A 56,087-nucleotide genomic window follows, 5' to 3' on the forward strand; every position below is an offset into this window, starting at 1 on the left:
CGCCGGCTGTCCGGCGTGGCGACGGACTCGATTATGTGCCGACCGAGCGCAGCGTGCTGTTCGGCCACCATTTCGCGGCGATTGCCGGGGCGGGGCCTCTGGTCGGGCCGGTGCTGGCGGCGCAGATGGGCTATCTGCCGGGCACGCTCTGGATCCTGGCAGGCGTCGTGCTGGCGGGCGCGGTCCAGGACTTCATGATCCTGTTCATCTCGATGCGCCGCGACGGCCGCTCGCTGGGGGAGCTGGTGCGCATGGAGATGGGCATGGCGGCCGGCACGATCGCGCTGATCGGCGCCTTCATGATCATGGTCATCATCCTCGCCGTCCTGTCGCTGATCGTCGTCAAGGCGCTCGCCGAAAGCCCATGGGGCAGTTTCACGGTCGCAGCGACCGTCCCGCTCGCGCTGATGATGGGCGCCTATACACGCTGGATTCGCCCCGGCCGCATCGGCGAGGTGTCGCTGTTCGGGCTCGTCGGCCTGATCGCCGCGATCATCTTCGGCCAAGCTGTCGCGCAGTCGCCGGTCTGGGGACCCGCCTTCACCTTCACCCCGCTCCAGCTCTGCTGGATATTGATCGGCTATGGCGGAGTCGCAGCGATACTGCCCGTCTGGCTGCTGCTGGCGCCGCGCGACTATCTGTCGACCTTCCTGAAGATCGGCGCGATCGCCGCGCTCGCGATCGGGATCGTCATCATGGCCCCGCCACTGCGCATGCCGCCGCTCACGCAGTTCATCGGCGGGGGCGGGCCGGTCTGGTCGGGCGGGCTCTTCCCCTTCCTGTTCATCACCATCGCCTGCGGGGCCGTGTCGGGCTTCCACGCGCTGATCTCCAGCGGGACCACGCCCAAGCTGATCGCCAGCGAGGATCATGCGCCCGTCATCGGCTATGGCGCGATGCTGATGGAGGCCTTCGTCGCGATCATGGCGCTGGTCGGGGCGTCGATCCTCGATCCGGGCATCTATTTCGCGATGAACAGCCCGGCCGCGGTGCTCGGCAGCGACCCCGCCAGCGCCGCCGCCGCCGTCACCGCCATGGGCTTCCCGATCGCGCCGGACGTGCTGACCCAGGCGGCGAAGGATGTCGGCGAGGCGACCATCATCTCGCGGACCGGCGGCGCGCCGACGCTGGCTGTCGCCATGGCGGAAATCTTCAGCCATGTGATCGGCGGCAGCGCGATGAAGGCCTTCTGGTATCATTTCGCGATCCTGTTCGAGGCGCTGTTCATCCTGACGGCGGTGGATGCCGGCACGCGTGCGGGGCGCTTCATGCTGCAGGATCTGATCGGCACGGTGGTGCCATCCTTCCGCGACAGCGGCGCGGTGGTGCCGGGCCTGATCGCCACGGCGCTGTGCGTCGGCGCCTGGGGCTTCTTCCTCCACCAGGGCGTGACCGATCCGCTGGGCGGGGTGAACACGCTGTGGCCGGTCTTCGGCATCTCGAACCAGATGCTCGCCGCCATCGCGCTGATGCTGGCGACGGTGGTGCTCTTCCGGATGAAGCAGGATCGCTATGCCTGGGTCACGCTGGTGCCGACCGGCTGGTTGCTGATCTGCACGACCACGGCCGGCTGGCTGAAGATCTTCTCGACCGATCCGAAGGTCGGTTTTCTCGCCCACGCGGCCCTCTTTTCGGACGCGGCAGAGCGGGGTGAGCTGCTTGCCCCGGCCAAGTCGGCCGAACAGATGGCGCGGATCATCTTCAACGATCGCATCGACGCCGGGCTTTGCGCGCTGTTCCTCGTCGTGGTGCTGGCGATCGCGGTCTTCGCGCTACGCAGCTGCCTCGCCGCGCGTCGTCTGGATCGACCGAGCGTCCACGAAATCGGCAGCGAGGCGATGGCCTGATGGGCGCGCTGTTCGACCTGCTCGCGCGCACGGCGCGCATGATGGTGGGGATGCCCGACTATGGCGTCTATCTGCGGCACATGGCCGAGCATCATCCCGACCAGCAGCCGATGGACCGCACGGCTTTCTTCCGCAACCGGCAGGATGCGCGCTATCGCGGCGGCGGCGGGCGTTGCTGCTGACGGCCGAGCAATGTGCGCCGGCCGCCAGCAGCTATACCCTCAGATGCGCGTGCCGCCGCGCGCCTCGACCATGTCCTGGCGGTTGGTATCGAAGTCGCTCGCATCGTGCCGCTCGCGCAGCTGCATGTCGGGGCTCCCGACCGCGCGGTTGACGATGCGTCCGCGCTGGACGGCAGGGCGTTCCGCGACTTCCGACACCCAGCGGTCGAGATGGGGATAGTCCTGGACCGACAGGAATTCCTGCGCGCCATAGGCGTCGCGCATGATCCCGCCATACCAGGGGAAAATCGCGATATCGGCGATCGTATAGTCGTCGCCCGCCATGAAACGGTTCGCGCCAAGATGGGTGTCGAGCACGTGGAGCTGGCGCTTGATCTCCATCGCGAAGCGGTCGATCGCATATTCGATCTTGATCGGCGCATAGGCGTAGAAATGGCCCAGGCCGCCGCCAACATAGGGCGCCGATCCCATCTGCCACATCAGCCAGTTCATCGTCTCGGCGCGACGGTGGAGATCGGTCGGCAGGAAGGCACCGAATTTCTCGGCGAGGTAGAAGAGGATCGACCCGCTCTCGAACAGGCGGACCTTGGGATCGACCGAGCGGTCGACCATCGCCGGGATTTTCGAATTGGGGTTGATCGACACGAAGTCGCTGCCGAACTGCGCGCCTTCCTGGATCGGGATCAGCCAGGCGTCATATTCGGCCCCGGCATGGCCGAGGGCGAGTAGCTCCTCGAGCATGATCGTGACCTTCTGGCCGTTCGGCGTGCCGAGCGAATAAAGCTGCAGCGGATGCTTGCCGACCGGAAGCTCCTTGTCATGCGTGGCGCCCGAGACGGGGCGGTTGATGCTGGCGAAGGCGCCGCCGCTCGGCTTCTCCCAGGTCCAGACGCTGGGCGGGACATAGCCCGGGGGGAAGTTGTTCGCGGGGTCCTGATCGGCCATCGTCGTTCCTTGGGAGATTTGGTGTTGGGCAAGGCCAAAGCGGAGGCTATGGCCGGGGGCAAGCAGACATGATCGCAAAGATCGTATCGCGGCCAGAAAGTTCAACCACCGGAGGCGCCGCGCACAGGGAAGAGGATGCACCATGCGGGTCAACGCTCTCGACCATGTCAACATCGTCACCGACGACCTCGACGGCACGGCGCGCTTCTATGCCGAACTTCTGTCGCTGGAGCGCCGCGACGGTCCGCCGCCTTTGCGGCCCGAACATGTGCAATGGATGTACGATGCCGGCGGCCGCCCGATCCTCCACCTCAACAGCATGGATTGCCCGCGCTTCTACGACCGCCCGGTCGAAGCGGGGCCGACCGGGCCGATCCACCATGTCGCGCTCAATTGCTCGGGATTCGAGGAGGTGCGCGGGCGGCTCGACGCGATGGGCGCCGATTACCGAACCAACAGCGCGGATTCGATCGAGCTGAAACAGATCTTCACCCAGGACCCCAATGGCGTTCTGCTCGAACTCAACTTCTTCGAGGGGCCTGCGTCCGCTTAGGGGCGGACTGCGGCCGGGTCAGCACCTCCGCCTTGGCCAGGCATTCGCGCCACTCGCTCGCTTCGCCCGAGTCTGCGACGACGCCCGACCCGATGCCATAATGGGCGAAGGGCGCACCGGTCGGCCAGTCGAGGGTGCGGATCGCGACGTTGAACTCGGCCGATCCGTCGGGCGCGAACCAGCCGATCGACCCGGTGTAGATCCCGCGCGGCTCGGGTTCGACCGCCAGGATCGCCTCGGTCGCGCGGATCTTGGGCGCGCCGGTGATCGAGCCGCAGGGGAACAGCGCGCGCAACAGGGCTTCGGCGCCGATGCCTTCGCGCAGGGTTCCGGTGACAGTCGAGGTCATCTGGTGGATCGTAGGATAGGTCTCGACGTCGAACAGGCGCGGGACCGAGACGCTGCCGGGCTGGCAGATGCGCGCGATGTCGTTGCGCAACAGATCGACGATCATCAGATTTTCGGCCTGCTGCTTGGGATCGTCCGAGAGCGCTGCGACGGCGAGCCGGTCCTTCTCCGCGCTGGCCCCGCGGGTCGCCGTGCCCTTCATCGGCCGGCATTCGATCGCCTGCCCGTCGCGGCGGAAGAACAGCTCGGGCGAGAAGGACAGGATCGACCGGTCGGCGGTGCGGACAATGCCACCATGCGGCGCCCGGGCCTGGTCGCGCAGCGCCGCATAGAGCGCCACGGGATCGCCGCTCACCGGCACCCGGCAGGGAAAGGTCAGGTTGATCTGATAGACGTCGCCGGCCGCGATCAGGCGCTGGACCTCGGCGAAGGCCGCTGCATAGGCCTGACGCTCGATCAGGGGGTCGGCGGGGCCGACGGCGCCCGCCCCGGCTTCCAGCTCCGCGGTCCAGTCTTCAGACAGATCGGAGAAGCCCTCGAACAGCCCGAACCACAGAAGCGGTCCGCGTTCGGGCGGCAGCGGTCGCGCCAGCGCCGCCAGCCGGGGCTCGAGCGCCAGACCCGCCTCGAAGGTCAGATAGCCCGCCGCGTGCAGCCCGCTCGCCAGTGCCCGATCGAGCCGGGTCAGCGCTTCGCCGACCTCTTCGCCCGTCCGGGCGACGATGCTGTCGACCGGCTTCGCATAAAGCCGGTCCCTGCCCGATGCGGCGAGGACAGCGAATGTGCCCGACAGATCGGGAGCCGGAGCCATGGATCGGATCAGGCGCCCCGCGCCAGCGCGATGGTCGAGCGCGCGACGCCATTGGGCAGCGCGCCAGGCTTCGCGACCGAAATCTCGGCGCGCATCACGCGCGGATCGGCGAGCAGCGCCTCGCCGAGCTGGCGCGCGAAATTCTCGATCAGGCCGATGCTCCGGTCGGCCAGCCGCCGGCATTCCTCGACGATGCGGTTATAGTCGATCGTATCGTCGATCGTGTCGGCCTCGGGCGGCAGGATATCGAGCTGGACCGCGACGATCAGCGACTGACGCCGGTTCTTCTCATGGCTGTGCACGCCGATGAAGGCCTCGACACGGATGTCGTCGACGCAGACGCGCTGGTGGAGGACGACCGGGGCCGAGCGGCTGCGCCGATAGGGTGCGGTCGGTTCGAGCGACCCGTCCACCGGTGCCCGGTCGATCATGCGCTTGCCTTGTGTCATGCGTCTTTCCCTGCAGGCCCGGATCAACCGGCTAGACTATCGCGGTCGGTTCGGCGAGGTGGCCGGGAGTCCAGGCTGTCGGGCCCCCGCTTCATGCGGCGGCTCCGTCGGATCACGACCTCCCCAGTCCGATTCGCCGATTGCCATCGCTGGGCCGCGAAGGCAATGCGAAGCCATGAGACTGCGATCGCTCCTGTTCGTGCCCGGCGACCGGCCGGAGCGTTTTCCCAAGGCCGCCGCCAGCGGCGCGGACGCGCTGATCCTCGACTTGGAGGACTCGGTCGCGCCCGCAGCCAAGGCCGGCGCGCGCGAGGCGATCGTCGAATGGCTGCGCTCGACGCCCCCGGTGCCGAGCTTCGTCCGCATCAACCCGCTCGACTCCGAGCATGTCGGCGCGGACCTGCGCGCGATCACGGCGGCGGGGCCGGCGGGGGTCGTGCTGCCCAAGGCCGAGGGGCAGGGCTCGGTCGCGCGGCTGGTCGAACTGGCCGGTGCCGACTGTCCGCCGATCCTGCCGATCGCGACCGAGACGCCCGCCGCCATCTTCGCGCTGGGCAGCTACCCCGCCTATGCCGAGCGTCTGATCGGTATGACCTGGGGCGCGGAGGATCTCCCGGCGGCGATCGGCGCAGCCAGTTCGCGCGAGGAGGACGGGCGCTACACCCCGCCCTATGAGATGGTCCGCGCGCTGACCCTGTTCGGGGCCCATGCCGCCGGCGTCGCCGCGATCGAGACGGTCTATCCGAACATCGCAGACAGCGAAGGCCTCGCCGCCTATGTCGCACGCGGCCGGCGCGATGGCTTCACCGGCATGATGGCGATCCACCCGTCGCAGGTCGAAACGATCAATCGCGGCTTCAGCCCGAGCGAAGCCGAGATTGCCCATGCCAAGGCCATCGTCGCGCTGTTCGCCGCCCATCCGGGGGTGGGTGCGCTCAAACTCGACGGCAAGATGGTCGACCGGCCGCACCTGAAGCAGGCCGAGGCACTCCTGGTCCGCGCGGACGGGCTTTAGTCCGTAAAGGTAAAGATGGCCGCTTTCAGCCGCTGGATCGCGCGGCCGAGATGGGGTGGGAAGCCGCCTTTCCGCTATTGCAACAGTTGAGCGGTGGGCGGACACTCCATGAGGAAATGGCGACGTGGGGAGGAGTGTGGTGATCAGAGAAAAACTCGCCTTCGCTGGATGCGCTTTACTGGCGGCGTTGCCTTCCCACGCACAATCAACAACCTCGTTGGTCGAGGCGAAGCTGACCCACGTCGAGGACATATCTTCGCTGCCGGAAGCCCCGCGCATCTGTCTCGATGAGAAATGCGAGATGATCATAGACGGTTCATTCCGTACGACCTTTACAATCACGCGCAGGCTCGTCGGACCAAAAACTCCAGCAACGGTTTCCACCATGCAGGCTTCCGCAAGGCCTCGCACGGGGCTCAGCTACTATCTCGTTGTCACAGCGTCGAAGGATGGGCCTCGGATTGAATGGGCAGGCCTAGCGACGGGAGGTTTGTGCTTGGACGTGACGGAAGCAGACCGATGGGGCTTGCGCGCTGCCCTAACTCGTTTTCCATGCACGAAGAAATGACCATAAATGGAGCCTGAGGCGACTTAAGACATCGGACCTGAACAATCGGCAGCTTTCAGAGCACACGCCTTTGTCGCGCTATGACTGGCATTGGGTCGGTACTCGGCAGGCCGCTTTTATCACCCTACGACCTAAGCCGCAGGCTTCCGCCGCAGCAGCGCCGACCGCAGGCATTCGCACACGACCTCGTCGCGCTGGTTCACCAGGCGGTGGCGGAAGGTGACTATGCCGGCGTCGGGGCGTGAACGGGATTCGCGCAGTTCGACGACCTCGGTCTCGGCGCGCATCGTGTCGCCGATGAACACCGGCTTCGGCATGACCAGCTTGTCATAGCCGAGATTGGCGACGAGCGTGCCCAGCGTCGTGTCGCCGACGGACAGACCGACCATCAGCGCGAAGGTGAAGGTGCCGTTGACGAGGATCTGCCCGAACTCGCTCTGACGCGCGGCCTCGGCGTCGAGGTGCAGCGGCTGCGGATTGTGGGTCATCGTCGAGAAGAGGAGATTGTCGGTCTCGGTCACCGTCCGGCGGATGTCGTGCGTCAGCCGATCCCCCACCGTCCACTCGTCGAACCAGCGTCCCGCCATCGCGGCCTCCTTCTGCTTGGGCTGTCGCGAGGATAGAAGGCGCGGCGCGCCCGGCAAAATCGAAACATTGCCCAGTGGCACATAGACGCGACCTATGGCCGGCGCACTGCTTCAACTTGCGCTGGCCATGTCCGCATGTCGTCCATATCATGTCAAAATATTGCCGAGTGCGACGGCGCAATCTTTTGCGGGGCGGGGCGGTTGACGGGTCCGCAGTGCCCCCATACCTGATTTGCATCCGTCCCGATGAGGAAGACCGTGACGTCCAGTACCATCCTGTTGGTTGAAGACGATCCCTCACTCCGGGTCCTGACCGCGCGGGCGCTTCAGGAAAATGGCTATACGGTCCGTCCGGCCTCGACCGCGCCGGAAATGTGGATCATCTTCAACGCCGAGCCGGTCGACCTGATCCTGCTCGACATCATGCTGCCTGGCACCAGCGGCATCGAGCTTTGCCGGCAGGTCCGGCAGAAGAGCGACGTGCCGATCATCTTCATCAGCGCCAAGGGCAGCGAGACCGATCGGGTGATCGGGCTGGAAATCGGCGCCGACGATTATCTGCCCAAGCCGTTCAGCACGCGCGAGCTGATGGCGCGGGTGCGCGCCGTGCTGCGGCGTGGCGGCATGGACCGGCAGAGCGACGTCAGTCGGCGCAACGAGGCCTCGTTCGACGGCTGGACCGTCAATTTCCCGCGCCGTGAGCTCACCTCGCCGACGGGCGCCATCATCGATCTGACGGGCGCTGAGTTCGATCTTCTCTCCAGCTTCGTCCACAATGCGCAGCGCGTCATCGCGCGCGAGCGGCTGATCGAGCTGTCGCGGACGCGGCTGGGCGACGCTTCCGACCGGAGCATCGACGTCCTCGTCAGCCGTCTGCGCCGCAAGCTGCAGAGCGCCGGCAAGGATGCCCCGATCACGACGGTCCGCGGCGTCGGCTATATGTTCAACGCCGAGGTTTCGCGCAGTTGATCCATCTCGTGCGCCCGTCGCTTGGGCTGGTGGGGCGGATTTTGATCATCCTGCTTCTGACGGTGACGGTCGAGTTCTGCACCAGCACGCTGCTGTACGAACGGGCGAGTGAGTTTTCCTTGCGCGAGGACGAGGCGCATCGCCTGGCCGAGCATCTCGTCATCACCCGCAAGCTGATCGCCGAACGTCCCCCGCGCGAACGCCCGGCCATGGCATCCTTGCTGACCACCGATCGCTATGATGTGCGCTGGGGCGAGTCCCTGCCCGAGCCGCCGCGCATGGCCCCCGAACTGCGCGAGATGCGCGACCAGATCGTCAGCTGGGAGCCGGCGCTGGCCGATTCCGAAATGCGGCTGCAGCTCAAGTCGCCCGGGCTGAACTCGATGGTCGTCGGCGGGATGACCTTGCCCGATGGCAGCTGGATCACCTTCGGCACGCGCGACGTCGAGAGCGGCTGGGACCTTGCCCTGGGCAGGGTGATATTGGCGCTGGTCCCCGCAATGGCGTTGCTCGTGATCGGCAGTCTGCTGATCAGCAACACGCTGAAGCCGATCCGGATGCTGGCCCAGGCGGCCGAACGCTATGGCTATGGCGACCGGATCATCCTGCCTGAAGTGGGCAGCGGCGAGGTGCTGCGCGTCGTCAAGGCGTTCAACGCCATGCAGGACCGTATCCAGCGCCTGATCCAGGACCGGACCCAGGCGCTGGCGGCGGTGGGGCATGATCTCCGCACCCCGATTTCACGCCTGCGGCTGCGCATCGACATGGTCGGCGACAGCGCCGCGCGCGACGCGATGCAGCGCGATGCGATCGAGATGGAAACGATGATCGCCTCACTGCTCGCCTTTCTCGGCGGCGACGAGAATGATCAGCCGCGCGTCCGGTCCGATATCGCGGTGATGGCCGCGACCGTCGTCGACGATGCGACCGACCATGGGCATGACGTGCGTTATGAGGGGCCCGAACATTTCGATGCCTTCGTTCGCCTCTATGATCTCAAGCGCGCGCTCGACAATCTGGTGACGAACGCGCTGCGCCATGCGCAGACGGTTACGGTATCGCTCATCCCGATCGACGAGCGCGTGATCCTGCGCGTGGTCGACGACGGCCCCGGCATTCCAGAGGCCGATCTGGAGGCGGCGAAGCAGCCCTTCGTCAGGCTCGACACCGCGCGCGAGCGGAACACTGAGGGGCTGGGTCTGGGGCTTGCCATCGTCGAGCGGATCGTGGGCGCCCATGCCGGGGAATTGCGTCTGACCAACCGTCCCGAAGGCGGCCTGCAGGCCGACATCGACATCCCCGTGAAGGGCGCGCAGAAACTCGCCTGATCGCCGTCTTCGGTCGTTTCGTCGACAGCAATGATTTTTTACAGGGACGCTGCGCCGCCGCAAAGAGACGGCCCGATATTCGAGACTCCCGCCGTCTTATCGGCGCACATTTCGGAGTCCAGAAATGAACGAGCTGCTAGGGCGCGTAGTCAGTTTCCAGTCCAATACATTCGCCAGCAACAGCGACCTTTATGGCAAGCTGGCGCGGGACGGACAGAGCCCCAAGGCTCTGATGATCTCCTGCGCCGACTCGCGCGTCGTGCCCGAGTTCATCGTTCAGGCGGCTCCAGGCGACCTGTTCGTCTGCCGCAATGCGGGAAACATCGTCCCCCCGCATTCGCAGGCCAATGGCGGCGTTTCGTCGACGGTCGAATATGCGGTCATGGTTCTCGGCGTGCGCGACATCATCGTCTGCGGCCATTCCGACTGCGGCGCGATGAAGGCCCTCGCCAATCCTGAATCGCTCGAAGGCATGCCGAACGTCGCCGCCTGGCTGCGCCATTCGCATTCGGCGCAGAAGGTCGCCAGCGAAGCCTATCCGCAAGCGGGCGACAATGATCGTGTCCGCATCATTGCCCTCGAGAATGTCGTGACGCAGCTGTCGCATCTGCGCACCCATCCGTCGGTGGCGTCCGCCATCGCGCGCGGCGAGCTCGCGCTGCACGGCTGGTTCGTCGACATTCACGCTGGTGAGGTGCTCGGTCTCGACGGCAAGACCGGCCGCTTCACGCCGATGACCGCCGACAAGCCGCTCCCGGTCGCGCTTCCCGCCGCGCAGCGCCTTGCTGCCGACCTCCTTCAGGAAGCCGCAGAATGAAGGCCGCCCCTGCCTCCCTTTTTTCGGGGGCGACCCTGTCGCGAGACTTCACGGCGTCGATCGTCGTCTTTCTCGTGGCCTTGCCGCTCTGCATGGGTATCGCCATCGCGTCTGGCGTACCGCCCGAAAAGGGCCTGATCACCGGGATCATCGGGGGCCTCGTCGTCGGCCTGCTCGCGGGGTCGCCGCTGCAGGTCAGCGGACCGGCTGCCGGCCTCGCCGTGATCGTCTTCGAGATCGTCCGCGATTTCGGCCTGGCCGCACTCGGTCCCATATTGGTGCTGGCGGGGGCTATCCAATTCGTTGCGGGCGTGTTCCGCCTCGGCGGCTGGTTCCGCGCCATCTCGCCTGCGGTCGTGCACGGCATGCTGGCCGGCATCGGTGCGCTGATCGTCGTCGGGCAGTTCCACGTCCTGTTCGACGCCAAGCCGCTGGCCAGCGGCCTTCAGAATCTGGCGGCGATGCCCGGGCGGATGCTGGGCCTGTCCGCGTCCAATATCGAAGCGGCCGAACTGGCCTTCGCGATCGGCCTGCTGACCATTGTCGCGATGATCGGCTGGGAGAAGCTGCGCCCGAAGTCGATGAAATTGGTGCCGGGCGCGCTGATCGGCGTGATCGCCGGCACTGTCGCTGCCTGGGCCTTCGGCCTCTCCATCACGCGGGTCGACGTGCCTGAGTCGATCGTCGCGGCCGTCGTCCCTCCGGGTGAGGGCTTCGTCGGACAGCTCCTGCAGCCCGCGCTTGTGGTCACCGCGATCGCCATCGCCTTCATCGCCAGCGCGGAAACCCTGCTGTCGGCGGCTGCGGTCGACCGCATGCACGATGGCGTACGGACCGACTATGACAAGGAACTGCGCGCGCAGGGCGTGGGCAATTTCCTGTGCGGTCTGGCCGGTGCGTTGCCGATGACGGGCGTCATCGTGCGCAGCTCGGCCAATGTGCAGGCCGGCGCTATGACGCGTCTGTCGGCGGTTCTCCATGGCGGCTGGCTACTTGCCTTCGTCGCCCTGCTGCCCTGGCTGCTGCGTGAGATCCCGATGGCGTCGCTCGCGGGCGTGCTGGTCGTCACCGGCTGGCGACTCGTATCGGTCTCGCATGTCCAGCATCTGTTCAAGCATCATGGCGTGCTGCCGGCGATGATCTGGGTCGCGACCTTCGTCATGGTCGTCGCCACGGATCTGCTGACGGGCGTGCTGGTGGGTCTGGCCCTGTCGATGATCGAGCTGCTGCCCCATATCCGCAAGCTCAAGCTGAAGGTCGACACCGCCGAGAAGGCCGACGAGAGCGAGGTCCGTCTTGAAGGAGCCGCGACCTTCGTAGCCTTGCCCAAGGTCTCGAAGATACTCGAAGCGATCCCGGGCGGTCGTCCGGTTCGCCTCGACATGCGCGACGTGCCGGCGATCGATCACAGCATGGCCGAGATGATCGGCGAGTGGGTGCGTCGCCATCGGTCGGGTGGGGCGCAGGTCCGGGTCGATTGCGACGAGGAGCATCTTCGTCGCATGGCAGCATAACCTGCCCTATGCGTTAGGTGTTGCAACAGCGTCACGCTCCCCGAACAAGGAGCGTGGCGCTGGCTTTTAGAAACAATTTGTAACAGTCCAGAAACGTATTGCTGAAGCTCATCTTCATAATAGGACCGTCGAACGGAGACGCGATCCGCATAGAGATGGCGCACGTCGATGAGGAGGGACGATCCTAAACCGAAAAGGGGATTGTCTTTATGCGCTTTCCGAAACTCACCGCCGCAGTCCTGGCTCTTGCGGCCGCCACGCCGGCTCTCGCCCAGGACGAGGAAAGCTCCGCCTTCAAGGTGACCGGCAGCGTCGGTCTCGTTTCCGATTACCGCTTCCGCGGTGTGTCGCAGAGCGACAAGGAAATGGCGATTCAGGGCGGTATCACCATCAATCACGAAAGCGGCTTCTATGCCGGCACCTGGGGTTCGAATCTGTCGGGATGGGGCACCTTCGGCGGCTCGAACATGGAGCTCGACCTGTTCGCCGGCTACAAGGTCCAGCTGACCGACGCGGTTGCGGTCGACACCGGCCTGACCTGGTTCATGTATCCGGGCGGCGCCTCCGAGACCGATTTCGCCGAACTCTACCTGAAGCTCAGCGGCACGGCCGGTCCCGTCAATCTGCTTGGCGGCGTCGCTTACGCGCCGAAGCAGCAGGCTCTCGGCCGCTGGTATTTCAATGGCGCTTCCTTCGGTACGGGCGTTCCCGACGCGCCGGGCGCCAAGGAAGACAATCTCTACATCTGGGGCGACATCTCCGGCGCGATCCCGAGCACCCCTGTGACTCTGAAGGGGCACCTCGGCTACTCGAAGGGCAATTCGGGCCTCGGTCCGAACGGCACCAGCGTCGCGCCCACCGGCAAATATCTCGACTGGCTGGTCGGTGCCGATGTCGCGGTCGGACCGGTGGTGCTCGGCATTTCCTATGTCGATACCGACATCTCGAAGAGCGAGTCGGCCTATCTGCTGCCGAACTTCTCGTCGACGAAGAACGGTTCGTCGATCGCCAGCGGCAAGGTGGTCTTTTCGGTCAGCGCCGCTTTCTGATCCGCCGAAACCTCAAGGACGGGGCGTGCCGCTAGCGCGCCCCGTTTTTCATGTGGTGAAGCGCATCAGCCCTGACGGAAAGCATCAGAAACATTTCGTTGCAAAGATGCTAATGACGCATCGCAGCAATTTCTCCTGCCAAGATCGGCGGATATCCGCGCTTTCCGGACGCAGGGGCATGGTGTGGCGCAATCGCCATAGACAACAAGCCGCCATTGCCCTCGATGCGCGTTGATCGACCCTCTGCGTTGCTCTGATCGACGAAGCCCGTTTGCTTACTTGCGAATCAATCGCAATATATAGCGACGGAGACGAAGCCATGCCCACCGATCTGCTGAAGACCCTGACCTATCTCTCCCTGCACCTGACGATCGGGTTCAGCGTTGCCTATGCGCTGACAGGATCGGTGCGGGTCGCGGGCGGAATCGCGCTGATCGAGCCCTGCGTCAACGCCGTCGCCTTTTTCTTCCACGAGCGCGCCTGGAAACGCCATGCTATGGCGAAACGGGTTTACGCGCCCATCGCAGCCTGACCCGTTTCAATCTGCGGGATCGTCTTCTCGCCGCGCGAACCGCAGGATCAGAAAACCGAGCAGGCCGGCCAGGAGCGATCCGGCGAGAATACCGATCTTCGCCTCGGCCTGCAGGATCGGTTCTCCGGCAAAGGCGAGCAGCGTGATGAACAGGCTCATCGTGAAGCCGATGCCGCACAGAAGCGCGGTCCCGGCCAACTGGGCCGGGGTGGCGTGCGCGGGCATGTCGGCGATCCCCGCCCGGACCGCGAGGATCGATGTCCCGAACACGCCGACCACTTTCCCCAAGAGCAATCCCAGGCCGACTCCAAGCGTGATCGGAGCGGTGAAAGCCTCGGATGGAAGGCCGATCACGCGAACCCCGGCATTGGCCAGACCGAATATCGGCAGGATCAGAAAGGAGACGGGCATGTGCAACAGATGTTCCAGCCGGTGCAGCGGACTCCGTGTCTCGGAGTCCGGTCGGCCGGGCGTTTCCTGCAAGGGGATGGCGAAGGCGAGGGCCACGCCTGCCAGCGTGGCGTGGACGCCGGAGCCCAGAACCAGGACCCACAGGACGAGCCCGACGAGCAGATAGGGGGACAGGCGGCGCACCCCCAGCCGGTTCATGGCGAACAGCAGGCCGGCGCACCCGGCCGCGGCAGCAAGATGCGGCAGCGACAGCTCCGCCGTGTAGAAGAGCGCAATGATGATCACGGCGCCGAGATCGTCGATGATCGCGAGCGCGGTCAGGAAGATGCGCAGGGAAACGGGAACGCGCTTGCCCAGCAGGGCGAGTACGCCAAGCGCGAAGGCGATGTCGGTCGCCGCCGGTATGGCCCAGCCATGCGCCGTCGGCCCCGGATTGAAGAACAGATAGACGAGCGCCGGCACCGCCATGCCTCCGGCGGCGGCAAGCCCCGGCAATATGCGCCGCGGCCAGGACGACAGTTGCCCGTCGAGCACTTCCCTTTTGATCTCCAGCCCGACCAGCAGGAAGAAGATCGCCATCAGCCCGTCGTTGATCCAGTGCTGCACCGACAAAGGGCCGAGCAGGGCGTGGAGGCTATGCTCATAGGCAGGGCCCAGGGGCGAATTGGCCACGATCAGCGCAAGCGCGGCACAGGCCATCAACATCAGGCCGGCGGATGCCTGCCCGTGGAAGAACTGGCGAAGCGCGCTGCGCGGTTTCAGGCGGGAAAGGACCATCGGAACTCCGGGCATAGGTCTGCCCGCTGGCGGCCCGACCAACGGCAAAACCTGCCCGTCCCGGCTGGACGAGCACCCACGGCCGCTATCGCAGAGGCCTGTCCCCCTCGCAACCCTGGTGGACTATCGGCGCCTGTACCGAAAATACCACACCTCATGGCCCTTCGTGCGTGCCTTGGCTTCGTAGCGCGTCTCGGGCCAGTCGTCCGGGCGGACGAGAAAGTCCCGCGGGCTTTCGCCCAGCCATTCGAAGTCGGGGGAGCGGCCCATGATCATCATCGCCCAGCGGACATAGACGGGGTGGTCGGTGCCGAAGCGGAATTCGCCGCCAGGCTTCATCTTGCGCGCGATCAGGCCGATCGGGCCGTCGTTCATGAAGCGGCGCTTGGCGTGGCGCGCCTTGGGCCAGGGATCGGGGTGAAGCAGCCAGGCGCGGTCGAGCGAGGCATCGGGCAGGCGCTCGAGGACATCGATCGCATCGCCCATGTGCAGCCGGACATTGTCGAGGCTCAGCTCGTCGATCTTCAGCAGCGCACCGACGACGCCGTCGAGAAAGGGCTCGCAGCCGATGAAGCCATGCCCGCGACGCTGCGCCGCCTGCCAGGCCATATGCTCGCCCTTGCCGAAGCCGATCTCGAGCTCCAGCGGGCGATCGTCGCCGAACAGGACGGGCGCGTCGAGCGCGCCGGTTTCGGGCACGCTGATCTCGGGCAAGAGCCGCTCGACCAGTTCCGCCTGTCCCTGCCGCAGCTTGTGCCCCTGCCGGCGCCCATAGAGGCGGCGGATCGAGAGCGGATCATTCATGGTCGCGACCTATTTCGTAGACGGCGGCCGGCGGGAGGTTGCGCAACGTGCTGGACAGCCGCCGTGCCTTGAGGCCGAGCCGGTCCATGACGGGCTTCCGCACCGGACAGACCGGGCTGTAGCTGAACTGGTAGAGGCGGCCGCCCGGTCGCATGAGGTCGAAGCAGCCGCGCAGGATCTTCATCTGCTGGCTCACGTTCATGCTGAGGATCGGCAGGCCCGAAATGGTGGCGCCGGCAAGGCCGTTCACGAACAGGGCCCGATGCCGGTGAACACCGGCCGCGTCACCGCGCACGATGCGCGCCTGCGGGAAGCGCGTCTCAAGCATGCGGGCGAAATCGGCCTCGTTCTCGATCAGAATCAGGTCCGACTGCTGCAGCCCCCGGTCGAGCAGCGCCTTTGTAAAGACGCCCGTGCCGGGGCCGAGTTCGATCACCGGGGCCATGTCGGGGGTGATGTGGGCCGTGATCAGCCGGGCGAGCGAGGGTCCCGAGGGCGCCACGGCTGCAATGCCGAGCGGATCCCGCGCCCAGGCGCGCAGGAAGGCTGCGAGATCCGACATGGGCGCTCCGCTCGAGGTCACGACGCTGCCCTACTCGCTTCCCGCCATGCTGCGCCAGAGGAAAGAAACGGCTGTTCAACAATAAGCCCGGCCCGGACGGGCCGGGCCGGGGGCATGAAGATCGGGCCAAAAGATCAGGGCTGGACGATCAGGCCAGAGCGGCCTTGAGCTTGTCGACCAGGTCGGTCCGTTCCCACGGGAACAGGTCGCCCTCGGCCTTGCGACCGAAATGGCCGTAAGCTGCGGTCTTGCGGTAGATCGGCTTGTTCAGGCCGAGATGGGTGCGAATGCCCCGCGGGGTGAGCCGGCCGAGCGCCTCGATACCCTGGATCGCAGCCTCGATCGCGGCATCGGTAATGCCGTCGCTCGCGGTGCCATGGGTGTCGACATAGAGCGACAGCGGCTCGGACACGCCGATCGCATAGGCCAGCTGGATCGTGCAGCGGCGGGCGAGCCCGGCGGCGACGATGTTCTTGGCGAGGTAGCGGCTGATATAGGCGGCCGAGCGGTCGACCTTGGTCGGGTCCTTGCCCGAGAAGGCGCCGCCGCCATGGGGGGCTGCACCGCCATAGGTGTCGACGATGATCTTGCGGCCGGTGAGGCCCGCGTCGCCGTCCGGCCCGCCGATCTCGAAGCTGCCGGTCGGGTTGATGTGATAGACGGTCTTGTCGGACAGAAGCTCGGCCGGAAGGATGTCGGCGACGACCTGCTTCACATAGGCCTTGAGCTCGGCTTCCTTCTCGCCCTCGTCATAGCCCTTGCCATGCTGGGTCGACACGACGATCGCGGTCGCGGCGGCCGGCTTGCCATTTTCGAAGCGCAGCGTGACCTGGCTCTTGGCATCGGGCTCGAGGAAGGGCGCCGCGCCCGAGTGGCGGTCGGCGGCCATCCGCTCGAGGATCTTGTGACTATAATAGAGCGTGGCCGGCATCAGGTCGGGGGTCTCGTCGCAGGCGAAACCGAACATGATGCCCTGGTCGCCGGCGCCCTCATCCTTGTTGCCGCTGGCGTCGACGCCCTGGGCGATATGGGCGGACTGGCCGTGGAGGTTGTTCTCGAAGCGGAACTGGTTCCAGTGGAAGCCGTCCTGCTCGTAACCGATCTCGCGCACCGTCTCGCGGACGGTCTTCTCGATCTCTTCCTGCGCGCCCGCAGCCCAGGCGCCGTTCTCATATACGCCCTTGCAGCGGATCTCACCGGCAAGCACGACCAGCTGGGTGGTGGTCAGCGTCTCGCACGCGATGCGCGCCTCCGGATCCTTCGACAGGAAGAGGTCGACGATGGCGTCCGAAATCTGATCGGCGACCTTGTCGGGATGGCCTTCGGACACGCTCTCGGAGGTGAAGAGATAGTTGCTGCGCATAGGTACTGACTGACCCTCTTGGGATGATAGTCGCCTGATAAGGCGCTCGCTGCGAAAGGGATATAAAGAGTTCGTTATATCGCCCTTAGCGCCGCTTGCGCGCGTCCGCAACGGGCGACGTCTTGAGGCGCGGCTACTACGGATTCGGAACCCGCCTCTGAAAACCTCTTGTGAAATATACCGGACATTAATCTGATTCGGGACATGAGCGAGGCTTGGACAAAAGGGGATTCGCCCCGAGGAACCACATTATGCCTTATAAGGTTGCGATCGACTGGCTCTATGGCTGCCCGCGGGACCCCTCGGCAGAGGAGAGCCGTGCGACGACGGCAGCGCGGCGCGTGTTCGAGCGGGCCGGGATCGACGGCTGCACGGCCGAGAAGGACTATTTCGCGCAGGGCGGGCTGTTCGGCAACGAAGCCGCGATGACCGGCCTGGCGCGGGTCTGGCTGGACGCACGCGACGCCGCCAACAATGCCGCCACCGAAAGCTGGCCCGATCCGACCCGGGCTCGCATCTCGATCGAGTGCCGACCTAACGGCTAAGCCCGGCTACGGAACGTGAAGGCGAGCCCCCCGGCGGCGAGGATCAGCGCGAACAGCATCGGCAGCAGATTGCCATAGCGCGCGAAGGGCGTCGCGGCCCGAACCGGCGGCAGCGGCGCATTGATCACGCCCGCCTGACGCCAGGGCAGCGCATGCAGCAACCGCCCGTCGGCATCGACGATCGCCGAAATCCCGGTTGGGGTCGAGCGGATGACGGGAATGCCTTCCTCCACCGCTCTGAGGCGGGCCTGGGCAAGGTGCTGCGGTGGGCCCCAGCGGCCGAACCAGGCGTCGTTCGACGGATTGAACAGGAAGTCCGGCCGGTTGCGCGCGTCCACCACCTGTCCCGAAAAGATGATCTCGTAGCAGATCTGAATTCCGGCCTTGCCGAACCCGGTCAGCGGCAGCGTCGCCGGGCCCGGGCCGGGCAGGAAATCGACATTGCCCTGGACCAGCCGCGACAGCCCGATCGCCGACAGGATTGGCCGCGCGGGCAGATACTCGCCATAGGGAACGAGGTGGGCCTTGTCGTAGCGGCCGATGATCCGCCCCTGCGGATCGAGTCCGAACAGGCTGTTATGCGCTGCCGTCAATTGCCCCGCGCGATCGAAGAGCAGCGAATCCCCGCCCAGCAGGATGCGGTCGCCTGGCCCCAGCAACGCGGCGATCCGCGCGCGGGCATCGGGGTCGATCTCCAGAAAGTCGGCCGTCGCCGCCTCGGGCCACAGAATCAGCCGGGGCCTGGGGCCGGGCGGACCCGTCAATGTCCTTAGCCGCACGAAATTCTTGCGCTGGAGCGCGGGATCCCATTTCTCGTTCTGGTTGATGTTCGGCTGGACGACGGTCAGCAGCGGTCCGTTGCCCGGAGGCAGGGGGCGGAGCAGCCAGGCCGACAGGATTTGCGCGAGCATTGCCACGAGCAGCGCCCAGCCGACCCGCTGCCAGCGAATCCGCTTCGTGCCCGGCAGGATCGCCAGCAGCCAGATGCCCGACAGCAGGACGATCCACCCCGATAGCCCGTAGGTTCCGAACAGGCGGGTCAGGCCGATCCACGCCGGTTCCGCGCTGTCCGGCGCCACCAGCACCGCGCCGAGCGGGTTCCAAGCGAAACCGGTGAACAGGGCCGCCCGCATATATTCGGTGACGATCCAGCTGGCGGCGAACAGGGGGATGAATGCGGCCGGGGCGGGGGTCGGCAGTTCTGCCCGCCGCGCAGGCTCCATGCCTGCGGGGATGAGGCCTTTCAGCTTCGCCCGCCGCCGCTCGCCATCGAGGCGGAAACGGCGCAGATGCAGGGCTAGCGGCAGGCGGTGCAGCGACCAGGCGAGGATGCAGGCGAGCATCGGGTAGATAGCCAGATACAGCGCGAGCAGGAAGACCGCGATCCCGCCCAGCCAGTGGGGCATCGCGTCCTGATAGGTGAAGGCCTGGGCGATCCAGTTGTTGCCGAAGGTGAAGTGGCCGACTCCGAAGGCCCAGCCGCGCCAGGCGACGTCGCGCAGCCGTTCTGCGCGCATCGTCAGCCCCATCAGCGCGGCAATGCACAGCAGAGTCACCACCCACCAGTTGAGCGGTGCAAAGCCCAGCGCCGAGGCGAGGCCGATCGCACATGCGATGGCCGGGTATTTCAGGGGGACGAGTTTCTGCATCACCGGCTTTTAAGATTGCGGTGGCCCCCCAATATCCTGCGAGCCAAGCGACCGAAACCCGTCATCGGTGCCTTTGGTGCCATGGCCCGCAAAAAAATCCTCCGGAGTCCCGCTTGACAGTGTCATGGGCCCTTCACATATCCCCGCTAGCACTCGCTACGGGTGAGTGCTAAAAGTTTCCAGTCTGTAGGGAATCGATGGAGCCGCTTCCGGCCCATCGAAAGTTGCTAGGAAAGGGTGAAGCGCATGAGTTTCCGTCCGCTGCACGATCGCGTGCTTGTTCGCCGCGTCGAAGCCGAGGAAAAGACCGCCGGCGGTATCATCATCCCGGATTCGGCCAAGGAAAAGCCGCAGGAGGGCGAAGTCGTAGCCGTCGGCAACGGCGCCAAGGCCGACGACGGCAAGGTTACGCCGCTCGACGTCAAGGCCGGTGATCGCATCCTGTTCGGCAAGTGGTCGGGCACCGAGGTGAAGGTCAACGGTGAAGATCTGCTGATCATGAAGGAAAGCGACATTCTGGGCGTCGTCGGCTGAGCCGCAGCACCGGATTTTCGTGAACATCTACCGTTAGAAACATAGAGCTAGAGGAATAGAGACCATGGCAGCGAAGGACGTTAAGTTTTCGCGCGACGCACGTGAGCGCATCCTGCGCGGCGTCGACATTCTCGCCGATGCGGTGAAGGTCACGCTGGGGCCGAAGGGCCGCAATGTCGTCATCGACAAGTCGTTCGGCGCCCCGCGCATCACCAAGGACGGCGTCACCGTCGCCAAGGAAATCGAGCTTAAGGACAAGTTCGAGAATATGGGCGCGCAGATGGTCCGCGAGGTTGCCTCGAAGACCAACGATCTGGCCGGCGACGGCACGACCACCGCGACCGTTCTGGCGCAGGCGATCGTCCGCGAAGGCATGAAGTCGGTCGCGGCCGGCATGAACCCGATGGACCTGAAGCGCGGCATCGATCTCGCGGTCAGCAAGGTCGTCGAGAATCTCAAGGCCCGTTCGAAGCCGGTCTCCGGTTCGAACGAAGTCGCTCAGGTCGGCATCATCTCGGCCAATGGCGACAAGGAAGTCGGCGAGAAGATCGCGGAAGCGATGGACAAGGTCGGCAAGGAAGGCGTGATCACCGTCGAAGAGGCGAAGGGTCTCGAGTTCGAGCTCGACGTCGTCGAGGGCATGCAGTTCGATCGCGGCTATCTGTCGCCTTACTTCATCACCAACCCGGAAAAGATGCAGGTCGAGCTTAGCGACCCCTACATCCTCATCCATGAGAAGAAGCTCTCGAACCTGCAGTCGATGCTGCCGATCCTCGAGGCGGTCGTGCAGTCGGGTCGCCCGCTGCTGATCATCGCCGAGGACATCGAGGGTGAGGCTCTGGCCACGCTCGTCGTCAACAAGCTGCGCGGCGGCCTGAAGGTCGCAGCGGTCAAGGCTCCGGGCTTCGGCGATCGTCGCAAGGCGATGCTCGAGGACATTGCGATCCTGACCAATGGCGAGATGATCTCCGAGGATCTCGGCATCAAGCTCGAGAGCGTCACGATCGGCATGCTCGGCACCGCCAAGCGCGTCACCATCGACAAGGACAACACCACGATCGTCGACGGTGCCGGTTCGGCCGACGCGATCAAGGGCCGTGTCGAGGCGATCCGCAAGCAGATCGAGAACACCACCTCCGACTATGATCGCGAGAAGCTCCAGGAGCGTCTGGCGAAGCTGGCCGGCGGCGTCGCCGTCATCAAGGTTGGCGGTGCGACCGAGGTCGAGGTGAAGGAGCGCAAGGACCGCGTCGACGACGCGCTGCATGCGACCCGCGCTGCGGTCGAGGAAGGCATCGTTCCCGGCGGCGGTACCGCGCTGCTCTATGCCACCAAGGCTCTCGAAGGCCTGAAGGGCGCGAACGACGACCAGACCCGTGGTATCGACATCATCCGCAAGGCGATCACCGCCCCGGTGAAGCAGATCGCCCAGAATGCCGGCCATGATGGCGCGGTCGTCTCGGGCAACCTGCTGCGCGAGAATGACGAGACCATGGGCTTCAACGCCTCGACCGACGTCTACGAGAACCTCGTCCTCGCCGGCGTGATCGATCCGACCAAGGTCGTCCGCACCGCGCTGCAGGACGCAGCCTCGGTCGCCGGCCTGCTCATCACCACCGAAGCGGCGATCTCCGAATCGCCCGAGGACAAGGCTCCGGCCATGCCCGGCGGCATGGGTGGCATGGGCGGCATGGGCGGCATGGACTTCTGATCGGCCTCGCGGCGGGCGCTATGGTGTCCGCCGCAGCCATCGCAGTCCGCCGACCAAATGGTCATCGGAACAGGAAAGGGTCCGGGGGCTGTCCTCCGGGCCCTTTTCTTATGGTCGGCACCTGACGAGCCAGTATGGGCTGTGCCGCCGCCGGGTTATCGCGTCGAAGCGGCCAGGGCGCGTACCGGAGGCAGCACATTGCAGATGTCGACGCCACCCGCCGGGCGGGTGAAGAAGACGTCCTGCCGGTTGGCGCGTGCCCTGGTCCAGGCAGCGAAGGTCGCGCTGTCGGTCTTCATCACTTCGAAGCGCGGACGCTCGCCGGCGGGCAGGTCTGCCGCGATGCGCGCGGACGTGATGACGGGCCGGGCTTCGCCCTCCTTGTAGAATCCCAGCTGTTCGGTGCCGCGCGGAAGCGCCGCCAGCATCTCCATGCCCGCCAGCACCCGACCGACGGTGGCGATGTTGCGGTCGAGGTGGCGTGGTGCGTGGCCGTTGACGACATAGAGTTCGGCGCCCGTGCCCGTATCGGGCGCGACGTTGCGCCCGACCCCGACCATGCCGTAGCAATGCGGCAACCAGGCGAGCCCCTTGCCGTCGGCAGCGACCGGCCAGCCACCGGCATGGCCCACTTTGGCCGCATAAGGATCCGGATAGGGCAGGGCATGCAGGCCGAGCCCTGCTGCAGGACGCTCATATTCGGCTGGCGGCGCCGCGACGATCCCGGCGGGCAGCGGCTTCTTCTCGGTAGCGTCGCCCCACTGGACGACATAATTGTCCTGGACGCGGTTGATCGTGATCCCGTCGAACCAGCCGGCGCGGACCAGCGTGCGGATATTGTCGACATGGACCGGCGCGAAGCCTGGCGCGAGCGCAATCGCGACGCGGCGCCCGCCGTCGAAGTCGAGCAGCAGCACATCCTCGTCGGGAAAGGCCTGCCAGTCGCCGGGCCCGCTGGCGGCCAATAGCTCCCCCGCCGTGGCCGGCGCTTTGGCCGCGTGCGGCGCCGGCGCTGCGGCAAGCAGCGGCAGCAGCGCCGACAGGATCAGAACGGGTTTCGCGCTCCGGGCAGCAGGGCGGAGCGGAAGGCGGAATGCTTTTGCGGTCATCCCCGCATGATACATGCTCCAGCGCCTTGCGGAAGCCGCCGCGCCAAGCTAGGGAGCCAGCCTTCCAGTGCATGCGGAGCGGTGGCCGAGTGGTCGAAGGCGCTCGCCTGGAAAGTGAGTATACGGCAAAACCGTATCGAGGGTTCGAATCCCTCCCGCTCCGCCATTCCGCCTTTCGCGGACGTTCGCCAAAGCCCGAAAAATCCATATAAATCTTTGAAAGTGCACGGTTTTTGATCGTACACGTTCATGGTTGTTCGCGGTCGTTCGGAAATCGATGTGGGGCTGAGTGTGGGGCTGTGAGGGGTTGGCGGGCTTCAAATCAGGGGTCCTCGGTGGTATTCTGCCGCCATGAGAAAGCTCACCCCCGCCCTGATCAAAGAGCTCACCGAACCCGGTCGCTACTCCGATGGTGAGGGGCTCCTGCTGCAAATTTCGCCGTCGGGCGGGAAAAGCTGGCTCATGCGTGTCCAGATCAACGGCCGCCGGCGGGACATCGGCCTGGGAGAGCTTCGGCACGTGAGCCTTCGCGAAGCGCGGCTCGAGGCGGCCGCGATCAAGAAGCTCGCCAAATCGGGTATCGACCCGCTCGAAGAGCGGCGGAAGGTCGAGATCGTCATCCCCACCTTCGAGGAGGCTGCGAAGCGTGCGCACGCCGAAATGATCAAGGGCTGGAAGAACGGCAAGCACACCAAGCAGTGGATCAAGACGCTGGAACTCTATGCCTACCCGAAGCTGGGCAAGCTGAAGGTCGACCAGATCGAGGGGCCGATCATCCGCGACGTGCTGGCGGAAATCTGGTTGGACATTCCGGAAACCGCCCGGCGGGTTCGCCAGCGCATCGGCACGGTGCTCGACTGGTCCTATGCCAACGGCTTTCGGGCCAGCGAGGCGCCGATGCGGTCCATTTCCAAGGGGCTGCCACGCCAGCCCAGGAAGTCCGGGCATTTCGCCGCGCTGCCCCATGCCGAGGTGCCCGCGTTCCTGAAGCGCCTTCGCGCTCGCGGGATCAGCAGCAGCCGGTTGGCGCTGGAGGCACTAATATTGACGGCAGTTCGGTCCGGCGAGGTTCGCGGAGCCAGATGGTCCGAACTCGATGACGATCTGACCCTCTGGACCATTCCCGCCGAACGCATGAAGGCCGGGACCGAACATACCGTGCCCCTGTCGCCGCAAGCGGCAGAGGTCTTTCGTCAGGCGCGTGCGCTGCGGATCAAGGGATGCGACCTGATCTTTCCGGGCGCCACCTCGGGCTCGGCCCTTTCGGATATGGCGCTGCTGGAGCTGGTGCGTGGGATGGAGTTGCCGGCGACGGTGCACGGCTTCCGGTCGAGCTTCAGGGACTGGGTGGCTGAGGAAACAGACGTGCCGCGCGAGATCGCCGAGGCCGCGCTGGCGCATACCCTCGAGAATAAGGTCGAAGCAGCCTACCGGCGCACGGATTTCCTGGCCAAGCGGCGCGAGCTGATGAAGGCTTGGGGCGATTTCTGCATCCCGCCCGCTAGGAGTCGATCCCGGCGGCCAGCCGAACGAATGAATGTCGGGGCCGGCCGCGCCCGCGACGTTGCGGCAACGCCGGGCCAGCCGCGGCGGACTGTCGCTCGATAAAACTCTCAAGGCTCCTGACGACGATAAGCGTTGCCCGCCCGACCTTTATGACGTCGATCTCGCGCGCTGTAATCAGCTCATAAAGCTTGGTTTTGCCGATTCCCAGCATCTGTGCCGCCGCCGGCACACGGATGGTCAGCGCTTCGCCAAGATCAAGGTTGGTGCTGGGCCCCGTCACGTATTGCGAGTCCCACTGCGCTCGCGGGCCTTCGCAAAGGCGCGATCGCTATCGAGGAACGCAGATAGAATGGCCGGGACCAGTTCGCTGACCGGCTCTTCCCGACCATAGGCTTCGGCATAGACACGGGCGTAGTCCTGGAGTGCCTGATGGAGGTCGGGCAACACCGTGATGGTGAGCTTTACCGGGGTTCGGTCGGGAATGCGGGCAAGCTTGAGATCTACCATGGTATTCTCCTAGCCGCGCCACGGCGCGAGAATGAGATCGCGGTGAACGACCAGCCGGACCGGCGCGCCGGGTCGGATCGTGATGGTCGGCTGGATTTGCAGGTTGCGGGACGTGATCTGGTCGCCGGCGCGCGAGACGTTCTGCTGCGTGGATTGGCGGATCGCCTGGACGAGATCGCTCTCGCCGGAGAAGGTCACGTTCGCACCCACGCCGAGCAGTGTCGAAATCGCGACACCCTTGAGCAGCGTCCAGGTGTGGAAGTCGACGCGATCCGCAAGCCCGGCATAGCCCGACGGGTCGGTTGCGGGCACATTGTCCAGTCGGATCGAGCTGCCGTCCGGCAGGATAATCCGCTGCCACACCACCAGCGCGCGCTTCTGTCCGAAAGCGACGACACTGTCGTAGCTGCCGATCAGCCGCGCACCCTGCGGAATCAGAAGGATGCTGCCCGTGGCGCTGTCGAACACCCGTTCCGTGACCTGAGCGGTGACGAGACCGGGCAAGTCCGACCTGAGCCCGGTGATCAGGCTGGCGGCAATGACGCTGCCGGCGGACAGCATGTTCGGTGACGCCGGCGGGCTCAGCTGATGCGCGTTGACATCGCCGCCGGTGTCGCGCGCGGCCGCGAAGTCAGCCTTGCGCTGTTGCGCATTGGGATCACGATCGGGGTCGGTCGCGAGCCGCGGCGCATCGGTGGCTACGACCGGTGGCGAGGATGGCATTGCATCGCCGCCGCGGGTCGGATCGGTGCGATTGCCGGACTGCACCAGCACCGCCGACTCGCGCGCAGCCTTCAGTTCTGCCGCCCTTCGCTCCCGTTCGGTCACGGCTGCCTGGTCAACGCGCGGCGCTTCACCGCCCTCCGGCGCGATAGCCATGGCGCGCTGGTGCTCGACGATCGGCCGGCCGAGGTCTCCCGGCAACGGCGGGCCGAGCTTCGGCACGTCACCATAGCTGCCAGGCAGGCGGTTGAGGGTATCGGCGGGTGCCTTCGCGGCTACGGGCGGGTCATCTGCCGGTGCCGCTAGGTGCAAGTCCGTGGACCGAAGCGCCACCCACGCCGTCGCGGCCAGACTGACCGAGCCGAGCGCCGCGATGCCGACAATGGCTCCCCGCTTGAAGCGGATCGCCCGCGCGGGCTGCGCGCGCAGCGCCAGCGTTTCCGGATCCACTTTGGCCGGGATGGCCGGGGCATCCGGCGCCGGTGGGGATGCTGCCTCCGCGGTCATGATTGCCTCCGATTGGGCATACCTTCCGCCACCCGGCGGATGCGGACAATCTGCTGGTGCTTCGTGCCGAGGCGAAGTTCGGCGACGTCGAAGATGCGATCGACGACATAGAAGCGGCCCTTCACGCGGTAGTTGACGAGCCGGGCCTCGCCCTTCCCGTCCACCAGGAAGATGGGGGGCGCCTCCCCGACGGCCAGCGTCGTCGGGAACTCGATGAAGGTCTGGCGCCCGTCGTCGAAAGCACGAAAGGGTCGCCAGGCTGGTCGATCGCCCGATACGGCATAATTGAAGTGCAACTGCTCGACCTCGATCCCGGTCGCCACAGGTGCATCCGCCTCGGCCGCTGCCGTGGCGCGCTTCAAGGCGATCAGCGCATCCTGCGGATAGGTCCAGGAGAGCACGGCCATCGCCGATTTCGCCCGGCTGGTCAGGTTGAGATGATAGGTGCGCCGGTCGGTCGTGATGACGAGGTTGGTCGACAGGCCCGCGCTGAACGGCTTGACCAGCACATGCGTCCGCCGTTCCGTCGCCGACCCGCTGGTGGTATCGCCGATAACCCAGCGCGCCGTATCGCCGCTGGCTACCGCGACCAGCGTTTCGCCCGGCTGCAAGGCGATGTCGGTTACCCGCTCCGGCGCCGTAGCGACGGAGTAGATGGCGCCATCGGCGAACGGGTAGACCTGCACGGCGTTGATAGAGCCCTGCACGACGGGAACGTTCGTAGACCCATCGTCGGCGCGGACAATCGGCGTGGGACTGCGCACGGCATTATCGCGGGGCGAAGTTGTCCCCGCGCTAGCGTCGGTAAGGATCAGGCAAGGCGCCAGAAGGGCGGCGGTTGCGAAGGTTCTCGTCATGGCTGGGTCTCCGGATTGACGGTGGGTTGAGCGCCAAGGTTCGGGTCTAGCGGCGAGCCGAGCGGCATATTGCTGGGCGGCTGCGCGGTACGCGCCGGAGCAGTCGACGCTGCGGGCTCGAGTTCACGGCTCCAGTCGATCGCGTCGATGTAGATGCCGAGCGGGTTCTTCCGCAGCGTGTCGGCGGATGCAGGCGGCTTGGTCAGGATCGTCAGGATGCCGGTCCAGTGGGAGGTGCCCGCCGCGCTCCCGCGCTCATAGGCGGTCTCGGTCCACTTAACTTGGAAGGAGCGATCCGATGCCCGGACGACGCTGGTCACCTGGACCGACACGGTGCGCTGGCCGATCTTGGCAAACGGATCTTCCGCCCGCGCATAGTCGCTGAGAAACTGGGTTCCTCGCGTTGTGGTGAAGTCAAAGGCCGAGAGCCAGTTGCGCCGCATCAGCACCGGATCGAGCGAGACGCCGCGGACATTCTCGATGAACTTCGCAAGATGCCAGGCGATCTGCGGATCGGTGGGGCGATAGCTCGCCTCCGCCTTGGTCACGGCCCGGGCCTCGCCCAGGCGATCGACCTCGACGACATACGGCGTGACCCGGCTTTGCAGCGACTGCCAGATCAGCGCGCCCGACATGGCGGTCGACAGCGACAGCGTGCCGAATGCCATCAGCCGCCAGTTGCGGGCCTGGACACGGGCCGACCCGATGCGGTCGTCCCAGACCTGGCCGGCGCGTTGATAGGGCGTCTCGGGCTCGGGCGTCTGCGCGTAGCGCTGGACGGCGCGCTTAAAGAGCATGGGATATGAAGATCATGGCTCAATCTTCCCTTTCCTTGATGTCGGGGGTGGCGGATGCACCGCCGCGATCGCCTTCCTTCAGCGTCTGCAGGGCGACTTGGCGGTGATGACGGGCGTCCTGCTGGCGACGCAGCGACTGTGCCCAGGGCGGCGCGCCGTCGGTGGAGGCGCCCGGAGTTGATCCGGTAGAACCGGCCCCGCCGTTGAGCGCAGACCAGGCGGCATCACGGCCGCGTTCGGCGGCCTCACCCAATCCCAGCACCGCCGACGCTTTCTGGCGCATCGCGTTGCCCGCCGCCTGCGCCATGCCGCCGATGCCGGCGCCGACGCTCGACGATCCGGCTGCGGTCTGGCCGAGCTGGTAGGCGGCAGAAGCTGCCGAACCCATGGTCGTGCCGGCGCGGATCGCACCGAGCGCAGCACCGCCGACCGCACGGGCCGCGCCCATCGCGGCGCCGCCACCAAGTGCTACGACACCAGCCGCACCAACGGCGGTCCCAAGCGCAGCGCCCGCGCCCAGTTGCGGGGCACCGGCGACGAGGCCCGATGCGATGCCAGGACCGAAGATGCCGAGGCCGAACAGCGTGAGGGAGGCCAGCACGAGGCTCATCGCCTGGCCGATGTCGGGTTCCTGGCCCTGGAGGGCGGTCGTGAACTCGCTGAAGAAATTGGAGCCGATGCCGACGATGACGGCGAGCACCATCAACTTGATGCCGGAACTCACCACATTGCCGAGCACGCGTTCCGCGAGGAAGCTGGTCCGGTTCCAGAGTGCGAACGGCACCAGCACGAAACCGGCGAGCGTCGTCAGCTTGAACTCGACGATGCACACGAACATCTGCACGGCGAGGATGAAGAAGGCGATGATCACGATCGCCCAGGCGAACAGCAGCACGATGATGGTCAGGAAATTGTCGAAGAAGCTGGTGAAGCCCATCAGCTTCGAGACCTGGTCGAGCATCGGCCATGCCGCCGAGAAGCCGGTGCCGGCGAGCCGACCAGGTTTCAGCAGATCCTCCGCCGAGAGCGTACCGCCGCCTGCAGTCAGGCCGGCTGCCGCGAAGGAGCGGAAAATGATGTCGGCCAGCGTAGAGAAGCGGTTCAGGATGAACGCGAACGCGCCGATATAGAGGATCTTCTTGATGAAGCGGCCGATCACGTCCTGCTCGCCGCCCATCGCCCAGAACAGGCCGGCGAGCGTGATGTCGATGCCGATCAGGGTCGTGGTCAGGAAGGCGACGTCGCCGCCCAGCAGCCCGAACCCGCTGTCGATGTAGCGGATGAAGGTCTGCAGGAACCGATCGATGACGTTGAGGTCATTCATAGGAAAATCCTGGAAATGAAGCCGCGGGGTCCGATCTGGGGAGCGCAATCGAACCCCGCGGCGGCAGCGGCGAAGAGGCGAATTCGCCGCTGCCCGCGCACCGGCTCGGGCCTATTGGCCAGGGGGCAATTGACTGTAGGCCGAGCCGGAACCGAGAAACCTGGTGGTCGCGGCCCGTGCGTCGATCTCGGCCTGCGCGCGGCGCGCCTGCTCGATCGTCTGGGCCCGGTATTGTGCCGCCATCAGGTTCTGGATCTGGAACTGCTGCTTGGCGGTCAGCGCGAGCAACTGGTTGGTCGCTTGTTGCGCCTGCAACGCGCCTTCGGCGCCCTGGCTTCGCGATACGATGCCGTTCAGGGTCTGCGCGTCAGCCTGGACATTCTCGACGACCTGCGCCTGCACGCCCATCGTTTGCTTGTAGGCCGCCATCTCGGCGTCGAGCCGGGTCCGCGCGGCAACCACCTGGCCGTTCATCGTCAGCGCCTGATGGAAGCTCTGGGGAAATAATGCACGGAATTGCTGGTCGAGGCCGTCGACCCGGAACTGGATGCCCTGCGCCTGGCCCATCAACTGGTCGATCTGCTGGAGCGTGCTGGTGATCGCCTGGATCTCAGGGAAGCTGATGGTCGCGAGATTTTTTGCCTGGTTGATCAGGCTCTGCGCCTGATTCTGCAGGCTGCGGATCTGGTTGTTGACCTGCTGGAGCGTTCGCGCGGCGGTGAGCAGGTTCTGGCTGTAGTTGCTCGGATCGAACACGGTGAACTGCGCATGGGCGGGCGCAGTCGGCACGATCAGTGCGCAGGCCAGCGAACCGATGGCGCCGGCCCCCAGCGCGGTCGCGATCAGATATTTGCGGATTAGGATACGCATCACTTGTTACTCCTTGGCTTGGGGGACGGGAAATTCGGCGAGGAGGCCGGCGGCCCAATCGAGGCCGGCGCCTTCCAGGAAGCGGGCCGCGAAATCATGCGCGCCATGCTCGGCCAGCAGCGCGTCGATGCGCGCCTGGGTCGCGGGATCGGAGGCGCCGCACAGCGCCAGCGCGATCGGGCCGAGACCCAGCTCGAAAAGGCGGTTGCCGCGTGCAGATTGCAGATAATAATGCCGCTTGGGGGTGGCGCGGCTGACCAGCTCGATCTGGCGGTCGTTGAGGCCGAACCGCTCGTAAGCGGCACGCGACTGCGGTTCGATCGCGCGGTCGTTGGGCAGCAAGATGCGCTGCGGGCAGCTTTCGATGATGGCAGGGGCGATGCTGCTGTCGGCGATGTCGGCCAGGCTCTGCGTCGCGAACAGCACCGCGACATTCTTCTTGCGCAGGACCTTCAACCATTCGCGGATGCGCGCGGCGAAGAGCGAATGGTCAAGGAAGATCCAGGCCTCGTCGAGCACCAGCAACGTCGGCCGTCCGTCGAAGCGCTCCTCCAGCCGGTGGAACAGATAGGTCAGCACCGGGGCGACGACGCCCGCCTGCCCCATCAGCGCCTCGGTCTCGAAACACTGGACATCGGCGAGCGCGAGATGCTGCTCGGCCGCGTCGAGGAGACGGCCATAGGGGCCGTCGAGCGTATAGGCGGTAAGCGCGGTGCGCAGCGCATTGGACTGGAGCAGCATGGCGAGCCCGGTCAGCGTGCGCTCCTCCGGGGGTGCCGATGCGAGACTGCCCAACGCCGACCAGACGGCGTCCTTGACCTCGGGCGTGACCAAGACCTTTTCGTGCGCCAGCAGCGCCGCGATCCATTCCGCCGCCCAGCTCCGCTCGCTGGCATCGTCGATCCGGCGCAGCGGCTGGAACGCCAGCGTTTCGCCGCTGTCCGCGCCGAGCCCCAATGCATGATGAGCGCCGCCCATCGCCAGCACCGCCGCGCGCGCCGAATAGCCCTTGTCGAAGATATAGAGTTGGGAGCCGGCATAGCGCCGGAACTGCAGCGCGATGAGCGCCAGCAGCACCGACTTGCCGGCACCAGTCGGGCCGACGACGAGCATGTGCCCGACATCGCCGACATGGGTCGAGAGGCGAAATGGCGTCGATCCGCTGGTCTGCGCATAGAGCAGCGGCGGGCCGCCGAGGTGCCGGTTTTCCGTCGGGCCTGCCCAGACGGACGACAGCGGCATGAGATGGGCAAGGTTGAGCGTATGGACCAGCGGCTGGCGCACATTGGCGTAGGCCTGGCCGGGTAGCGACGACAGCCACGCCTCGACCGCGTTGACGCCCTCGCGCTTGGCTGTGAAGCCGAGGCCATTGACGATCCGCTCGACCGCGCGGACCTTGTCCTCGGCTCGGGCGCGATCGGTATCAGCGACGGTGATCGTCGTGGTCAGATAGCCGAAGGCGACGTGATCGCCGCCGAGCGCCTGCAGCGCGAGATCGGCATCGACCACCTTGTTGTCAGCGTCGGTATCAAGAAGCTGGACCGGCTGGTTGTACATCACCTCGCGCAGCAGCGCGGTGATCGATTTGCGCTTGTTGAACCATTGGCGTCTGATCTTGGTCAGCGCCTTGGTCGCGTCGGTCTTGTCGAGCGCGATGAAGCGCGTGACCCAGCGGTAGCCGAAATCCTGGTGGTTGAGCGCATCGAGGATGCCGGGCCGGCTGACGTTCGGAAAACCGAGCACGGTCAGCGTGCGCAGATGGCGGCCCCCAAGCATGGGCTCCAGCCCGCCGACCAGCGGCGTGTCGGCGAGCAGTGCATCGAGATAGATCGGTGTCTCCGGCACGGCGACCGGATGACGGCGGCTTGAAATGGTGTCGTGGAGATAGGTCAGCGTCTCGGCGTCGCTCAAGGGCCGCGCCTCGGGCATGAAGCCCGACAGGAGGTCGAGCACACGATCGGTCTCGGCGATGAAGCCGGCGAGGCCGGCGTGCCAGTCCCGCCCTTTCGCGTCGTCAGGCCGCTCGACCAGCGTCCGTCCCGCCGCGTCGCTGCTGTCGGCGGGCGGCAGCCAGACCAGCGTGCCGTGGAAGCGGCTTTCGAAATGCTGACCCTCGGCTTCGAACCCGGCTCGCCGCTCCTGCTCGACCAGCCACGACGCAGGATCGGGAAAGGCGCTCTCGGGATAACCGAGCGCCTCGCGCCGTTCGGCCTCGAAAAACAAGGCCCAGCCCGAGCCGAGCCGCTTGAGGACATTGTTTGCCCGTGCGCAGGCCGACACCAGTTCCGCCTCGGTCGCGCTTTCGAGATCGGGACCGCGAAAGGCGAAGCTGCGCTGGAAGCTGCCGTCCTTGTTGAGGATGACGCCGGGCGCGACCAAAGCTGCCCATGGCAGATGGTCGGCGAGCCGATCGGCTCGCGACCGATATTCCGCGAGGTTCAGCATGCCAGATATCCTTTCTGGCGCAGATGGCGGAGCAGCACGGGCACGAAGTCCGGATCGCGGCGGGCCGCGAACACCGCGATGCTGTGGCCGATCGCCCAGATCGCGATGCCGACCAGCCACTGCTGGAGACCCAGGCCAACCGCGGCCGCGATCGTGCCGTTGACGATCGCGATGCCGCGCGGCGCACCACCCAGCAGGATGGCTTGCCCCAGGCTGGCGTGGATCGGCGCCTCGAATCCCTCGATGTGGCTCACGCGACGAGCGCCCCGCCGCCGAAGCTGAAGAAGGAGAGGAAAAAGCTCGAGGCGGCAAAGGCGATCGACAGGCCGAAGACGATCTGGATGAGCTTGCGAAAACCCCCGGCGGTCTCGCCGAATGCGAGCGCAAGCCCCGTGGAAATGATGATCAGCACCGCGACGATCTTGGCGACCGGCCCCTGGACCGATTCCAGCACCTGCTGGAGCGGCTGCTCCCAGGGCATGCCCGCACCGCTGGCATAGGCGCGGCCGGTGATGGTGATCGACAGGCCGAGGATCAGCCCGGTGACGAAGAAGCGGTCGCGATTGGGAATACGAACGGTCGTCATGTCAGTCTCCTTGCAGTTCAGGGGTCAAGGGCGGGGTGAGATCGACGACGGCGTAGTCGCCGTCTGGATCGAGCCCGGCGACGCGGGCGATCGTCTCGATGCGCCGCGCGGTGCCGCGCCCGGCAATGAACACGATCATGTCGATGGCCTCGGCGATCAGGCGGCGCGGCACGGTGACCACGGCCTCCTGGATGAGCTGCTCGATCCGGTAGAGCGCGGACGCCGCGCTGTTGGCGTGGACGGTCGCGATCCCGCCGGGATGGCCGGTGTTCCAGGCCTTGAGCATGTCGAGCGCTTCGCCGCCGCGAACCTCGCCGACTATGATGCGATCGGGCCGAAGCCGCAGCGTCGAGCGCACGAGATCGCCCATCGTTACCGTGTCGGCCCGGGTCCTGAGCGCCACCGTGTCGAGCGCCGGCGATTGCAGCTCGCGGGTGTCCTCGATCAGGATCACCCGTTCGTCGAGATGGGCCATCTCGGCGAGCAGTGCGTTGGCGAGCGTGGTCTTGCCCGAACTGGTCCCGCCAGCGACAAGGATGTTGCGGCGGTCGACGACCGCGAGCGACAGAAGGCGCGCCGCCTCCGCCGACATGATGCCGTCGGTCACATAGTCCATGAGCGTGTAGATCCGCGCTGCCGGCTTGCGGATCGAAAAGCACGGAGCCGTCGAAACCGGCGGCAGGATTCCTTCGAACCGCTCGCCGGCGCCGATGCCGAGCGGTGGCAGTTCAGCCGACACGATGGGCTTGTCGCCGTGCACCTCGGTCCGGACATGGGATGCCACCAACCGGATGATCCGCTCGACCTGGGGCGCATCGAGCTTCACGTCGGTATCGACACGGCCCTCGCCGAGGATATCGACGCGCAGTGCGCCGTCGGGATTGACCATGATCTCGATCACCCGCGGGTCGGAGAGCGCGGCGGCAATCGCCGGCCCCATCGCGGTGCGCAGCATGGCGCGGCGGCGTTCCGCCGAGACACTTGTCGCCTGGGCGGACATCACGATGCGCCTCCAGCGGGGTCGATAGGCGCCAGCGTGCGGGTGCCGCCGGCGATGTGGCGGCCGACCTGCGAGACGAACGCCTCGAAACGATCCCGACCGATGGCGCGGGCTGCGGCATCGGCTTCGGGCAGCGGCGCCGTCACCATCAACTGGTAGCGGACGAACAGCGACAGGCTTTCCAGCAGCACGTCGATGTCGCGCCGCGCGCCGGCGAGTTCGCGTGTCAGGCGGTCGAGGCGAACCTTGAGGAGGTCGTCGATTTCCTTTGTCCCCCGGCGCGCCAGCCAGTCTTTCAGCGCATCGTTGACGAGGTGGCTCTTGTTGCCGCGCGGACCGGCGGCGAGCGCTTCCAGCGCATCGCTGAGTTCGCGGTCGATATAGAGGTTCTGGCGGATCTTCATCGCGACCTCAGAAATCCGGTATGAGGTCGCGCTTCGCGCCCTCGTTGATTGCATGACCCCGGACGACGGCGTTTTGCCCTTGCGCCTGGTCCATGGCGCGCTTGTCGGCGGCGACATCTTCGTCGTCGGGCACGATCTGGGGATCGCGCGTTTCGGCGGCGTCGGTTGCCTTGGAAACCTGTTCGGGAAGGCCTGGATGGCGCTGCTGCTGCATGCCGCCATCGTCCTCGCCGCCTGCGGCGTCCTCCGCCTGGTGCAGTCGGTCATCGGTGCTGCGCACCTGGTTGGACCAGTCGTCACCGCGCGACTTCGGCCGATCCGCATATTGGCCCGACGCCAGTTTGGGTGCGGCAGCCACGCGCGCGGCGAAGTTGCGATCTCGGAAATAGCGCAGCTTGCGCGCCCGGATCGGCGCGAGCCCGGACACGAGCACGAGTTCCTCGTCGGGCGAAAGCTGCATGACCTCGCCGGGCGTCAGGAGCTGGCGGGCGGTCTCCTGGCGGCTGACCATGACGTGCGCGAGCCACGGCGCGAGCCTGTGTCCGGCATAGTTGCGCATCGCGCGCTGTTCGGTCGCGGTGCCGAGCGCGTCGGAAATGCGCTTGGCGGTTCGCTCGTCATTGGTCGCGAAGGCGACGCGGACATGGCAATTATCGAGGATGGCGTTGTGGTCGCCGTAAGCCTTCTCGATCTGGTTGAGGCTCTGCGCGATCAGGAAGGCGCGGATGCCGTAGCCGGCCATGAAGGCGAGACTGGTCTCGAAGAAATCGAGGCGGCCCAGCGCCGGGAATTCGTCGAGCATCATCAGGAGCTGGTGCCGGCGCGTGGAAGTGCCGGGCTGGTCGAGCCGCTCGGTCAGGCGGCGGCCGATCTGGTTGAGCACGAGGCGGATCAGCGGCTTGGTGCGGCTGATGTCAGACGGCGGGATGACAAGATAGAGTGACAGGGGGCGCTCGGCCTCGATCAGGTCGGCGATCCGCCAGTCGCAGCGCGACGTGACCTCGGCGACGGTCGGATCGCGGTAGAGGGCGAGGAAGGACATCGCGGTCGACAGCACGCCGGAGCGCTCGTTCTCGCTCTTGTTGAGCAGTTCGCGCGCGGCGGATGCGACGACGGGATGGACCCGGGGGTTTTTGTCGTCGCCGAGATGATTGGTGGTCATCATCCTTCGCAGCGTGGCGACGAAGCTGTGCTGCGGATCGGAGAGGAAGGTCGCGACTCGGGCGAGCGTCTTCTCCTCCTCGGCGTAGAGGATGTGGAGGATCGCGCCGACCAGCAGCGAATGACTGGTCTTCTCCCAATGATTGCGGCGTTCGAGCGCGCCTTCCGGATCGACCAGGATGTCGGCGATATTCTGGACGTCGCGCACTTCGTCGATGCCGCGCCGGACCTCGAGCAGCGGATTGTAATGCGCCGACGCCTCGTCGGTCGGGTTGAACAGCAGGCAATGAGAGAACCGCGCGCGCCATCCGGCGGTCAGCGTCCAGTTCTCGCCCTTGATATCGTGCACGACGGTCGAGCCGATCCAGGTCAGCAAAGTCGGGACGACGAGGCCCACGCCCTTGCCCGATCGGGTCGGAGCGAACGCCATGATGTGCTCGGGGCCGTCATGGCGTAGATAGCGGCCACCGAGCGTGCCTAGCATGACGCCAGCGTCGCGATGGAGCCCGGCGCGCTCGACTTCGCGGGGGCTTGCCCACCGCGCAGAACCGTAAGTGGTGACGTTGCTCGACTGGCGCGCGCGCCAGAGCGAACCGAAGATCGCCGCCGCGCAGCCGAGGAAGCCGCTGGCGGCAGCCAGCATGCCCGCCTTGTCGAAGACGAGTGGGGCGTAGGCGTCATAGTGATACCACCAGCCGAACAGCGCCCAGGGATGGTAGACCGGAACAGCGCCGAGCCGGAACCACGGCAGCCCCAGTTCGGGCTGATAGGCGAGCATCGCCGCTGCCCATTGTGTCGCGGCCCACACCCCCGCGATCACGAGTCCGAAGACGACAAGGATCTGGCCGATGAGCAATTTGGTGGGTGTCACGTCGAGGCTCCCGCCCGCCGGACAGGATCGGCTCGGGCGGATTCAGACTCGGTGACGGAGGCCAAAAACGGAACGGCGCTGATGGGAGCAGATGGGCTCGCGTCGGCCCGTTCCGGCCAGATACCGGAACCGGAAGCTATCTGGCAGGCGCCGTCCGGCGGTTAGAGGCCGGCGTCTGTTCGGAGCGTTTCGATGCGTTCGAGCGAAACGGCCTCGATCATGTCGCGAAGGGCGCGAATGGACTGTGCCAGAGCATCGAGGTCGTCGTTGCCGATCTCGTAGCTTGCCGAATAGCGGGCCTCGACATAGGCACGCTTCAGCAGCTCGAAGCGGCGGCGGTCAATCCGGGTGGCGCGTGGCCATGCTTCGATCAGCCGTGCCTCGCTGTCCTCCGCCAGCGACCGCAGGAATTTGATGTTGTGCGAGCGCGGAAAGTAGAGGGTGCGGACGAGCAGAAAGCATATGTAGGCCCGCTCCGTCGCTTGATGGAGCAAGAAAGCCGCGTCTTTCAATTCGCCTTCCTGATGTGCGAACGCAGCCAGTTTGATCCCGCTGTCGACCTTAGCGAGCCAGTCTTGGAAGTACGTGGAGGCCATCTCATAGGCATCGGCGGCCGTCAGCGGCTGCGGCTTGGCAAGTGCGCTCCCGGGCAATTCGTAGAGAGCGATACCGTCGCGAGCGATATCGACCCAGAAATATTCACCGCGGCTCAGCGCCTGGTTCACCTCCTGCAAGGTGTGGACGATGATGTTCACCGGCCGCGCGATCGCGGTATCGCGCAGGATCTTGTCCTCGGCGACGTACCAGTAGTCGGCAATATCCGTGAGATCGGGATGGCTGACGATGATCAGCAGATCATAGTCGGACTGGTAGCCATTCTCAGGTTCGTCGACCCAATCGTCCCGCGCGTAGCTGCCAAACAGGATGACCTTGAGGATGCGGCCATTCTTCTTCCACGGCTGGTTCGCGAGCGCGATCGCCTGGGCGAATTCGCCCATCAGCAATTGCTTCACCCGATCCAGTTCGCCTTGCTGGACCGAGGGCAGATGATCAACATCAGAGCGCACGGCAGCGATTCTCGCGAGAGACCAGGCACTTGGCAAGCTCTGACCGCGCACGCAGGCGCGCCGATGGATTTGCCTCACGCACGGCCACAACCTCGCAGATATCGAACACGCCTGCACATCGCCGCCGCCTCCCTTAATTAAGCCTGCTTACCTTGGCGATCTGACAGATTAGCCGAATCGGCGTTCGCTTAAACAACGTGCCCGATCCCTCAGCTTGAAATGGCAGGCTGGGGCCGGCTTCGACCATGCCGCAGTCGATGTCCGGTCAATCGCAGCCGCCTGAAGCAACAGGCAAACCCTTCCCAACGACGGATGCCCCGGTTGATACTCAGAGAAACTGCTCGTCTCCCGGAGGCAGCTCGTCCGCGCTGAGCAGACCCATGCGCACACGAATGATGCGCCGGATCGCTGTGCGGTTTGAACCGGACGCGTTCTGGAACCTGACATTGGCGAAATCCACGCCGGCCGCAGGCTGCAGCCGAGCATGGAAAGCCTCTTCGGTCATGTCGCCTCCCTCGAGCATGGGCTTCGCGATCTCGCGGTAGATGTCGAACAGCGCCTGTACGCCAACGGTTTTCCGGATGAACGAATTCGGTGGCGCGTCAGCCCAGAAGAGGGCGTCGCAGGCGTTCAGGAAATTGCGTGTTGCCGCGTACAGGAATGCGTCATCCCCCGCGATGTAGGCGCTGCGAAGGGGTGGCTTGCCGGGCGGAAGCGCACTGCGTTTGGTGGCAGCGGTCTTTTTGAGCTTGTTGGCATCCTCTTTCGGGTTGGAGCTGATCAGGCGGACGATGCCGCCGACAATCACTGCGAAGGAAATCTTCATCGTCGCCTTGGCAATCGTGGCGGCCGAGGCGAAATCGTTGACCGGCGCTACGGCGACACGGCCTTTCATCTTCGAATCCGGGTCGGTTGCGATACGCCTGGCTAGAAATACGGCGAGCTTTTCCGGACTCCACTGATCCTCCGGCTCGTCGGCGAGATTGTAGCCGAACAGCTCATAAGTGAGGCTCTTGTCGACCGCCTTCTGGTTCGAATTGATCGTCGCGAAGATTTGCGCCTGCATCGATTTTGGCAGATCGATGAACACCGAGCATAGCAGGCGATCATCGAGCCGCACCGGGTCGGCTCTAGCGAAGGCGAACAGGCGATGCTGGCCGTCAATGACCGCGGCGAGCTTCTCGCTGGTTGGGATGGTCAGGAAATATTCTTCGCCCTCTGTCGCAATCTCGAGGCCGGCATCGGCCGCGGCGTTCGCTTCCGCTCCGGCTTGAGGGCCTTCAGCGACCTGGGGCGGCAGCACCTGCTCGATCGACCAGCGCTTGGCGAGTTCGGCCTGCTCCTGCGCTTCGTCCCCCTCTCCGTCATCATCGTCGACATCGATATCACCCTGGATGCGCGTCGAGGTGCTGTGCATGTTGGCGGCAAGAATGATCGAGTTCGGAAAGCTGGCATCGACGCGATTGATGTAGCGCGCGATGGCGTCCAGCCGGCGCGGGTCCGACAGTCGCTGCGCACCATCGACGTCATAGCCGCCAGTCAGCGGGTTCAGCTTGGCGCTGACAACATCGCTGAACGCCACGTCCAGAAGCGTGCGCGCGGTCAGGACCACGGCGAAGAAGGTGCCGACAGGCTGATCGACACGCAGGGCGGGCACCCTGAGCGGATAAATGGTACCGGTCATCGCTAGACCTTCACAGCCGTCGTAGGAGATCCAAGCGGCCGCATCGGGTTTCCACCGGTGGAGGCGTCATCGCGGACCTCGTCCTGGAAGATATCGTCTTCGCCATTGGCGAGCACCCACGCTAAAATAGCTGGTATGCAACAAATGAGACCCCCGACCAGCGTACCGGTCTGATGCGCCTCGCCGAAAACCATGAGATACATCGCGAAGATCATTACGATCGTGAACAGAATGATGGCGGTGACGATGCAGAGCTTGTCCCGGCTATAAAGCATTTGCATCGCGGCCGGCCCTCCGATCGCAAGGCCCGCCGTCGCAAGCGCGAGCTGCAACGGGTGAAGATCAGGAAGAGACTTTGGCGCAGGGGGGATGAATGCGTATCGATAAAACTCGATCCAGACTGCTAGGCCGCCGAGCAGCACGATGCCGACGGCCAGGAACGTCCAGAAGGACATCTGTGCTTTGGGCCGGTTCCAACGTCGATACAGCACCTGCCAAGCGGGCCGAACCGTTATCCCGCGATCGACATCCTCTTCCAAAGGCCCCTCCCATTCTCGCCCCCCCACACTCGGCGTCAAAGTAGCCGACCTGTCGGGTAATTGAAACGACTCCGAAAAGATCGGCCTTTAGTTGGCAACGGCCGATCATCGCGGCCTCCCCATCCTCGGCCAGGACTCAACGCCACCCAATGCAACATGCGCGGGTAATGAGGGCGGGCCAATCCGCATGCGACCGTCGAGCGCCAGCGGTACGCCTGGGATGTGCGGCAGCAGCGCCGCTACTCGGCTCATCCGAATCCCGCTCGTCCGGGTGATGAGCAAGCTGAACATGAAGGAATTGATCATCACGCAGCGCGTGACGAGGATGTCGCTGACGTCGACGCCGGGAATCTGCAGTGGCCCGCACCGCGCCATGTGCGGATATATCTTTTTTGTGGTGCCAGTTTCCGAGTTCATCATAAGCGATGGCGAGATCGTTGCGACATAGGCGGCTACGAACGCCGGCGAGCATGGATATTCGGCCAGGATCGTCTCGCGATAGCGGCCGAGCAGCGCGACGTCCTGGCCGGTCGACCGCGCGGAATTGAACGAGATCTTCAACAGCCAGCGCATCAACAGACCATAATCGTAGGTGAAGGGGACGGTGGCGCCGGGCTCGACGAACTTGGAGAAACGGCGATCGAACAGCTCGCAGGCATGCGCGTCCAGGGAGCTCAACGGCCCGTTATTGCACTTGGCACATACATCCGAAATGGTGAGATCGCCGGCAAAGGTCTTGTTCGCTTTGGCCGAGAATTTGACCCCGAAATCGCCGCGCTTCAGGAAGCCGTTCGGCCAGATATGCTCCTTGGTGAGCGGCGACGGCGCGTCGCAATAGGCGCAGGTCTTCGCCATTATTTGTGGTGCGCACCGGTCTGGACGCCGCGCGCGACAGCTCATGCCAGATGGAGAACGCGCGCGGTGACCATCGCTTTGAATGCACGGCGCGCGCATTTCATCCCCTATGAAGCCGGCGGTGCCGCAGTCGTCTCGTCCTCGTCGCTCGCCGGCTGTGCCGTGCCGTCTTCGGCCGGCTTCCACCGCTGGTAATAGGCCACCAGAAAATCCTCGAGCGTGCGGGGCTTGGGAATCTCCTCCCGGATCAGTTCGAACCCCCGCGCCGCGTAGCGGCTGAGCAGCTTGGTGCCTTCCTCCTTGAGCTGCGTGCCGCCATTGCCGACCTCGATCAGATTGCGGATCTCGCGCTGGATCGCCTCCTTGGTGGTGGGAATGCCCTGCCGGCGCATCTCGGCCTCGACCAGCATGCCCGCGATGACCGGGGCGAACGGCTTGTACGGCGCCGTGTAGCCCTTGTTGAACTCCGCAGGCTCCAGCTCGGATTCCGGGGCCAGCCTGCCATCGTCCAGGCCGACCATCAGACAGAGGTAGAACTGGTCGAAATCGGTTTCGAACCGGGCGCCGCCATCGGCCCGGCCCTGAATGTCCTTGAAATAGGTCCGCATGTCCTTGGGTCGGCGCAGCGTCATGCGGCTTCTCCCACATTCTGGGCGGGCGCATCGTCGTCGTCCTGGAAAGTCTTGAAGGCTTCCTCGCCGTCGCGCTGCTCGGCCGTTCCATCGGGTCCGCGGACCAGCGTGATGAAACGCGCGTCCGGCCGGCCGTAAAAGGCCTCGGCGAAATCCTGACGCTCGGTTGAGATCACGAACATGATCGTCTGTTCGAACAGCTCGGGCACGACCTTGATCACCTCACGCCGCATTTCGGCATCGAGCGGCACGGCAGGACTGTCGATGATGAAAGGTAGTCGGTGGTTGGCGCTTTCGAACAGCGACGCGAGAAAGGCATAGGCGATCGACAGGCTCTGGCCTTCGCTGACATTGTCCTTGCGCGCCAGATTGCGCGCGCTGAGTTCCAGCGCGCTGCCGATGCGCACGACTTCGAGCCGTTCGGCCGGCACCAGTTGCGCCAGCTTGACGTTGGTCGCAGTGCGGACCTTTTCGCGCAGGAGGCTCAGTGCCTCGGTCTCGATATTGTTGAGCACCTTCTGCACTATGCGCGATTGCAGCAGCAGCTTGTGGGTGTCGGTCGCGGTATTGTAGCGCTCGTCGCACTCCGCGACATGCGCCTTGCACTTGGGGATATTCTGCTCCCAGCCGAGGCCGTGGTTGAGCTGGTAGGTAGCATCGGTGCTGTCGAGCCGCTCGAGCTGTTCTTCGAGGCGCCCGATTTCCCGCTCATGTTTGTCTGCCTGCTCCTTGAGCGCGGTCAGCTCCTCGCCGCCTGCCGCGATATAGGTCGCCCGCTTCGCGTCGAGCTTCTGCTTGATGCGGTGACGCTCGCGAATGCGTCCAATCAGGGTGTCGACCGGCTGCTGTAAGCGCGCCGGATCCTCGTCGGTCGTCCTGACCATCGTCTTCATGCTGTTGATCACGCCAGACTCGTCCGCTGCCATGAAGGTTGCGGCCTTGGTAAGGATGGTTTCGCGGATCGGCGGGGTGATTTTCTGGTCGCAGACGCACAGCTCGCCGTCGGCCAGCTCCTGGAAGAACTCCGCGGTCGCCGCTTCGGGCAGCTGCAGCGCCTGGAGTTGCGCGCTCAATCCCTGGAGCCGGCCAAGGGCCCGCGGGCAGGACAGGAATGGCGATTGCAGCGACGTGCGCAGCTCGTTCGTCTCGCCGAGGATCACAAGGTCCGCCTTGCGCAGATTCTCTTCTAGCGTGTCGAGTTCGCTCGCGGCTTCCTCGTTCTGGCCGATCCGGTCGCCGATTTCCTTGTTGATCCGATCGCGTTCCGCCTTGGCATGATCACAGTCGCCGACGATCAGGGCGCGCTTGTCCTCCAGCCCTTTCAGCTTTTGCCGCGCCGCCTGGAGCGCATTGTTGAGCCGCTCGACATGGCGCTTGTCGCGCGCTTGCGTGACCGCGGCGACCCGGCCCTGCTGTTCGTCAAGCAGCCGCTCGATCGTCGTGCGCAGCGTTTCGAGACGATCGATCCCGTACAGCGTCCGGATGGCGCTGCTGGCGCGATCAGAACTGTGACTGCGAATCTTACGGGCAAGTTCGCCGTCAAACACGAACAGCTCGGCGAATTGCGGCGTGATGAGGCCGCGAACCTCGCTCGGCAGGGCATGGGTGTCGAGCAGGCCGCCATCGGCTTCGCTGGCGCGCGCCGTGCTGAAGCTGTGCTCGCCCGAGCCATAGTCGAAGTGCATTGTGATCACGTGCAGCCGGCCGTCAATCAGCACGCGCAGCTCGAACGAGCCCATCGACTCGCCGTCTTCGGGGCGCAGGCCCTTCACCGCGTCCGCGTCCAGCTTCTGGCCGGTCAGAGCCGCCCGGATCAGCGACATCGTCGTGGTCTTGCCGCCACCATTGTTCATTTGAATGAGCGTCCACCGCGGTGGCGTCAGCGACAGATCGATATCGATATCGCGCAGATTGCCTCGGATGTTGCGGCATCGCCAGCCGGTGACACGCAGCTGCATGGGTCAGGCCCCCGTATCGCTGTCGATGTCGACCGCCGCGACGAGTCCAGCCACGTCGCGATCTTCCACCCCGCCTTCGGCGGCGTTCCGGATCAGAGCGCGCAGCCTGGACTTGAATTCATCCGGTTGGTTGGTGGCTTCGAGAACAGCATCCGTCGCGTCGAGAAGCTCGGAAGGTACTGGCATTGGAATGTAATCCCCCCAAATTTCGTAATCTTGCCTGCGCCGCGACGGCCGTACCTGATCCTATCTGCTTCCGCGCGTCTTTGCGAGCGCTCGTAACCAGTCGCGCCGTGCCTGGTCGGCGGTCGGCGGTCCTTCAGCATCTTCATCGATATCGTCGTCGCGGATGAAGTCGACGACGATCGCGCGCTTGGCGGGGTTCGCCGGATCCTTGCGGAGGCAGCGTCCCAACCGCTGGACCGTCTCGAGGCGCGATCGCGCTGAGGAAAATAGCACGATCGCGTTGACCGACTGAATGTCGATCCCTTCCGAAATGCGGTGGCAGGTGATCAACGCGTCCAATCCGCCGCGCGCGAAGCGGACGAGGTTCGCCCGGTCATCCTCGGCATAATAGGTGTGATATCTCGGCGTGACCGGCAGAATGATGTCCTGCACTTCCAGGCCATAGGCCGCGTTGTCGACGAACAGGATTGCGCGATTGAGGCTCTGCGGATGCTCGCGCAGATAGTCGACATAGGCGGGGAGCTTGCTGCGCGATGTCTTGGCTACCTGCGCGATATCGCGGTACATCGTCTCGATGCCGGGATCCTGTCCGGCGCGGACCTTCCCATGATAGCTTGAAATCGCACGGCGGACGGCTGCCTTGTCGTCATCGGAAAAATCATAGCTCAGTTCGACATAGTCGAACTCGCACAGGATGCCCCGTTCGATCGCTTCTTCGAGGCCGAAGCGGAAAATGACAGGACCAATCTCCTGCTCGATAAAGGCCGAGCCGTCCGCGTCATATTCGCGCTCCGGCGTGGCGCTGAGACCAAGCCGGTAGCGGTAGGGCCTGAGCTTTCCCGACAGTTCGGAAACAAGCGCCGGCGAGCCCAGGCCATGGACCTCGTCGCAGATCAGCAGGGTCTCTGCCGGCGTCGAGCGCGGCAAGCGGGCGAGCGCGGCGCCAAGCGTCTGCCGTGATGCGAGCAGGATCGCGCCGCGGGGATTGTTGCGGAACGCCAGCGCCTCATGGTGCCCGCCATAGGAACGATGGACGACGAATGCGTCGAGCTTGACCAGCTCGGCATACCATTGATCGAGCAGGTCGGTGCCGGACATCGTGATGATGCTCGATTGGATGCGGCCCTTCTGCTCCAACAGGCTGAGGATGCGCAGCGCCGTCCGGGTCTTGCCGGTGCCCGTCGCCATTTCGAGCACCCCGGCGCCCGCTTCCATGAAGGCAGCGATCGCTTCATCCTGATGGCGCCAGCGGAGATCCGATTCTGTGGGTTCGGTCTCGGCGGCGGGCTTGCCCGGACGGGGCGCCGAACCAAGCGCCTTCAGGCCCTCTCGGACGGCCTCGGGGAGCGCGACGACCCGGATCTGCGGCATCTGACCGGTCCAGATCTGCTCGAAGCGCGCCGCATGACTGGCGATCCGCTGGGCATCGGTATCGCTCAGCCAACTGTAGAACAGGCTGATAGCCTCGAAATTGGAGAAGGCCTTAACACTGTCATTCTGCGAACCGTGAAAGGCGACCGCGTTGCCAAAGGAGTCATGGAAAATCCCGAACTTGTCGTGGAAGTCGCCATTCAGACCCGCCACCGGGAGGGCGAGCTGAAAATCGAGCACTTGATCCGCGACCATGCGCCCCAGGCTCGCCACATCCTCGCTCACCCCTGAAGCGACAAGCGCCTCAAGTTCCTGTTCGAGCGCCGCGCGTAGCGCATCATCGGCTCTCGCCTCGGTCCCGGCGCGTATCGCTCCCCAGTCGTCCTTGCTCAAATGGGGACTGACGAGAAAGCGCGCGCGGCCGCCGGCAGCGGCAAAGGCGGAAATGCCGCGCGACACCATCCGCAGCCAGCCGGACGTGAAATAGCCGACACCGCGATCATAGCTGACCGCGGCGCGCAGGGCGGGCTCGTAGAAATCCTGGATGATGCAATCAGTCGTGGTCTGGAGGATCAGCGGCGTCTCCAGCGCGCGCAATCCCTGCCGCTCTATGTCATGATCCGTCATGACCGTCGCTCGACCCGGTTCGAATCCAGGAAGGAGAGAAACGCCAGCCGATCGGGAGTCGGCTGGAAGAATTCGAGCGACAATATGCTGCGCAGCGCATCGAGCAGCAGCTTCACCTCGCGGCCTGTGAAGGAGAACCAGTCGGTGTCCGCATCATGCTGGACCGCGTGGATGTGAACGCGGTTGCGCAACTGGCGCAGCACCCTGAGATGGCCATACACCGCGTGATCGAGCGATCCGAGCAGCAACCTTTTTTCAGCGCGCTTCACCATTGCGTCGAGGGTCATCTCCTCGAGCTCGGCCTGGGCCAGCTCGCGTTCGACGACGTTGACGATGCGGAGTGTCTCGCCCGCTTGCACGAACGACGGCGCAGTCAGCTTTTTCAGCTCTTCCCATTTGCGGGTACGTGCCCCGCCCGATGTGCAGAGCAAATACCACAGGATCGCCTCGACCACACCCATGCCGACCACCACCACGGACTTGCAGGTCTGGCTGTGCAGCGTGCGCTGCAGCTCCGAATGTTCGAGTTCGCCGAGCAGGTGGTCGATATACTGAAGCGAGTAAGCGATGTTCCGGACATAGGCTTTGTGGTGCTGAATCGCGCTGTCCGCCGGCAGCCCACGGTTTAGATAGAGGTGCAGGGCGTCGACATCGACGATGCCGGCAAGTGATCCAGCGGTGCTGCTCACCGCGAACCAACGGTCGCCATTGAAAAGCCAGCCTCACAGCCAGCCCAAGCAAGTTGCCGACCGATACCAACACTTGTCCGCCGCACTCGGCACTCCCCACCTGATAGGCACATCGCTTTCCTGTCGTGGAAGCTAGCGGGAGCCCACCCGGAGTGCCATCGAAACCGGCATCGAAGACGGGCGCAGCCCCCGGGGCTGTGCGTCTAGGCGGCAAACCGCCTCAGCGCGGCGACTTCTGCTATCAGGCTTTCGGCGAACAGGCTCATATTGTCGGCGGTAGTGGACCGGCCCGGCGAGACGCGGAACGCCTGACGCGCGCGGGGCGTGTCGCCGAACATGGCCAGCAGCACATGGCTGGTCTCGACCTTGTCGGTCGCGCACGCGCTCGACGCGGAGAAGCTCGCAGCGCCGTTCAGCTTGTGCATCAGCGCTAGCGGCTCGATGCTGGGGATCGACAGCGAGACATTGCCCGGAATGCGCTCGGTCGGATGGCCGTTGAACTGGACGCCCGGGATCGCCGCCGCGATCCGATCGACAAAGGCGGCGCACAGCGCGCGCACGCGCGCGGTCTCGGTTCCGCTCAGCTTGGCTGCAAGCTCAAGCGCCGCGCCCATGCCGACGATCAGCGGGACATTGAGCGTGCCAGAGCGCAGTCCCTTTTCCTGGCCGCCGCCATAGACAGTCTGGGCCAGCCGGGCGCGCGGTGACCGCGACCGGACGTAGAGCGCGCCGATGCCCTTGGGGCCATAGGCCTTGTGCCCTGAAATGCTGGCGAGATGGATATGCTCGGCGGCGACATCGACCCGCCGGTGCGCCATCACCTGCGCCAGATCTGTATGGAACAGGACGTCGCGCGCCGCGCAAACGGCGCCGATCTCCGCGATCGGCTGAATCGTGCCGACCTCGTTGTTCGCTCCCATCACGGAGACGAGGCCGGTATCGTCGCGCAGTGCGGCGGCCACTGCCTCGGCACTCACCCGACCATATTCGTCGACGCCGAGGATCGTCAGCTCGAAGCCCTCGCGTGCAAGTTGGCGGAACGGTTCGAGCACCGCCGGATGTTCGACCGCCGTCGTGACCAAATGGTGCCGCTCGGGCCGCGCCCGCGCTGCGCCCAGGATTGCGATATTATTGGCTTCGGTGCAGCTGCCGGTGAAGATGATCTCATTGTCGCGCGCGCCGAGCGCGGCCGCGACCTGAACCCTGGCTTTCGCCACAGCCGCCTGCGCGCGGTTGCCATGGATATGCTCGACGCTCGACGGGTTGCCGAACACTTGGGTGAAATAGGGTAGCATAGCGTCAAGGACCTTGGGGTCGACCGGCGTCGTCGCATTATGGTCCAGATAGATCGGATCGGCGCCCCCGGCGCCGGCGCCGCTCATGCGGCCAGCGCCAGCCGCCCGACATCGGCCGGCGACTTGGCGCGCACCGAGAGGGTGGCGACGCCGCGATGAATATGCGCCTGGAGCAACGCGACCAGCCGGTCATTGTCGAGCGGCCCGGCGCCGGCCTCATCCTCCTCAACGAAGCGCAGCAGCGAGGCGATCAGCGCGTTATATTCACCGGTCAGCGTATAGGCGTTGAATTCCTGACCCTGATCGTCGGGCGCCAGCGACGCGGCAGGCCCCTCTTCGAGCGAGAGCATGATCGCGATCCGACACAGCAGGTTCGGGGTCAGCCCAGTGCGCTGGCGGATCGAGCGCAACCGGCTCGACGCGTCGGACGAGATCTTAAGCTTGTTGAAACGCATCGCCGGCCTCCCCGCTATGCTCGTCGTCGAAATAGCCCGGCGTTGCGGTCGTGGCGCCGCGCTCCGGATCATAGTCGAGCCGATAGGTATGGCTGATGCTCGGACCCAGCCGCTCGAGCAGCGCGTCATCGACCTCGGTGTCGGTCGAAAGCACAATCACCTGATGGCTGGCTTCGGGGAAATAGCGCTCGACCAGCGTGTTGCGATGCTCGCTGTCGAGGCGCGCCAGCGGCGTATCGATGATCATTGGCAACGGGCGTCCGCTGGTACGCGCCAGCGCCCATAGCATCGCGATCGCATAGACCTGCTTCTCGCCGGCCGAGAGGGTCGACTTGCGGATCTCGCGCCCCGAGCGGTCGATCAGCGTCGCATCGAAGCTGGTCCGGTCGATCCGGACATCGGCGACGAAATTCCCCTTGCGCGCAAGATGATTGAACCGGCTGACGAACTCGGTCTGGAGTTGCGCCAGCTTGCGGTCGAGCAATTGCTCTTCATACTGCTGCAGCGCGCGGCCCACTCGGTTGGCAAGCTCGGCGCGTTCCTCGCCCGCCGCTGCGTCATTCTGCGCGTCGAGCATCCGCCGGCGCTCGCGGTCCAGCGTGGCGCGCTGATATTCGAGAATGCGCACTTCCTCCTCGCGCGCCTTCAACTCGGCTTCAACCGCGCCCATATCCTTCTCTGCAAGCAGCAGCTCATCGAGTACGACGCCTGCCGCCTGTCCAGAGGCTCGCACCAGCTCTGCTTCGATCTCACGCAGCCGCCTTGCAAGCGAATCCAGCTCGGAGACCAGCAGCGAGGCGCGGGCCGCCACCGTCTCGCGCACTTCGGATAGCTTGCCTAGCAGCTTGCGGCGCTCACCTGTGTCGAGATCGCTAACTGAAGTTTCAACCAGATCGACCGGCACATCGGTATCTGCCGCAAGAAACGCCTCGAGATCCTGCCAATGGGTACCATTCCATTTTGCCGACCGCTTGGGCGTGCCCGTGGCACGCCATGCTAGCAGGCGCGCGCGCAGCGCCGCTGCTTCCGCGCCAATGCCCGGCTCGACCGTGCGCGACAGCGCATTGGCGAAGCGTTTGGTTAGCTTGGGCGCCGAAGCGAACGGCAGGAGGCCGCCGGCCAATTCGCGCATTTCGGTCTCGCGGCGAAGGATCTGCTCGCGCACTTCTTTGCGCGAAGCCTCGATTGAGGCGCGCCGACTGGCGGCATCACCGCCTTCAGCGACGAAACGCTGACGGATATTGCTGGCGACTCGCGCCTGCGACATCTGGCGCGAACGAAGTTCGGCGACATGCTCGGCCTTTTCGGCAATCTGACGGTCAAGCGCACTAATTTCGCGGACGGTCTCTACGAGCTTCGCGGCGGCATTACCCCCTTCGCGACGGCTGCGGCGCGCGAGATAGAGGCCAAGATCAGTGCGCAGGCGTCCTACCAGCTCGATCCCGAGCAGGCCGCGTACTGCTTCGGCCAGACCTTCATCGGGATCGTCGCGGGCAATCTCTGCGATCTTTTCGCCGTCGAAGAAAAACAGCTGCGACACGCCCGGCGGCACCAGTTCCTGCAGAAAGCTGTGCCATTCGTCCCGCGGCACCGCATCGACCGGTGCGCCATCCTTCTCAAGGCTCAGCGTCTCTACGACCTTGCTGCCCTTGACCGTCCATCGCCGACTGACGCGATAGCGCTGCACGACACCGCCTTCGGCATAGTCGAATTCGAGGCCGACCGAGGCGACGCCGGCTTGTCTGCCGTCGAGCCCGGCATGCACCCGGCCGCGCAAATGATCCTCATATTCGGATTGTGCGACCCGAAAACCGAGCGCGCGCCGACCGTAGAGTGCTAGCCGCACCGCTTCGAGTAAGGTCGTCTTGCCAGCGCCATTACGGCCACCGAACAAGATGACCGGGCGCCCGCGCTGCGGAACGAGGTCAAGCCGCTGGCGCCCAGCATAGAGGCCGAAATTTTCCAGTTCGATCGAGCGTAGTATCATCGCGCAGCCCTCATTCGCCGTCGAACGGAAGTTCGAGGTCGTCGTCGAGGACTAGTACTTCACCATCGGGTCCCACGCCGATTTCGCGGCGGCGGGCTTCGACCAGAGCGTCGAGATCACGCCATTCGAGCTTGAAGGCCTCCTCGATCCGGGTGTGGACTGCATGGCGCCGCTTTAGGCCGTGCGAAGCGCGTTCGATGTCGAGCAGTTTCATCACCAGTTCGGTTGGCACGTCATTGTCGGCACAGACCGCGTCAAGCAGTTCGCCATCGTCTGCGGTGAAGGCAATCGCGTCTTCGGCCACCCAGTCGAGCTCGCGCCCGAGGATTTCGCGCACCAGCCGCGGGACCGTATCGGGCCAGTCGCCACGTTCGGTCCGCCACAGCCGGCGGATTTCGTGCAGCTCGGCTTCTTGGATCAGCACTGGGGCCTCGCCGATCGGTGCGTCCCGCCGCACTTCATTCTGGATATGCAGCAGCTTGGCGAGCAGCTTGCGGCAGAAATCCATCGTATAGGGTCCGGGCATCACCCGATCGGTCTTGCCGATGAAGGAGACCTGACCGGTGCGCCTGCGAAAATCGCGGAACTCGTGCTTGCGTTCGGGAATCTGCGTTTCTGAGAGCATGTCGCGATATTCGAGCAGCGGCGTCAGCCACTCCTCGCCGGAATCGATCATCGCCTCCATCGCCTTGTCGCGCTCGACCACGGTGCAGACCCAGCAGCCGAAGCGCGAATTGCCGCAGGACGGCGTCGTCGTATCGACGACAAGCGGGCATTCGCCGGACGCGGCGTTGCGATACATCGCGACGAGATCGCGATTGTCATTGCCCCAAGGCGACTGATTCTGGAGCAGATAGGTCCATACCTCGTCGGTCGAAAAATCTGAGATCGGGGCATAGACAAAAGCGTTGAGCAGCGAGCTGTGCTTCGACAGGCGCGAGCCCTCGATCTTATGCAGCGACATGACCTGGGCGCGGGTCGCGGATTCCTGCGAGCGGACCCCGAGCACCATCACCACCTCGCCGAACTCGGCGACGCGGCTTTTGATGAAGTCGTTGGCCGGCTCGATCTTAAGGCGTTCCGTGCACCAACGGAATCGCCGCGACGGCGCCGGATAGCCGCGGCCGATCATGTTGACCCAGAAGCTGCGCCCGACCTCGGGCACGACCTTATGCGTGACGATCGGCATGTTCTTCTCGATCGCAGCCTTGGCGATGCGTTCGAGCGACACGTCGATATAGCGAGACACAACAGGGGTCTCGACCAGCGTGTCAGAACTGATCACGTAGATCTGCTTGCTACGTTTTTCGGGCGGGAGAGACTCGAGCGCAGTCCAGATGATCTGGAGCGCGGTGGTCGAATCCTTGCCGCCAGAATAGCCCACGACCCAAGGACGCGAGTCGGACAGATAAATCTCGCGCACGTCGTCATAGATGCGCGCCAATCGCGCATTTTTGCCTTCCAACCCGTCTTCACTCATACCATCGTCCGTCCCTTGGAGGTGTGCTAACCGATTTGCCGCGCGCCGTCAGTTTCTTCCTGCACAAGCGAGCGAGAAATCAGCTCGGCGGTGAGGACCACGCTGGTCCGCGACCGATTGATCTTGCCGCCAATGAGCGCGCGACCCTCCCAGAGCGCCCGGTTTGCGCGCGACCAGTCGACATCGCGCAGGCCAGCCAACATCTCCGGCCAGCCGTTGGGATTGTTGTTCATCGCTCGGGCTCCGGCGATGGCGATCGCCTCCAATGCGACACCATGCGCATGGATTGTGTCGCGTCGCAGCTCCGCTGGGGACGCTTCGCGCCGCGCCACCGCCAGCCAGTCGGGCATATTGGCGATTACCGCGTTCCAAAATTCGATCACCGCGTCCGCCCGCTCCGGCGTCGCATTGAGGCCAGCCTCGCTGACCAGCGTGGCCACGGCGGTATGGAGGTTGCTGAACGCGAAGAGCTTGCGCGATCCGGCCGGCAGATTCGAGCGGGTGAAATCCGTCAGGTCGCGCAGCAGTGGAATCGCGTCGGCAACGGCACGCGTCAGACGCGCACCTTGGTCGCGGCTGTCGTAAAAGAGGCGGAGCGACCGCGCCGGCTTGACGCTATGTTGGTTGAGATCGACGAACATCTGCTGCGATCGCTCAAGCCCCTCATCGGGGAAGATCGTCACCGCGATCGTCTCGTCCCCCAGATACGGCCGCTCACGTAGCGCCTCGACGATACCCGCGCGGCGATGCTGGCCATCGTTGATCAGAATCGTCGCGGTCATGTCGACGACGAGAATCCCAATCGAACGTGACGTACTGTCGGTGCCAGAAGGCTCGAAGCGGAACGCCCCGTCGATCGACGCGGCCAGCGCCGACAGGACATATTCGCGTGGATGGTCGGCGATGTATTGGGCGATCGTCGGCACGCGCCCCTTGTTGAGTTCGCGCTGCGCGCGAAGCTCGGGCGGTAGTTCCTCCTCGTCGAAGCAAAACAGCCGACCGACCGAGCGCAGCGGGACCATGATGACATAATAGGCCCGGCTCGCCTGAACTCCGCGGATTGCCGCGAATCTATAAGAATTCATCGCCCGCTTCCTTTCGACCCGGACCTCCGCGCGGCATGTGGGTCTTAGGCCTGACGGCCGGCTACACCCACCTAAATACTCTGTCATGTGCCTGCGGAGTGGTCAATATACCGGGGATATTTATACCGTGGACGTTGAAAGCGATCTTCGCGATTGTCGGCTGATGGCGACCCCCTCGATTCAGGTGCAATTTGGCAAGCGCGTCCGCGCGCTGCGCGAGGCCAGGGGTCATTCCCAGGAGGCGTTTGCAGCCTTGGCCAACATTGACCGCGGCGCGTTCGGCAAACTCGAACGCGGCGAGATCAATGCTGGACTGATTTCGCTCGCGCGGATCGCCGTCGCGCTCGAAATCGGCCTGCCCGAGTTACTACAGACCGTTGAGATCGATCCCGACGCAATCAAGGCGATCCCGCGCTCGGCGCGCGGCCCCAAGCCGATCGGCGCGCGCGACCGAGAATTCATGCAGCGATAAGTGCCAGTTTTCATCGCTGTTCTAAAGGCAATCGTCTTCGTCACGTCTTTGACATGCCGACCAACAAGCAGCCAAACTACGAAATCGACGGCCCACTTCGGCTGCGCCCGATCGACCAGCTGATGCCGTCGCCGCGCATCAATCCCGAGACCGATTTGCCGACCTGGCGCTCAAGCACGGGACGCCACGGCACGAGCATAAAATCTCGGGCGCGCTCGATCACTGCGAAGCGCCCGCTGACGAGATCGACCGAACGGCGATAGACGCCCTCGATCCGGGCGCCTTCGGCAGCCTCCCGGAAAGGCATGTTCACCTCGTCAGCGAGCTGGCCTACAACCCGCAGCAGTTCGCGCCGCTGGAGCGCCGAGATCATGCCACTCGGAAACGTCGTGCCGCCGCTCGTCTCCTCGGCAAATCCCTGCGCCATCAGCCACTGCCTGCGACGCGCCTGTGCGTCGCGCAGCTCGTGGCCGAACCCGGCGTCTCGGACGGGCACGGGTGCTCCCGATACCAGCTCGCGGTCGATCCAGGTAGCAGCCTCCGCATCGACCAGCCGATCGAGCGGTTGCGCCGACAGCATGGTGATCGCGACCGGACGGTCCCGCAGCCGCGCCGCCTCATAGGCTGCGACGCGATCAAGATGGTCGGGGGCGATGATCCAGCGGCCCGACGGCTCGCGCTCGACGATACCCGATATCCGCCGCATCGCCTCGAGCCGCCGGACATGGGTTTCAGCGAAGGCCTGGGTGGCGGTCGGATCGTGGCGAAGATGGGCATCCACATCGTATCGTCCACCATTGGCGGCGGCGACCGCTGCGATGGTCCGGTTCACCTCCCGCACTGTCGGGCTGACCGGATCGATCCGCACGATCGCACCACGGGGCAATCTGGCGTCGGTTTCCGCACCCCCTTCGGCGAAGCTCAAGACAGGTTTGCCGATCGCCACATAATGGCTGCGCCCGTCGACGCCGTCGACGATCAGGTAATGGCGGTCTTCATGCTCCTCGGCGAGCCCGCGCGCCAGCACCCGACCGACCAGCGGGCGGGCATCGCGTGCGGCCGGATCGTAAATCACCTGGTCGGCCTGCGCCCGGGCAATCGCGGCGCGCGAAAATTCGCGCTGCATCGTGCGGATGATGTCGCCACGTTCGCCCAATGCGCGGAGGGTATCGGCGAGGTCGGGCGCGAGTCGGAAGCGCCCGGCGCCGAGCGGCTCGGCCAGGCCCAGGCGTGACAGCTTCGCCAGCCGGCCGGCGCGCAGCGTCTGATCGAAGGCGTCGCGACCGCTGGTCGCCACCACCCGCTCGGCGTCCGCCCCCTTGAGCAAGGCCCGGTCGATCGAGGTCAAGCGCTCCTGCTCGACTTCGACGCGCAGCGTCTGCGCGATTTCGCGGTGGGTGCGCGGCCCAAGGTCGAGGTCGACGAGCTCGGCGGCGCGCTCGCGGATGCCGGTCGTCATATAGTCGCGGGCGATGACGAGATCAGCGCCCCGATCATCCATCCCGCGCACGACGATATGGGTGTGCGGATGGCCGGTGTTGAAATGGTCGACCGCGACCCAGTCGAGCTTCGTCCCGAGATCCTCTTCCATCCGGTCCATCAGCCGGCGGGTCAGGGGTTTCAGATCGTCATATTGATCGCCATCCTCGGGAGAGACGATGAAGCGGAACTGGTGGCGATCACCGGCGCCGCGCTCACCGAACGCCTTGCCGTCGACGGCGTCGGCATCGCGCCCGTAGAGCGTCCCGCGTTCGCCCTCGCGCGTCGTGCCGTCGCGCTGGAGATAACGCAGGTGCGCGGCGGCGGCCGACGCGCCCTTGCCGGCGAGCTTGACGATGCTGGCCTTGACGATGACGCGGCGGCCGTTCGACGCCGCATGGCCGCCACGGCTGGCGAGCATCCGCCCAACACCCGCGCCGCGCCCGATGCGGGTGCCACTGAACCGTGCAGGCCGCAGTGGCGACGGCGCACCGCCGCGCGCCAGATTGGCCGCCGCCAGCACCCGGCCGAGATAGTTGCGCGCACGCTTCGCGCCGCGCGCTTTCTGCCGGCCGAGATGGGGTTCGAACGCGTCGTCATCAATCATGGGCAAGGGGCCCTTGGGCTGGATCGGATGCCCACCATGACGCCGTCTCGGAACGGTGAAAATCGGTGCCGGTGCGGTACCCGGAAAATCTCCGGTTTTCCCTGACAACGGCACCGGTCGTATGACTCGCAGGGTCAGATGGGCACCCGCGTTGTGCTCTGATTCGAAGTCCGGCGCCTGAGCGTCGTGTCCGAAATATGCCTACATTCTTCGGACATCTGACTTGCGTCGCGTCCGAAATATACATACAGATTTCGGACATGGGCCTCAAGAACGACATCAAGGGCGCGATCGAGCGCCGCGTCGAAGACGGTGCCCCAGGCAAGGTCTGGACCGCAGCCGATTTCCTCGACCTTGGCTCGCGCGATGCGGTCGACAAGGCCTTGCAGCGCCTCGCCAGCGCCGGGGAGCTCCGCCGCATCGAGCGCGGCCTCTACGATCGGCCGAGCTGGAACCGCCTCACCCAGGCCAGCAATCCGCCCGATCCGCGCGGGGTGATCGATGCGATCGCCCGCCGTGACCAGATCCGTGTCCTGGTCGATGGCATGACTGCGGCAAACGACCTGGGCCTGACCACCGCCGTCCCGGCAAAAATTGTCGTGCATACCGATGCCCGGCTGAAGACCGTCCAGCTCGGGAAACTGGAGATTATCTTCAAGCCGACCGCGGCGAGCAAACTCCATTGGGCGGGCCGGCCGGCGATGCGCATCGTGCAGGCGCTGCACTGGCTGCGCGACACCGGGATGGACGACGCGCAAGCCGTCGGCATTCGCTCGCGGCTCGATACCATCCTCGACCAGGACAAGAGCGGCACGATCCGCGCCGACCTGCGCAATGGTCTCCCCACGCTCCCGGCATGGATGCAGGACTTTCTCAAACCCTTCCTTCAGGGCAGCGCCTGATGAACCCGGCCTATGACCAGATCCTGGCGGCGGAGGATGAGACCCGGGCCGGCCTGTTCACCACCACCGCGCAACGCCTCGGCACCACGCCACAGAACGCCGAGAAGGATTTCTGGGTCTGCTGGGTGCTCGACGCCCTGTTCAATGGCCGGGCCGACGGCCCCAGATTGCTGTTCAAGG

At 65.2% G+C, this 56,087-nt stretch carries 54 protein-coding genes, 1 tRNA gene and 1 pseudogene (2 of these 56 only partly in view); 18 read left to right on the forward strand and 38 right to left on the reverse strand.

All coding sequences use genetic code 11. The features are described 5' to 3' along the window. On the forward strand, nucleotides 1–1,847 hold the 3' portion of the coding sequence (locus tag ACNI3R_RS16550) for a carbon starvation CstA family protein (RefSeq protein ID WP_426185480.1). The gene continues 196 nt to the left of window position 1, outside the view; the window shows 1,847 of its 2,043 coding nt (coding positions 197–2,043); its start codon lies beyond the left edge, outside the window; the stop codon is at nucleotides 1,845–1,847. Then, the gene (locus ACNI3R_RS16555) at nucleotides 1,847–2,029 is read left to right on the forward strand and encodes a YbdD/YjiX family protein (RefSeq protein WP_426185338.1); all 183 of its coding nucleotides are present in this window, start codon (nucleotides 1,847–1,849) and stop codon (nucleotides 2,027–2,029) included. The genes ACNI3R_RS16550 and ACNI3R_RS16555 overlap by 1 nt, the downstream gene beginning before the upstream one ends. Before the next feature lie 39 nt (nucleotides 2,030–2,068). Here ACNI3R_RS16555 and yghU read toward each other — a convergent pair whose 3' ends face one another. Continuing rightward, complete coding sequence (yghU, locus tag ACNI3R_RS16560) at nucleotides 2,069–2,974, reverse strand: glutathione-dependent disulfide-bond oxidoreductase (RefSeq protein WP_426185340.1); 906 nt, start codon at nucleotides 2,972–2,974, stop codon at nucleotides 2,069–2,071. Between the two features lie 142 nt (nucleotides 2,975–3,116). Here yghU and ACNI3R_RS16565 point away from each other — a divergent pair, with 142 nt between their 5' ends. Then, on the forward strand, nucleotides 3,117–3,527 hold the full coding sequence (locus ACNI3R_RS16565) for a VOC family protein (protein ID WP_426185342.1): 411 nt from the start codon (nucleotides 3,117–3,119) through the stop codon (nucleotides 3,525–3,527). On the opposite strand, the gene pabB is transcribed toward ACNI3R_RS16565, so the two are convergent. Together pabB and ACNI3R_RS16575 are read right to left on the reverse strand one after the other, a co-directional pair. Further along, a complete protein-coding gene (gene pabB / locus ACNI3R_RS16570) occupies nucleotides 3,496–4,686 on the reverse strand; it encodes an aminodeoxychorismate synthase component I (RefSeq protein ID WP_426185344.1) in 1,191 nt (396 codons plus the stop codon). The genes ACNI3R_RS16565 and pabB overlap by 32 nt on opposite strands. An 8-nt stretch (nucleotides 4,687–4,694) precedes the next feature. Further along, a complete protein-coding gene (locus ACNI3R_RS16575; RefSeq protein ID WP_426185346.1) occupies nucleotides 4,695–5,135 on the reverse strand; it encodes a dihydroneopterin aldolase in 441 nt (146 codons plus the stop codon). Between the two features lie 175 nt (nucleotides 5,136–5,310). Here ACNI3R_RS16575 and ACNI3R_RS16580 point away from each other — a divergent pair, with 175 nt between their 5' ends. Continuing rightward, nucleotides 5,311–6,150, forward strand: coding sequence for an HpcH/HpaI aldolase/citrate lyase family protein (locus ACNI3R_RS16580; protein ID WP_426185348.1), 840 nt, complete (start codon nucleotides 5,311–5,313; stop codon nucleotides 6,148–6,150). A 699-nt stretch (nucleotides 6,151–6,849) separates the two neighbouring features. Here ACNI3R_RS16580 and ACNI3R_RS16585 read toward each other — a convergent pair. Then, nucleotides 6,850–7,305, reverse strand: coding sequence for a MaoC family dehydratase (locus ACNI3R_RS16585; RefSeq protein ID WP_426185350.1), 456 nt, complete (start codon nucleotides 7,303–7,305; stop codon nucleotides 6,850–6,852). Nucleotides 7,306–7,563: 258 nt separating this feature from the next. Here ACNI3R_RS16585 and ACNI3R_RS16590 point away from each other — a divergent pair, with 258 nt between their 5' ends. From ACNI3R_RS16590 to ACNI3R_RS16615, 6 genes are all read left to right on the forward strand, one after another. Next, nucleotides 7,564–8,274: a response regulator gene (locus tag ACNI3R_RS16590; protein ID WP_426185352.1), complete on the forward strand. Its 711-nt coding sequence runs from the start codon at nucleotides 7,564–7,566 to the stop codon at nucleotides 8,272–8,274. After that, nucleotides 8,271–9,602: an ATP-binding protein gene (locus tag ACNI3R_RS16595; protein ID WP_426185354.1), complete on the forward strand. Its 1,332-nt coding sequence runs from the start codon at nucleotides 8,271–8,273 to the stop codon at nucleotides 9,600–9,602. The genes ACNI3R_RS16590 and ACNI3R_RS16595 overlap by 4 nt, the downstream gene beginning before the upstream one ends. A 124-nt stretch (nucleotides 9,603–9,726) precedes the next feature. Continuing rightward, the gene (locus ACNI3R_RS16600; RefSeq protein ID WP_426185356.1) at nucleotides 9,727–10,419 is read left to right on the forward strand and encodes a carbonic anhydrase; all 693 of its coding nucleotides are present in this window, start codon (nucleotides 9,727–9,729) and stop codon (nucleotides 10,417–10,419) included. Next, nucleotides 10,416–11,933 carry a SulP family inorganic anion transporter gene (locus tag ACNI3R_RS16605; protein WP_426185358.1) on the forward strand — a complete coding sequence of 506 codons (1,518 nt, stop codon included), beginning with the start codon at nucleotides 10,416–10,418 and terminating at the stop codon, nucleotides 11,931–11,933. Before ACNI3R_RS16600 ends, ACNI3R_RS16605 begins: the two co-directional genes overlap by 4 nt. Before the next feature lie 209 nt (nucleotides 11,934–12,142). Further along, entirely contained in the window at nucleotides 12,143–12,982 is an 840-nt protein-coding gene (locus ACNI3R_RS16610) for a TorF family putative porin (protein WP_426185360.1), read from the forward strand. A 319-nt stretch (nucleotides 12,983–13,301) separates the two neighbouring features. Further along, the gene (locus ACNI3R_RS16615; protein ID WP_426185362.1) at nucleotides 13,302–13,514 is read left to right on the forward strand and encodes a DUF2061 domain-containing protein; all 213 of its coding nucleotides are present in this window, start codon (nucleotides 13,302–13,304) and stop codon (nucleotides 13,512–13,514) included. A gap of 6 nt (nucleotides 13,515–13,520) precedes the next feature. Here ACNI3R_RS16615 and nhaA read toward each other — a convergent pair whose 3' ends face one another. From nhaA to metK, 4 genes are all read right to left on the reverse strand, one after another. Next, a complete protein-coding gene (gene nhaA / locus ACNI3R_RS16620) occupies nucleotides 13,521–14,702 on the reverse strand; it encodes a Na+/H+ antiporter NhaA (protein ID WP_426185364.1) in 1,182 nt (393 codons plus the stop codon). 123 nt (nucleotides 14,703–14,825) lie between these two features. Further along, nucleotides 14,826–15,506: a tRNA (guanine(46)-N(7))-methyltransferase TrmB gene (trmB, locus tag ACNI3R_RS16625; RefSeq protein ID WP_426185366.1), complete on the reverse strand. Its 681-nt coding sequence runs from the start codon at nucleotides 15,504–15,506 to the stop codon at nucleotides 14,826–14,828. After that, nucleotides 15,499–16,068 (reverse strand): class I SAM-dependent methyltransferase, encoded by a 570-nt coding sequence (locus ACNI3R_RS16630; RefSeq protein WP_426185368.1) that lies wholly within the window; start codon nucleotides 16,066–16,068, stop codon nucleotides 15,499–15,501. The genes trmB and ACNI3R_RS16630 overlap by 8 nt, the downstream gene beginning before the upstream one ends. Before the next feature lie 148 nt (nucleotides 16,069–16,216). Next, nucleotides 16,217–17,431: a methionine adenosyltransferase gene (metK, locus tag ACNI3R_RS16635; RefSeq protein ID WP_426185370.1), complete on the reverse strand. Its 1,215-nt coding sequence runs from the start codon at nucleotides 17,429–17,431 to the stop codon at nucleotides 16,217–16,219. Between the two features lie 251 nt (nucleotides 17,432–17,682). On the opposite strand from metK, the gene ACNI3R_RS16640 reads away from it, so the two are divergent. Next, nucleotides 17,683–17,976 carry a hypothetical protein gene (locus ACNI3R_RS16640; protein WP_426185372.1) on the forward strand — a complete coding sequence of 98 codons (294 nt, stop codon included), beginning with the start codon at nucleotides 17,683–17,685 and terminating at the stop codon, nucleotides 17,974–17,976. Here ACNI3R_RS16640 and lnt read toward each other — a convergent pair. Beyond that, nucleotides 17,973–19,625, reverse strand: a complete 1,653-nt coding sequence (gene lnt, locus ACNI3R_RS16645; RefSeq protein WP_426185374.1) for an apolipoprotein N-acyltransferase — start codon at nucleotides 19,623–19,625, stop codon at nucleotides 17,973–17,975. The two genes, ACNI3R_RS16640 and lnt, sit on opposite strands and share 4 nt — an antisense overlap. Nucleotides 19,626–19,871: 246 nt before the next feature. On the opposite strand from lnt, the gene groES reads away from it, so the two are divergent. Together groES and groL are read left to right on the forward strand one after the other, a co-directional pair. After that, nucleotides 19,872–20,159 (forward strand): co-chaperone GroES, encoded by a 288-nt coding sequence (gene groES / locus ACNI3R_RS16650; RefSeq protein ID WP_296619342.1) that lies wholly within the window; start codon nucleotides 19,872–19,874, stop codon nucleotides 20,157–20,159. A gap of 64 nt (nucleotides 20,160–20,223) precedes the next feature. Further along, the gene (groL, locus tag ACNI3R_RS16655) at nucleotides 20,224–21,870 is read left to right on the forward strand and encodes a chaperonin GroEL (RefSeq protein ID WP_426185376.1); all 1,647 of its coding nucleotides are present in this window, start codon (nucleotides 20,224–20,226) and stop codon (nucleotides 21,868–21,870) included. Nucleotides 21,871–22,025: 155 nt separating this feature from the next. Here groL and ACNI3R_RS16660 read toward each other — a convergent pair whose 3' ends face one another. Next, entirely contained in the window at nucleotides 22,026–22,979 is a 954-nt protein-coding gene (locus ACNI3R_RS16660) for a peptidylprolyl isomerase (protein WP_426185378.1), read from the reverse strand. A gap of 75 nt (nucleotides 22,980–23,054) precedes the next feature. Between ACNI3R_RS16660 and ACNI3R_RS16665 the strand changes: the two genes are divergently transcribed. After that, a tRNA-Ser gene (locus ACNI3R_RS16665) sits at nucleotides 23,055–23,145 on the forward strand. Between the two features lie 185 nt (nucleotides 23,146–23,330). After that, nucleotides 23,331–24,587, forward strand: a complete 1,257-nt coding sequence (locus ACNI3R_RS16670) for a tyrosine-type recombinase/integrase (protein WP_426185380.1) — start codon at nucleotides 23,331–23,333, stop codon at nucleotides 24,585–24,587. Between the two features lie 43 nt (nucleotides 24,588–24,630). Here ACNI3R_RS16670 and ACNI3R_RS16675 read toward each other — a convergent pair. The 27 genes and pseudogenes from ACNI3R_RS16675 to dndB form a co-directional block, all read right to left on the reverse strand. Further along, nucleotides 24,631–24,696 (reverse strand): annotated as a pseudogene (locus ACNI3R_RS16675) (excisionase); the annotation flags it as partial. Nucleotides 24,697–24,761: 65 nt separating this feature from the next. Then, nucleotides 24,762–24,992 (reverse strand): DUF2274 domain-containing protein, encoded by a 231-nt coding sequence (locus tag ACNI3R_RS16680; RefSeq protein ID WP_426185382.1) that lies wholly within the window; start codon nucleotides 24,990–24,992, stop codon nucleotides 24,762–24,764. A 9-nt stretch (nucleotides 24,993–25,001) separates the two neighbouring features. Further along, nucleotides 25,002–26,222 (reverse strand): TraB/TrbI/VirB10 family type IV secretion system protein, encoded by a 1,221-nt coding sequence (locus tag ACNI3R_RS16685; protein WP_426185384.1) that lies wholly within the window; start codon nucleotides 26,220–26,222, stop codon nucleotides 25,002–25,004. Continuing rightward, a complete protein-coding gene (gene trbG / locus ACNI3R_RS16690; protein WP_426185386.1) occupies nucleotides 26,219–26,929 on the reverse strand; it encodes a P-type conjugative transfer protein TrbG in 711 nt (236 codons plus the stop codon). Before trbG ends, ACNI3R_RS16685 begins: the two co-directional genes overlap by 4 nt. Before the next feature lie 146 nt (nucleotides 26,930–27,075). Further along, on the reverse strand, nucleotides 27,076–27,876 hold the full coding sequence (trbF, locus tag ACNI3R_RS16695; RefSeq protein ID WP_426185388.1) for a conjugal transfer protein TrbF: 801 nt from the start codon (nucleotides 27,874–27,876) through the stop codon (nucleotides 27,076–27,078). 19 nt (nucleotides 27,877–27,895) lie between these two features. Beyond that, nucleotides 27,896–29,200 carry a P-type conjugative transfer protein TrbL gene (trbL, locus tag ACNI3R_RS16700; RefSeq protein ID WP_426185390.1) on the reverse strand — a complete coding sequence of 435 codons (1,305 nt, stop codon included), beginning with the start codon at nucleotides 29,198–29,200 and terminating at the stop codon, nucleotides 27,896–27,898. Nucleotides 29,201–29,311: 111 nt separating this feature from the next. Then, complete coding sequence (gene trbJ, locus ACNI3R_RS16705) at nucleotides 29,312–30,070, reverse strand: P-type conjugative transfer protein TrbJ (protein WP_426185392.1); 759 nt, start codon at nucleotides 30,068–30,070, stop codon at nucleotides 29,312–29,314. A gap of 6 nt (nucleotides 30,071–30,076) precedes the next feature. After that, nucleotides 30,077–32,515: a conjugal transfer protein TrbE gene (gene trbE / locus ACNI3R_RS16710; protein ID WP_426185394.1), complete on the reverse strand. Its 2,439-nt coding sequence runs from the start codon at nucleotides 32,513–32,515 to the stop codon at nucleotides 30,077–30,079. Beyond that, on the reverse strand, nucleotides 32,509–32,769 hold the full coding sequence (locus ACNI3R_RS16715) for a VirB3 family type IV secretion system protein (protein WP_033964516.1): 261 nt from the start codon (nucleotides 32,767–32,769) through the stop codon (nucleotides 32,509–32,511). Before ACNI3R_RS16715 ends, trbE begins: the two co-directional genes overlap by 7 nt. Continuing rightward, nucleotides 32,766–33,101, reverse strand: coding sequence for a TrbC/VirB2 family type IV secretion system protein (locus ACNI3R_RS16720; protein WP_426185396.1), 336 nt, complete (start codon nucleotides 33,099–33,101; stop codon nucleotides 32,766–32,768). The genes ACNI3R_RS16715 and ACNI3R_RS16720 overlap by 4 nt, the downstream gene beginning before the upstream one ends. Before the next feature lies 1 nt (nucleotide 33,102). Further along, complete coding sequence (gene trbB, locus ACNI3R_RS16725; protein ID WP_426185482.1) at nucleotides 33,103–34,101, reverse strand: P-type conjugative transfer ATPase TrbB; 999 nt, start codon at nucleotides 34,099–34,101, stop codon at nucleotides 33,103–33,105. Next, complete coding sequence (locus tag ACNI3R_RS16730; RefSeq protein WP_137785124.1) at nucleotides 34,101–34,505, reverse strand: CopG family transcriptional regulator; 405 nt, start codon at nucleotides 34,503–34,505, stop codon at nucleotides 34,101–34,103. The genes trbB and ACNI3R_RS16730 overlap by 1 nt, the downstream gene beginning before the upstream one ends. 7 nt (nucleotides 34,506–34,512) lie before the next feature. Then, a complete protein-coding gene (locus ACNI3R_RS16735) occupies nucleotides 34,513–36,537 on the reverse strand; it encodes a conjugal transfer protein TraG (protein WP_426185398.1) in 2,025 nt (674 codons plus the stop codon). Between the two features lie 161 nt (nucleotides 36,538–36,698). Then, nucleotides 36,699–37,655, reverse strand: coding sequence for a HEPN domain-containing protein (locus tag ACNI3R_RS16740; protein ID WP_426185400.1), 957 nt, complete (start codon nucleotides 37,653–37,655; stop codon nucleotides 36,699–36,701). A 277-nt stretch (nucleotides 37,656–37,932) separates the two neighbouring features. Next, a complete protein-coding gene (locus tag ACNI3R_RS16745) occupies nucleotides 37,933–39,288 on the reverse strand; it encodes a DGQHR domain-containing protein (RefSeq protein WP_426185402.1) in 1,356 nt (451 codons plus the stop codon). 2 nt (nucleotides 39,289–39,290) lie between these two features. Continuing rightward, nucleotides 39,291–39,827, reverse strand: a complete 537-nt coding sequence (locus tag ACNI3R_RS16750; protein ID WP_426185404.1) for a hypothetical protein — start codon at nucleotides 39,825–39,827, stop codon at nucleotides 39,291–39,293. A gap of 105 nt (nucleotides 39,828–39,932) precedes the next feature. Continuing rightward, a complete protein-coding gene (locus tag ACNI3R_RS16755; protein WP_426185406.1) occupies nucleotides 39,933–40,781 on the reverse strand; it encodes a hypothetical protein in 849 nt (282 codons plus the stop codon). An 8-nt stretch (nucleotides 40,782–40,789) separates the two neighbouring features. After that, the gene (locus ACNI3R_RS16760; protein WP_426185408.1) at nucleotides 40,790–41,314 is read right to left on the reverse strand and encodes a hypothetical protein; all 525 of its coding nucleotides are present in this window, start codon (nucleotides 41,312–41,314) and stop codon (nucleotides 40,790–40,792) included. After that, a complete protein-coding gene (locus ACNI3R_RS16765) occupies nucleotides 41,311–43,272 on the reverse strand; it encodes an AAA family ATPase (protein ID WP_426185410.1) in 1,962 nt (653 codons plus the stop codon). The genes ACNI3R_RS16760 and ACNI3R_RS16765 overlap by 4 nt, the downstream gene beginning before the upstream one ends. A gap of 3 nt (nucleotides 43,273–43,275) precedes the next feature. Continuing rightward, entirely contained in the window at nucleotides 43,276–43,458 is a 183-nt protein-coding gene (locus ACNI3R_RS16770; RefSeq protein WP_341203774.1) for a hypothetical protein, read from the reverse strand. Between the two features lie 60 nt (nucleotides 43,459–43,518). Next, nucleotides 43,519–45,456: a DEAD/DEAH box helicase family protein gene (locus tag ACNI3R_RS16775; RefSeq protein ID WP_426185412.1), complete on the reverse strand. Its 1,938-nt coding sequence runs from the start codon at nucleotides 45,454–45,456 to the stop codon at nucleotides 43,519–43,521. Beyond that, nucleotides 45,453–46,145 carry a hypothetical protein gene (locus ACNI3R_RS16780; protein WP_426185413.1) on the reverse strand — a complete coding sequence of 231 codons (693 nt, stop codon included), beginning with the start codon at nucleotides 46,143–46,145 and terminating at the stop codon, nucleotides 45,453–45,455. The genes ACNI3R_RS16775 and ACNI3R_RS16780 overlap by 4 nt, the downstream gene beginning before the upstream one ends. Nucleotides 46,146–46,348: 203 nt before the next feature. Continuing rightward, nucleotides 46,349–47,527: a cysteine desulfurase family protein gene (locus ACNI3R_RS16785; RefSeq protein WP_426185415.1), complete on the reverse strand. Its 1,179-nt coding sequence runs from the start codon at nucleotides 47,525–47,527 to the stop codon at nucleotides 46,349–46,351. Then, a complete protein-coding gene (gene dndE, locus ACNI3R_RS16790; RefSeq protein WP_426185417.1) occupies nucleotides 47,524–47,895 on the reverse strand; it encodes a DNA sulfur modification protein DndE in 372 nt (123 codons plus the stop codon). Before dndE ends, ACNI3R_RS16785 begins: the two co-directional genes overlap by 4 nt. Continuing rightward, a complete protein-coding gene (gene dndD, locus ACNI3R_RS16795; RefSeq protein WP_426185419.1) occupies nucleotides 47,876–49,882 on the reverse strand; it encodes a DNA sulfur modification protein DndD in 2,007 nt (668 codons plus the stop codon). Before dndD ends, dndE begins: the two co-directional genes overlap by 20 nt. 10 nt (nucleotides 49,883–49,892) lie before the next feature. Next, complete coding sequence (gene dndC / locus ACNI3R_RS16800; RefSeq protein WP_426185421.1) at nucleotides 49,893–51,326, reverse strand: DNA phosphorothioation system sulfurtransferase DndC; 1,434 nt, start codon at nucleotides 51,324–51,326, stop codon at nucleotides 49,893–49,895. Between the two features lie 62 nt (nucleotides 51,327–51,388). Further along, a complete protein-coding gene (dndB, locus tag ACNI3R_RS16805; protein WP_426185423.1) occupies nucleotides 51,389–52,534 on the reverse strand; it encodes a DNA sulfur modification protein DndB in 1,146 nt (381 codons plus the stop codon). Nucleotides 52,535–52,574: 40 nt separating this feature from the next. Between dndB and ACNI3R_RS16810 the strand changes: the two genes are divergently transcribed. Then, a complete protein-coding gene (locus tag ACNI3R_RS16810; RefSeq protein ID WP_426185425.1) occupies nucleotides 52,575–52,919 on the forward strand; it encodes a helix-turn-helix domain-containing protein in 345 nt (114 codons plus the stop codon). 76 nt (nucleotides 52,920–52,995) lie between these two features. Here ACNI3R_RS16810 and rlxS read toward each other — a convergent pair whose 3' ends face one another. Further along, on the reverse strand, nucleotides 52,996–55,005 hold the full coding sequence (rlxS, locus tag ACNI3R_RS16815) for a relaxase/mobilization nuclease RlxS (RefSeq protein WP_426185427.1): 2,010 nt from the start codon (nucleotides 55,003–55,005) through the stop codon (nucleotides 52,996–52,998). A 260-nt stretch (nucleotides 55,006–55,265) separates the two neighbouring features. Between rlxS and ACNI3R_RS16820 the strand changes: the two genes are divergently transcribed. After that, nucleotides 55,266–55,907, forward strand: coding sequence for a DUF6088 family protein (locus ACNI3R_RS16820; protein WP_426185429.1), 642 nt, complete (start codon nucleotides 55,266–55,268; stop codon nucleotides 55,905–55,907). Then, nucleotides 55,907–56,087, forward strand: partial view of a nucleotidyl transferase AbiEii/AbiGii toxin family protein gene (locus ACNI3R_RS16825; RefSeq protein ID WP_426185431.1) — the start only. 863 nt of this gene lie beyond the right edge of the window; 181 of the gene's 1,044 nt are visible here — the first part of the coding sequence; its start codon is at nucleotides 55,907–55,909; its stop codon lies off the right edge, out of view. The genes ACNI3R_RS16820 and ACNI3R_RS16825 overlap by 1 nt, the downstream gene beginning before the upstream one ends.

Source organism: Rhizorhabdus antheiae (genome assembly GCF_049889055.1).
Taxonomy (GTDB): domain Bacteria; phylum Pseudomonadota; class Alphaproteobacteria; order Sphingomonadales; family Sphingomonadaceae; genus Rhizorhabdus.

Bases quoted from the DNA above. Each gene is read 5' to 3' on its own strand.
- ACNI3R_RS16555 (WP_426185338.1), top strand. From the start codon at position 1,847: ATGGGCGCGCTGTTCGACCTGCTCGCGCGCACGGCGCGCATGATGGTG.
- yghU (WP_426185340.1), bottom strand. From the start codon at position 2,974: ATGGCCGATCAGGACCCCGCGAACAACTTCCCCCCGGGCTATGTCCCG.
- ACNI3R_RS16565 (WP_426185342.1), top strand. From the start codon at position 3,117: ATGCGGGTCAACGCTCTCGACCATGTCAACATCGTCACCGACGACCTC.
- pabB (WP_426185344.1), bottom strand. From the start codon at position 4,686: ATGGCTCCGGCTCCCGATCTGTCGGGCACATTCGCTGTCCTCGCCGCA.
- ACNI3R_RS16575 (WP_426185346.1), bottom strand. From the start codon at position 5,135: ATGACACAAGGCAAGCGCATGATCGACCGGGCACCGGTGGACGGGTCG.
- ACNI3R_RS16580 (WP_426185348.1), top strand. From the start codon at position 5,311: ATGAGACTGCGATCGCTCCTGTTCGTGCCCGGCGACCGGCCGGAGCGT.
- ACNI3R_RS16585 (WP_426185350.1), bottom strand. From the start codon at position 7,305: ATGGCGGGACGCTGGTTCGACGAGTGGACGGTGGGGGATCGGCTGACG.
- ACNI3R_RS16600 (WP_426185356.1), top strand. From the start codon at position 9,727: ATGAACGAGCTGCTAGGGCGCGTAGTCAGTTTCCAGTCCAATACATTC.
- ACNI3R_RS16605 (WP_426185358.1), top strand. From the start codon at position 10,416: ATGAAGGCCGCCCCTGCCTCCCTTTTTTCGGGGGCGACCCTGTCGCGA.
- ACNI3R_RS16610 (WP_426185360.1), top strand. From the start codon at position 12,143: ATGCGCTTTCCGAAACTCACCGCCGCAGTCCTGGCTCTTGCGGCCGCC.
- ACNI3R_RS16615 (WP_426185362.1), top strand. From the start codon at position 13,302: ATGCCCACCGATCTGCTGAAGACCCTGACCTATCTCTCCCTGCACCTG.
- nhaA (WP_426185364.1), bottom strand. From the start codon at position 14,702: ATGGTCCTTTCCCGCCTGAAACCGCGCAGCGCGCTTCGCCAGTTCTTC.
- trmB (WP_426185366.1), bottom strand. From the start codon at position 15,506: ATGAATGATCCGCTCTCGATCCGCCGCCTCTATGGGCGCCGGCAGGGG.
- ACNI3R_RS16630 (WP_426185368.1), bottom strand. From the start codon at position 16,068: ATGTCGGATCTCGCAGCCTTCCTGCGCGCCTGGGCGCGGGATCCGCTC.
- metK (WP_426185370.1), bottom strand. From the start codon at position 17,431: ATGCGCAGCAACTATCTCTTCACCTCCGAGAGCGTGTCCGAAGGCCAT.
- ACNI3R_RS16640 (WP_426185372.1), top strand. From the start codon at position 17,683: ATGCCTTATAAGGTTGCGATCGACTGGCTCTATGGCTGCCCGCGGGAC.
- lnt (WP_426185374.1), bottom strand. From the start codon at position 19,625: ATGCAGAAACTCGTCCCCCTGAAATACCCGGCCATCGCATGTGCGATC.
- groES (WP_296619342.1), top strand. From the start codon at position 19,872: ATGAGTTTCCGTCCGCTGCACGATCGCGTGCTTGTTCGCCGCGTCGAA.
- groL (WP_426185376.1), top strand. From the start codon at position 20,224: ATGGCAGCGAAGGACGTTAAGTTTTCGCGCGACGCACGTGAGCGCATC.
- ACNI3R_RS16660 (WP_426185378.1), bottom strand. From the start codon at position 22,979: ATGACCGCAAAAGCATTCCGCCTTCCGCTCCGCCCTGCTGCCCGGAGC.
- ACNI3R_RS16670 (WP_426185380.1), top strand. From the start codon at position 23,331: ATGAGAAAGCTCACCCCCGCCCTGATCAAAGAGCTCACCGAACCCGGT.
- ACNI3R_RS16680 (WP_426185382.1), bottom strand. From the start codon at position 24,992: ATGGTAGATCTCAAGCTTGCCCGCATTCCCGACCGAACCCCGGTAAAG.
- ACNI3R_RS16685 (WP_426185384.1), bottom strand. From the start codon at position 26,222: ATGACCGCGGAGGCAGCATCCCCACCGGCGCCGGATGCCCCGGCCATC.
- trbF (WP_426185388.1), bottom strand. From the start codon at position 27,876: ATGCTCTTTAAGCGCGCCGTCCAGCGCTACGCGCAGACGCCCGAGCCC.
- trbL (WP_426185390.1), bottom strand. From the start codon at position 29,200: ATGAATGACCTCAACGTCATCGATCGGTTCCTGCAGACCTTCATCCGC.
- trbJ (WP_426185392.1), bottom strand. From the start codon at position 30,070: ATGCGTATCCTAATCCGCAAATATCTGATCGCGACCGCGCTGGGGGCC.
- trbE (WP_426185394.1), bottom strand. From the start codon at position 32,515: ATGCTGAACCTCGCGGAATATCGGTCGCGAGCCGATCGGCTCGCCGAC.
- ACNI3R_RS16720 (WP_426185396.1), bottom strand. From the start codon at position 33,101: ATGACGACCGTTCGTATTCCCAATCGCGACCGCTTCTTCGTCACCGGG.
- trbB (WP_426185482.1), bottom strand. From the start codon at position 34,101: ATGTCCGCCCAGGCGACAAGTGTCTCGGCGGAACGCCGCCGCGCCATG.
- ACNI3R_RS16730 (WP_137785124.1), bottom strand. From the start codon at position 34,505: ATGAAGATCCGCCAGAACCTCTATATCGACCGCGAACTCAGCGATGCG.
- ACNI3R_RS16745 (WP_426185402.1), bottom strand. From the start codon at position 39,288: ATGACCGGTACCATTTATCCGCTCAGGGTGCCCGCCCTGCGTGTCGAT.
- ACNI3R_RS16755 (WP_426185406.1), bottom strand. From the start codon at position 40,781: ATGCGCGCGCCGTGCATTCAAAGCGATGGTCACCGCGCGCGTTCTCCA.
- ACNI3R_RS16760 (WP_426185408.1), bottom strand. From the start codon at position 41,314: ATGACGCTGCGCCGACCCAAGGACATGCGGACCTATTTCAAGGACATT.
- ACNI3R_RS16765 (WP_426185410.1), bottom strand. From the start codon at position 43,272: ATGCAGCTGCGTGTCACCGGCTGGCGATGCCGCAACATCCGAGGCAAT.
- ACNI3R_RS16770 (WP_341203774.1), bottom strand. From the start codon at position 43,458: ATGCCAGTACCTTCCGAGCTTCTCGACGCGACGGATGCTGTTCTCGAA.
- ACNI3R_RS16775 (WP_426185412.1), bottom strand. From the start codon at position 45,456: ATGACGGATCATGACATAGAGCGGCAGGGATTGCGCGCGCTGGAGACG.
- ACNI3R_RS16785 (WP_426185415.1), bottom strand. From the start codon at position 47,527: ATGAGCGGCGCCGGCGCCGGGGGCGCCGATCCGATCTATCTGGACCAT.
- dndE (WP_426185417.1), bottom strand. From the start codon at position 47,895: ATGCGTTTCAACAAGCTTAAGATCTCGTCCGACGCGTCGAGCCGGTTG.
- dndD (WP_426185419.1), bottom strand. From the start codon at position 49,882: ATGATACTACGCTCGATCGAACTGGAAAATTTCGGCCTCTATGCTGGG.
- dndB (WP_426185423.1), bottom strand. From the start codon at position 52,534: ATGACAGAGTATTTAGGTGGGTGTAGCCGGCCGTCAGGCCTAAGACCC.
- rlxS (WP_426185427.1), bottom strand. From the start codon at position 55,005: ATGATTGATGACGACGCGTTCGAACCCCATCTCGGCCGGCAGAAAGCG.
- ACNI3R_RS16820 (WP_426185429.1), top strand. From the start codon at position 55,266: ATGGGCCTCAAGAACGACATCAAGGGCGCGATCGAGCGCCGCGTCGAA.